Source organism: Shumkonia mesophila, assembly GCF_026163695.1.
GTDB lineage: Bacteria > Pseudomonadota > Alphaproteobacteria > Rhodospirillales > Shumkoniaceae > Shumkonia > Shumkonia mesophila.
The window spans coordinates 1-57439 of record NZ_JAOTID010000014.1 but is presented as its reverse complement, the minus strand read 5'-3'; the positions used below and the strand labels follow the sequence as shown (position 1 = coordinate 57439).

Here is a 57439-nt window from a genome sequence, read left to right as displayed (position 1 = left end):
TTCAATGCTCGAAACCCTTTCGTCCGCCCAACGGTTGAAGACCCGGTTCGAGTTGCTGCCCGTCCTTGTGCGCGCCGCGAACGTCGCCGGATTGGCTTTCGTCATCCTGTTGCTCGTCACCATCGTCGCCAGCCTCGCCCCCGGATTCCTTTCTCCGTTCAATCTATTCACGCTGACACGAAACCTGGCGATCGACACCGTCATCGGGTTCTCGATGATGGTGGTGCTGGCGACCGGCGGCATGAACCTCGCCATCGGCTCGATCGGCGTCTGCGCCATCATGGCAACCGGCTACCTGCTGGAGGCGCTCGGCCTGCCGATCATCGTCTCTATCGCCGGCGGACTGGCTGTTGCGGCCATCCTCGGGTGGCTCAACGGCATCCTCATCGTGCGCACGGGCATCCACAGTTTCGTCATCACGCTGGCGACCGCCAGCCTCTATTTTGGCGCCATGCTGATCTTGACCAAGGCCGAGGCGTTCCGCGAACTGCCGGCCGCCTTCAATGCACTCGGCAAGGCGCGCTTCGGCCCCTATTCGGCATTGCTGACCGTCACCTTTGCGGTGGGGGCGGCGCTGCTCGTCCTCTTCAAGTATTCCCTGGTCGGCAGACAGATCCTGGCGGCCGGAGCCAACCCGGTCGCCGCCAAGCTTTCGGGCACCCCGGTGGAGCGCGTCATCGTCGTCGCCCACGTGCTGTCCGGGCTGTGCGCCGGCATCGCCGGCGTCATGGTGGCGGCGCGGCTGGCCGCGGCCCTTCCTTCGGTCGGCCAGGACTGGCTGCTGCCGTCGTTCCTCGCGCCCCTTCTTGGCGGCACCTTATTGTCGGGAGGCATGGTTTCGGTGGTGGGGACGCTCCTCGGTGCCGTACTGGTGACCGTACTTCAGAACGGCCTCGTCCTTCTCAATGTGGGCAGCTTCTGGATCCAGTTCTTCCTGGGATTGACGCTTCTCGTCGCCGTCGGCCTCGACCGCTGGCGCAGCGTCTATGTGCAGCGCGCGGGGTTGAAACGATGATCAGGACCCCTCTCGTTCGCGATCTCATCCATGCCGAATGGATGCCGCTGCTGGGGATCACGGTCTTCTTCATCGTGGCGTTGTCGCTGATCGCGCCGGCCTTCCTCACGGAATACAACCTCTTCGTCATGTTGCGGATCCTGTCGGTGACGGGCATCTTCGCGATGTCGCAAATGATCGTCATCGCGGTCGGCCAAATGAACCTTGCGGTCGGCGCGATCGGCGGCCTCGTCGCCATCCTGTTCGGTGGGATGATGGAGGTTTACGGCATTCCCGTCCCGTTGGCCGCGCTGGCCGGCATGGCGGTGGGTATCGCCACGGGATGGCTGAACGGGGCCATCATCGCCTATTCGGGAATCAACGGTTTCGTCGTCACGTTGGCGATGCTGTCGATCTATACCGGCCTCAACTACGGCATCACCGAATCCATCCCATTCTACCACATGCCGCAGGCGCTGCTCGATTGGTACGACGGCAAGGTCGGCCCGATCCCCAACATCGTCGCCATTCCCATCGTATCGGCCATCATGGTCAGCCTGTTCTTCTCGCGCACCCGGCCCGGGCGATACATCCTGGCGACCGGCGGCAACCCGGCGGCGGCGGCCCTTTCGGGCATCTCGATCCAGGGCAGCGTCATCCTGGCCCACACGGTTTCCGGCGCCCTGGCGGCGTTTGCCGGCATGGTCGCGGTGGCCCGGCTCGGCACCGCGGAACCGACCATCGGCGTCGATTGGCTGCTGCCATCCTTCGCCGCCCCCGTCATCGGCGGCGCCATCCTCTCCGGCGGCCATGTGTCGGTCATGGGCACCATGATCGCGGTGGTGCTGATCGTGCTGCTGGAAAACGGCCTGCTGCTGGCCCGTACCGACCCATACTATGTCCAGTTTTTCCTGGGCATGCTGATCCTGGCGGCCGTCGTCTTCAACCGATGGCGGACGGTAAAAGCGGAAAAGGCCCCCACTCCGGTTGCGCAGGAGGCGGCCCCATGACAGCCGGCGCCCTGCTGGTCGAAAACGCGACCAAGGTCTTTCCCGGCGTCAAGGCGCTGGACCGTGTTTCGATGGCGCTCAACTCCGGCGAGATCCATGCCCTGCTTGGCGAGAATGGGGCGGGCAAAAGCACGCTTATCAAGATCGTCACCGGCGTCTACCGTCCGGACGAGGGCGAAGTGCAGATAATGGGCAAGGCCGCCAGCTTTTCCTCGCCCCGCGACGCCTTCGCCGCCGGCATCGGCGTCGTCCATCAGGAGCGCAACCTCATCCCCCGCTACTCGGTTGCCGAGAACATCATGATCGAACGGCTGCCCACCAAGCGGGGTCTGATCGACCGCGGCGAGATGAACCGCCAGGCGTCGCACTGGCTGGCGGCGCTCGACCTCGCCATCGCCCCCGAGATCCCGGTGAACCGCCTTTCGGTCGCCCAGATGCAACTGGTCGAAATCGCCCGCGCGCTTTCGCAACAAAGCCGTATCCTCCTGCTCGACGAACCGACCGCCTCGATCACCCACAATGAAATCGAGGTGCTATTCGGCCTGCTGCGCCGGTTGAAGGACGACGGCGTCGCCATCCTGTTCGTCACCCACAAGCTGGAGGAGGTCTTCGCCCTTTGCGACCGGGTCACCATCCTGCGCGACGGCCGCAACGCCTGCGCCGGGGTTCCGATCGCGGACATCGACAAGCGGCAGGTGGTCGCCCACATGGTCGGCCGCGACGACGCCCTCGGCGACATCGGAAAACGTCGGGCGAACCTGGGCGAGGTCAAGCTCGAGCTCAAGGGTGTTTGCACCGCGCTCGGCCATCGCGGCATCGACCTTCAGGTCCGCAAGGGCGAAGTCGTCGGCCTTTACGGCCTGGTCGGCGCCGGACGCAGCGAACTCGCCAAGGCGGTGATCGGGGCCGAGAAGATCACCGGCGGCCAGATCCTGGTCGACGGACGGTCCGCCGTCATCAGGAATGTCCGCGACGCCCTGCAAAGGTGGCGCATCGGTTACGTTTCCGAGGACCGCAAGCAGGAAGGCCTGATCCTCGCCCATTCGGTCGCCAAGAATACCGGCATCACGATCTGGCACCGGTTGGGGGGCATCCTGAAGCTGTTCACCGACAAGCAGGAGCGCAAGGCCATCGGTCCGTTCGTCCAAAAGCTCGACGTGCGAACGCCCTCCCTGGACCAAGACGTCGGCAACCTGTCCGGGGGCAACCAGCAGAAGGTCAGCGTCGCCAAGTGGCTGGCCGCGGAATCCGAAATCCTGATCGTCGACGAGCCGACCGTCGGTATCGACATTCGCACCAAGGGATATTTGCATCGTCTCATATGGGACCTAGCCGAACAGGGGGTTGCGGTGGTGTTGATCACCAGCGATCTCGCCGAGATGGTCCTGCTGGCCGACCGGGTCGTGGTGATGAGGGATTTCCGAGTGATCGGGGATCTGCTCAACACCTACAACTACGAGCAGATGAGCCGGCAAATCATGGGCCGCATTCACGAAGCCAGACTGGACGAAGAACATGAAGGCGGCGTCTCTGCATTCCAGGGAGCTTAGATCATGGCAGACCCAACAGTTCGCGTTCCGCTTGCGAAAACCGGCCTTACCGTGACCCGTCTGGGCATCGGCACCGCGCCGATCGGCAATCTTCTCAGCGTGGTGCCGGAAGAGGATGCGGCGGCGGCGATCGAAGCCGCCTTCCGATCGGGCGTCCGCTATATCGACACGGCGCCCTTCTACGGCTATGGCCTGGCCGAACAACGAGCGGGGCGCGGCCTCGCCGGGCGCCGGCGCGACGATTTCGTCGTCTCGACCAAGGTGGGCCGCCTCATCCGTCCCGGCAAACGGACCGGCAACGAGGTCTATGGCAACAACCAGTCCTTTTATCTGGCCAACGACGAAATGTGCTGCGTGCTGGACTACAGCTACGACGGCGTCATGCGTTCGCTGGAGGACAGCCTGAAGCGCCTCAACCTCGATCGTGTCGACATCCTGCACATTCATGACCCCGACGATCATTTCGAACCGGCCGTCAAAGGCGCCTACAAGGCCCTCGACCGCCTGCGAAGCGACGGGACGATCCGCGCCGTTTCGGCCGGCATGAATCAGTGGGAGATGCTGTCGCGCTTCATGGATCACGGCGATTTCGACTGCTTCCTGCTGGCCGGCCGCTACACGCTGCTCGACCAGACGGCGCTGCCCGAGTTCATGCCGAAATGCGTGCGCAAGGGGGTCTCGGTTATCATCGGCGGCGTTTACAACAGCGGCCTGCTGGCCGATCCACGGCCCGGCATCACCTTCAACTATGTCGAGGCGCCCAAGGAATTGATCGACCGCGCCCGCCAGATCGAGGCGGTCTGCCTGCACCACGGCGTTCCCCTGAAAGCCGCGGCCATTCAGTTCCCGCTGGGCCACCCTGCGGTCGCCACCGTCCTCACCGGGGTCCGCTCCGCCGAGGAATTCAAGGAAAACGAACGCCTATTTCGCCATCCGATCCCGGACGGCCTGTGGGCCGAACTCAAAGACGAAGGCCTGCTCGCCGAAGAAGCACCGGTGCCGAAGAACGAGGAGGGCGTGGCATGACCCGTCGTCTCGTCATCGACTCCCACCAGCATTTCTGGGACCCGAGTCGTGCAGAGTACCCCTGGATGACCGATGCCTTGGCGGCCATCCGCCGGCCCATCGGGCCGGAGGACATGCGGCCCATCCTCCGGGACAGCGGAGTCGATCGTACGGTACTCGTCCAGACCCGCTCGGACGTCGAGGAGACCCACGAGTTCCTGGCCATCGCTGCAAAGACGGATTTCGTGGCCGGCGTCGTCGGCTGGGTGGATCTGACCGATCCCGCGGTCGGCGACAGGCTGGCGGAAATCCAGGATGGGCCGCATGGCAAATGGCTGGTCGGCATCCGCCACCAGGTCCACGACGAGGAAGACCCGGCATGGGCCGCCCGCGACGATGTCGTCCGGGGTATCGGCGAAGTGGGCAAGGCGGGGCTGGCTTACGATCTGCTGCCCCGCGAACGCGAGTTGCCGGCCTGCCTGAAGACGGTCGACACGCATCCGGATATGCGGTTCGTGGTCGACCACATCGCCAAGCCCCGGATCGCCGAGGGGGTGATGGAACCGTGGGCATCGCGCTTAAAAGAGATCGCCGAACGACCGAATGTGTACTGCAAGCTTTCGGGCATGGTCACCGAGGCCAGTTGGACGGCGTGGACGGCGGACGATCTGAGGCCCTACATCGAGTTCGTCATGGAGTGCTTCGGCGAGGATCGGGTGATGTTCGGGTCCGATTGGCCGGTATGCCTGCTGGCCGCCGACTACGCCACCGTCAAGGGAACCCTGGAGGCCATCCTGGGGGCGACAGAATCAGCCGCCAGTGCCAAGGTTTTCGGCGCCAATGCGATGGCCTTCTACGGGCTCACCGAAGGAAAGCCGGGGGTGTCGCGGGCGAAGCAGACGACCCGCGCGTCATAAACCCAGGAATCGACCAACCATCGTCAACGGAGGCGCCAATGCCGGTGCTGTTCGGACAATCGTTCTCCCGCCGCGAACTGGCACGGCGGGTTGGCGACTTTTCACAGGTTTTCGGGGTCGAACTCCTTGCCTACGAAGACGGGCCGGAACGGGCGCTGCGTTTGCTGAGGTTTCGTACGGGTTCAGGCCTGAGCTTCGACATTCTGATCGACCGGGCCATGGACCTTGGCGGCATGACGTACCATGGCGTGCCGATCGGCTGGCATTCGCCGGCCGGCTTCCGTCACCCCTGGCTGCATGAGGTCGATGCGGAAGACGGCCTTGGGTGGCTACGCTCGTTCTCCGGAATGATGAACACCTGCGGGCTGGATCACATCATGGCGGCGACCGAGGACACCGCCGAACACTACTGCTACCCCGACCGCAAGCGCGTTTTCCATGGCCTCCACGGCCGCATCAGCTATCAGCCGGCGCGCCTCGCGGCATATGGGGAGCGCTGGGAGGATGAGCGCTGCTTCCTCTACGCCGAAGGAACGATCCGGCAGGCGGCGATGTACGCCGAGAACCTGGTCCTGGAACGACGCATCGAGGTTGAGGTCGGCACCGATACGGTTCATTTCCAGGACCGGGTCCGCAACTTGGGTTTCTATGCGACCCCGCACCTCCTCCTCTATCACGTCAATCTCGGCTGGCCGGTGGTCGACGAATACACGCGCCTGGTCGCTCCCATCGAGGCAACGCCATTCACCGCCCACGACCCGAGGGCGAGCCGGTTCGGTCCCATCGAGCAGGCCGAACCGCAGGCCCGTTTCCATCAGCAGGTCTATGAACACCGGATCGCCATGGAGGCGGACGGTACGGCGCATGCGGCGCTCGTCAACGGCGCCTTCGAGACCCCGGCGGGGGAACGCGGCATCGGCCTGGAAATCGCCTGGGACGGCAAATCGATGCCCGCCCTGTTCCAGTGGCAGAACCTTCAGGAAGGAAACTATGTCGTCGCCATGGAGCCTGCGACCGTCCACGGAGGAAGCCGCGAAGACTGGAAGGCCCGAGGCGAGATCCACATGCTCAATTACGGCGAGGGCCGGGACTATCGCCTGGCCATCACGCCGCACGCAGGTCAAGCAGCGATTGAGGCGCTGAATCACCGCTTGGTCCGATCGCGCTGACTGCTCGCCTCCGCCCACCGCCGCTGACCACACCACACGGCTTGCCCGCTTGCCCAAGAAGCAGAAGCAATGGCGTCGAATGCCGTCGACCCATTGACTCGCCGGAGCTACGCCGCCAGCGTGCGCGTTCGTTCGCCTGAAGCCGCGTTCGCTTGATGGGTAGAATGAAATTTTCAGACATATTAACAAGCAAAATCAAAGCGTTACTTGTTAAAAATGGCGGTGCAGGCAGTCTGGCGCGAACCCGTCTCTGGTCTTTGCTGCCTGTTAATCAGGGAAAATACAGGGAATTTCTGCGAATCCGACCTTTTATGGACTTGGATCTCCACTCTAACCCCCTGACTTAAATAGGCTAAACCGGCAATTTCCCTGAGGGACAGAACAAGGAACTTTTATCCCTTGGCAGGGAAACAAAGTCGATAAACAGGGAGTAGTCGGTCCCAAAAACGAGGGAGAAAAATCAGATGACTAATGCTTCAAATCGGTGGCTCAAAACCATATCGGTTGGCATTCCAAGCTGCCGCACAACTGTTCTAGGCTGTTCTGTCCCACGATGTGACGGCATGATTAATCATGCCCCGCCGACCAGATCTTCTGCTATGCAACACGCCGCCGTCGTCCCAAACAGCCGCCGCAACAGGTCGCCATCGCGGAAGCGGTCGTGTCGGTTCTTCGAGAAGGTCGAATGATCGGGGACCGTTCCCTCCAGGCCGAGGCGGCAGAACCAGCGATGGGCGAGACCGCCCGTTCGCCCATCGTCGCCGCTTCCTCCCGTTCCCAGGAGAATTGAATCAGGAAGTCATCCCCGCAGCAATCCTCACATTTCCAACAGAAACTGCCGTAGTCGGCCGGGCGGTTCTGACCTTAGCAGCCTGCCGGTTTTAATCAGACTCCAATGGGCTTACGTTCAATTGCCTGTCGTTTAGCAGCCGCTTGCGCCTGATATTGAGAATCGGCGGCACAACCAGGGCAAGAACGGACATCAGCAGGAAACCGGCGGACACGGGAGAACTGACAAAGGTGGTGAAATCGCCGTTGGAAATGAACAGCGCCCGGCGGAAATTCTCCTCGACCAGCGGCCCGAGTATGTAACCGAGCAAAACCGGAGCTGCTGGATATTTCAGCACCGACATCATGTAGCCAAGCAGGCCGAAAACGATGGCGATGAACACGTCGAAAACAGAGCTGTTGACGCTGTAGACCCCGACGCAGATCAGGAAAATGATCGTCGGGTAGAGGATCTGACGCGGTATGGCCAGAACCTTCACCCAGACACCGATCAGCGGCAAGGTCAAAACGACAAGCAGAATATTGCCTACCCAGAAACTGGCCACCAGCCCCCAGAACAGGTCCGGCTGTTCGTGGATCAATTGCGGACCGGGAACAACGCCGTGCAGGATCATCGCGCCCAGCATGAAAGCCATAACCGCGTCGCCCGGAATCCCAATGCATAATGTCGGAATGAACGCCGCCTGAACCGAAGCGTTGTTTGCCGCCTCCGGTGCTGCAATCCCTTCCACCGCACCCGTGCCGAAACGCTCGGGCGTCCGCGATACGCGCTTTTCGATCGCATAGGCCAGAAAGGCGGCGATGGCGGGACCGGTGCCTGGAAGTGCGCCAATCCACGAACCGATCAGCGAGCCTCGCACGGCCGGTTTCACAGCCCGTACAGCTTCCTCTCGCGTCGGGAGGAGGTGCCGCAAGCTAAAGACCTTGCTGTCGGTCGGCATTTTTACTTCGGGCCGGGTCAGACTGGCCAGTACCTCTGCGATACCGAAAAGACCCATCGCCATGGCAACAAGGCTGATGCCATCCGTCAGTTGGACAAATCCGAGCGCTAAACGATAGGTGCCTGACGTTACATCCGTTCCGACCACTCCGAAGATCAATCCCAGCACCACCATCGCCAGTCCCTTTACAGCAGAACCGAGAGACGCAGTCGAAGCGGCGATCAGGCCGAGCAGCATGACAGCAAAATACTCAGGCGCACCAAAGCTCAGGGCGAACTTCGCAAGCGGCGGCGCGAAAGCAACGAGGATCAGAATGGCAACCGACCCACCGAAAAAGGAACTCAACGTCACGATAAAGAGAGCCTGACCGGCCCGGCCGCTCCTGGCCATCGGGTTACCATCGAGGCAGGTCGCCGCAGCGGACGGCGTGCCGGGGATGTTCAAGAGGATTGACGATGTCGAGGCGCCGTATTGCGCGCCATAGAAAATGCCGGAGAGCAATATCAGCCCGTGAACCGGCTCCATGTAATAAGTCAGCGGAAGACAAAGCGAAATAGCCGCCAGGGCGCCGATGCCGGGAAGAGCGCCAACGAATGTGCCAAGCAGAACGCCACTAAAGCAGATGGAGAGCGCCTGCCAGGTCAGCGCGATTCCAAAGCCGGACGCAAGATCGCTCAATATGCTCATGATTCAGCCCCAGAAAACATGTAGTGAAAGCTTCAAGCCAAGCACGAATAAGACGTAGCCGGCCGCTGTCAGCGACAATGCGAGAACGGCTCCGCCGAACGGCTTCAAGCGGGGCTCACCAAAGACATAAAGCGCGATCAGCGCGATCGTGGCTGCCAGGAGGCCTGCTGTATTGATCAGCAAACCCCAAGCGATGATGCCAAGCGGAATAAACAACACAGGTGCGATACGGTGTGCTTCCCTCGAGCCAGATGCTTCCCGCAAAGACATAAGCGCCAAGACCATCAGAAGAACACCGAGCCCGACGGGAAAAACGCCGGGCCCGATGTCATTAAGATGATATCCCAGGCCATAATGCCACCCGGCCAGCGTCACGACAGCGCCGAGTATCAAGAGGGCACAGGAGAACACGAGGTCGGCACGCCGGCCAAACCGGAGGGAATTTCTCATTTTAGTTGCAATCCAACGAAGCGTTTAGCGGCCAGTATCGACCTTCTGGACGACCGGACGCCAAGTGTCGTCGATTTCACCCAGAAAGCTCTTAAATTCCGCCGGTGTCGTCACTTTCGTCAGCGAACCCAGATCTGCAAACTGTTTTTGCACGCCCTTGTCGGACAAAGCTACAGTCAGGGCCTTCGAAATGGCATTGATGACGTCGTCGGGCGTTTTCGCCGGAGCAAGCAAACCGGTGAATGTCACGGCCTGAAAGCCGAGTTTAGAAGCCTCCTTAAAGGTCGGGACATCAGGAAGCGTCGGTACGCGTTCATCCGAGGTAACAACAAGCGGAACAACCACACCTTCCTTGATATGCGGCAAAATAACCGAAATCTGGTCGAAGCTGAAGGCCGTTTCCCCGCCGAGCAGAGACGTAACAGCCGGTGCATTGCCCTTGTATTGAACGATCCGCCATTGCTTGCCGGATTTCTCCATCATCAACTCGGCGGCAAGGTGATTGGTCGTGCCAGCACCCGGTGACGCCATCAGCAGACCTTTCGAGTCCACTTGATCCAGAAGCTTCTGCAGGCTGTCGATATGAAGGTCCGCGCGGACACTCAAAACCATCGGCGTAATGGAAACCGCACCAATCGGAGCAAAGTCCTTTTTCCAGTCATATACATCTGGTCGCTTCATCGTCATGGGCGCGAAAAGCAGAGGCCCGTTGGCCGCCATGAACAGCGTGTAGCCGTCTGCATTGGCGCCCATTACATATTGCGCAGCGATCATTCCTCCTGCGCCCGCGCGGTTTTGGATGACGACCGGCTGGCCGAGCAGCTCTCCCATTTTCGGCGCGATGATGCGTGCTGCGCTGTCAACGTTGCCACCAGGCGGATATGGAACGACGATCATGACCGGTTTCGTGGGGAAATCGGCAGCGTGAGCAGCCATCGGCATGACGCTTGCGACGGCCACCGTCAAAATTTTGAGCAAGTTACGCATAGTGCCTCCCTAAAGCGTTAACGTTCTCCTCTTTCCCGGCAAAGACACGAATGCCATTCGCCGCCTGATAATACGAGTGACGGCATTCAAATCCGCAATCAACAAAGAAACGTCAAAACTTCCATAATATGGAATTTTGAGGAGTTTTTCTATTTTTCGCGCAGCCGGACAATGATCGTGTCCCTGGCAGTGACACACCGATTCCTACATGATCGCTCGCAAAGCAGTCTCTTGATGATCTCTCGAATCATTGTCGTCGCCCGGCTGGAGAGTCGATGCCGGCGACCCTACGCGCGCACGGTTAACGACCGGCAAACGACGCCCGATTCGGCTGCCAATTTTACTGCCTTTTTTCGGAGTCACATCCGGACAGTGACGGGATTTTTGTTTTCGGAGAACACCTTTTACCGCTGGAAGTCGAAGTTCGGCGGGATGGTGGTTTCGGACGCCAAATGGTTGCGGATGCTGGACTCCGCTTCATCAAACCCGATAAGCCGGTCCAGAATGCCTATGTCGAGAGTTTCAACGGCAAATTCCGCGACGAATGCCTCGACGAAAACTGGTTCGTCATCGGCACATCGCGGGCTGTGGTGCTGTTGGGTGGCGGCGGGGCGATACGGTATGCCGCGCTGGCGCCAGAACTATAACGCCCGCAGGCCACATTCGGCCTTGGGTGGATCATCAAATCGTACCGACACCGTCTGCGGGGCATGCCCCGGAGACGGTGTTTATTTTTGCCCTGCTCGTGCCGCCGTTTCTCGATAGCGGGCGCAAGCGGCAGCTAAGGTCAGAACCGGGGGAAGGGCTTCTCGGAAGATCCGGCCTTGACAGCCTCCTGATGGGACAGCTCAGAAATGTTTTCAGCCGCCTTGTGCAGGAGGCTTATCAGGCTAGGCAAACGCCTCTTGCTCTGCCGGGACAGGACCGCGATTGTGCTGATGGCGGCAATCGGCCGACCCACCACATCGCAAACCGGCATGGCGATCGCGCTTGAGCCCTTCACAATGGCCTGACTGATGTAGACATAGCCTCGCTGGCGGGCCACCGCAATGCGCTCTTGCAATACGGCCTGCGGCATTTTGAAAGGAGAAAGTCTCTCCGCATTCTTCTCCAGAATGTCCGTCGCTTCCGCCTCGGGCATCCGCGATAGCATGGCGACACTGTTGGCACTAATCCCCAAAGGACGGCGGGAACCGATCTCGATTGATAGAACCTGGATCGGATAACTGCCAATCTTGCGGTCCGCGCAGACTGTATCCAATCCGCTTCGCACCGTCAGGAAGACCGCGTCCCCCACTTCATCGCTTAATTCTCGCAAGGTCGGTCCCGCCAGTTCGCGAAAGCGGCGCACGCCGGTGGAGAGCCCCAGAAGGGTCAGCTCGCCACCGATAACATACCGCGCGCCGCCCCGAATACGCTCGATGAGGCCGCGCTCCTGCAGCTTTGCCAGAATTCTGTGCGCTGTCGGCTGGGGAAGCCCGGTCCTGCCGCTTATGTCCTTCAGGCGAATTCCCTGTGAGGAGGCGGTCGCAATCAGATGCAGAATATCGAAGGCCCGATCGATACTTTGCGCACCGGCCAGCCTGGTCTTTTCCATGACGCATCAAACTCCGTATTTCTTCCATAATATGGAACTTACAACCATTTTCAATTGCCAAATTCGCCGAGCTTGTGTCACGAAACACCCTCAATGCGCTCGCGGAATGGAGGAAGCGGCATGGGTCGGGATTTGCTCAAAAATGGGTTCAAGACGGCGCTTCTGGACAAGCAGCCGATGATCGGACTCTGGTGCACACTTGACGGCGACACGGCTACGGAAGTGGCGGCGGTGGCTGGCTACGATTGGCTGCTGTTCGATACGGAACATACCCCCAGTTCGGACCGGGATGTTCTGCGCAAGCTGCAGACCGCGGCGGCCTATCCGGTTTTTCCGGTTGTCCGCCCCAGTTCCAACGACCGGGTTCGCATCAAACGGCTCCTCGATATCGGGGTCCAGACGCTCCTTATCCCTTACGTCGAATCGGAAGCTGAGGCGGTCTATGCGGTGGGGGCAACGCGCTACCCGCCCGCCGGCAAACGCGGCGTGGCTGGTGCCATGCGCGCCGCGCGTTACGGCACAATCCAGGCATATCAGGTGCGTGCGGATGATGAGATCTGCGTTCTCGTGCAGATCGAATCCCGCGCCGGGCTCGACAATCTCGAAGCAATCGCCTCCGTCGAAGGCGTTGACGGGGTCTTCGTCGGCCCGGCCGACCTCGCTGCTAATTGCGGTCTCAAACTGCCGGAAGACAGCGCCGAACTCAGAAAGACAATCGAATCCGCGTTTGAACGAATTCATAAGGTCGGCAAACCCATCGGCATACTCTCAACCGTTGAATCGGACGCCCGGCACTATCTCAACCTCGGCGCCACCTTCGTCGCCATTGGTGTTGATACCAGCCTGCTGATGCGCTCGAGTGCGGACTTGGCCAAAAGGTTCAAAGAATAGGATGTAAGGCCTTTTCGCCGATCTCGGGATGCTCAGCCAAATGGCTGCCTCGAGTCAGATTGCGCCTTGGGTAGGAAGCAGACTTTGGCTGCGAGTTGAACGAATGGCCGAAGTGACCAGGACACGATCATTCGAGGCTTTTGGAGCCATGGCCGTTGCCGTTCTTGCCGCCCTGGTGGCTGTGGCCGACCGTCAAATGAGGGACCCTTCTTGACACTGCGCTGAACCGACAGCAAGACGGCCGCCTTCGCCAAGGCCGGCTTCAGCACCGCCACCGGCTATCGTATTGAGGTCGGTCCTCGGCTTCCCTCTACCAACCAGATGCCGCAATCACGGCAACGGCGCGACGGACGACTACGATCAGCATGGTCAACCCCGGTTACAACATCAAACGTCTGGTCTTCCCGGGAAGCGCCTAACCGGGACGAGCCGAGCCTGTGAACAAAGGGCGCGGCTCCCTACTCGCGCTCCGTTCGAACCACCGGAAAGCCATCACTCCAGTCCGTCTTCTTCGTCCGGATTCATTACCCATAAAAAGCTCAAGCGACGACACCGACAGGAACTCTCCACGTTCAAGATGTGGACGTTCTCCGCAGGTATTCGATTGAAGGACCTATTGCCGGGTGAAGGCCTCTAGAAATTGAAATGCGGCCGAGTCGGGCTGTTCAAGCCGTGCCTCGACAAGCAAAGAAGGGTGTTCCATGACTACCAGTTTTTCTCTACCCACCAAGATGTTGTCCGGTGCCGGATCATTGAACGACATCCCGAAAGAGCTACAAAACTTCGATGCCCGGAAAGTTCTCATCGTCACGGACCCGGGATTGTTGATGACCGGATTACCCGAACAGATCGTCAAGAGCCTGACCGCCGCCGGACTTTCCGTCGACATCTACTCGTCGGTCGAACAGGACCCCAGCATCAAAACCGCCCAGGCGATTGCCGAGGTGGCGCTTTCGGTCGGAGCGACCGCATTCATCGGTATCGGCGGTGGCAGCTCGCTCGATGCGGCCAAAGCGGGTTCGCTTCTGGCCACGCACAAAGGGCACCTCAAGGACTACGCCGGTGTGGACAAGGTGCCGGCACCCATCCTGCCGGTCGTTGCCGTTCCGACCACGGCCGGCTCGGGCAGCGAGGTCACGATGTTCGCCGTCATGACTGATACCGACCACGACGAAAAATTCACTCTCGCCAGCCCTCACCTTGCTCCACGGATCGCTATCCTGGATCCCAGTTGCACGGAGAAGCTGCCGCCAGCCTTGACTGCGATGACCGGCATGGATGCTCTGACCCACGCGGTCGAAGCCGCCTGTTCGAACATTGCGCAGCCCGTCACAGATGCCCTAGCAATCTCCTCCGTCCGGCTCATCTTTTCGTCGCTGGCTAAGGCGGTCCAAGACGGCAGGAGTCTGATCGACAGAGAAAACATGCTTCAGGCCGCGTTCCTCGCTGGTGCCGCCTTTAATTCCGCCTATCTCGGCCTGTGCCATGCCCTGGCGAGCCCTCTGGGCGCCCATTTTCACATTCCGCACGGACTTGCCAACGCCATTGTTCTGCCCTTCGTGATGGACTTCAACGTTGGGGTCGCCGTGAACAAATACGCTGCTCTCAGCGTTGGAGCAGGTCTGAGCAGGCGTGGCGACCATCCACGAGAGGCTGCCGAGAAATTGATCGATGCGGTTCGCACACTTCAGAAAGACATCGGCACACCGATCCGGCTGCGCGATGCCGGGGCGAAAGAAGACGTCCTGCCTTTGGTGGCCAAAGACGCTCTGAAGAGCATCCAATTGCGGTTCAATCCGCATCCCGCGGCCGAAGCGCAGATTTTGGCCGTATTGAAGGCGGCCTATTAAGGAAGATCGAGGTCCAAGTCCGGGAAAGATAAAAAAAACAGCCTGCCGGCGAGCAGTCACGTTGGAGAGAAATGACACTTTTGCCATGCACGATCTAGCGACCGAGGATGTGGTGGACCACGGCCGCCGGTCGTCGGAGTTCGACCTTGTCCGGCGAGCGTAGCCGCCCCGATCGATGTTACTGCCGCACTGGTGCAGGGATTGCGGGACTGTCGCATCGGCGGTGGCGCGAACGCCCCTCCACGCCGACGGCCATGTCGAGCTTCGGGTGATCCAGCCCGATGTGAACGGGTGACGTCCCGCACGGTCGGGGGCGGAGCAGCAGGACCCCGCCGCGACGCTGCTGGCCCAGCCCATGTGAGCGCCGAAGCGGTCGGCTGCCCGGGAGGCGAGCCACCCCTCGCCGAGGAATTCAGCGGTCACGTCCTTGCCGCGAATGGGCCGGATGACAAAGCCGTCGGTCATGAAGAAAGGCACCTGTGGTCGGGTTCAGGCGAAGCGTGGGCCGAGGGCGGCGGCGAGGATGTATGGGCTCAGGCGGCGCGCAAGAACGGCTTGCCCGACCTCATCCCCAGTCTTTGATCACAACCCCACCGTCAGTGCGATTACCCTCTCGGTACGCACGGACCACAGATTTCATGGTGCAATGAACTCGCGTGCGCCTTCCTCGCCCCTCAATACGCGCAACGCTCCCAGAGCCAGGGACTCCAGTTCATTTTCACCCGGAACGATCATGACCGGTGCGATGAATTCGACTCTTCCCCTGATCATTCCCATCATCATGTCCGAATGGGCGATGGCGCCCGTGAGGATGATCGCATCCACCCGTCCGCTCACGACGGTCGCCATCTCTCCTATCCCTTTCGCCACCTGGTAAGCCATGGCCTGATACACCTCGGCGGCATACGCATCGCCGTCCTTGATTCTCCTTTCCACGTCACGCGCGTCGTTCGTGCCGAGATAGGCAACTAGCCCGCCGCTCCCCCGCATCCGCCTGGTCGCGGATTTCCTGTCGTGTGCACCGGAAAAACACATGTCGACCAATTGCCGGCAAGGAACCCGCCCGGCTCGCTCCGGCGAGAACGGCCCTTCTTCGTCCGTCAGCACATCGATCATCCGACCGCCACTGACAACCGACATCGTGATTCCGCCACCCATATGACAGGCCACGATATTCACTTCGTCCAGTCCTTTACCCAGCTTCTCCGCGATCTTGCGCGAAACGGCCCGCATGTTCAGGACATGACACGATGCCCGCCTGGTGATCTCCGGAACGCCCGAAAACCGGGCGATCTCCTCCAACTCATCGACGACGACCGCATCGTATATATAGGACGGGATATGCAGAGGTTGGGCGATACTATGGGCGATGATCGCCCCTAAGTTCGATGCATGCTCGTCGATCGGCCGATACCTCAAGAAGTCCACCATTTCCTGGGTCACCCGATAGGCGCCGCGCTTCAGGGGCGTGAGTTTTCCGCCCCGCCCGGCCACCGCAGAAAGGCTTTCCAACGGAAATTTCTGCTCACCCAGACATTCGAGGATGGCGGAACGGCGCATGTCGAACTGATCGACCATGGACTTGTACTTCGCCAATTCCTCCGCCGCGTTTTCGATCGTATTTCGAAAAAGCTCGCTCTCGTTTTCGTGCACAGCGATCTTCGTTGACGTCGATCCTGGATTTATTGAAAGGATCCTATACACGTCTTTGGACACCATTCGGCCCCTGTCTTCATATATTCGATCCAAGAGAAGGTGTTTTATTGCCTGGCACACGCCGCGGCGGCCAGAACGATAGGCAGATACTTCGCCGCCACTTCAGCCGCCCGCGACGTCAACACCAAAGGAACTTTGCCGCCGACGACGATCCCAGCGGTCGTCGCTTTCGCGGAATATCGAAGCGCCTTCAGCAGCGTGTTACCGACGGACAGATTCGGAACCACCAACAGGTCCACGTCCCCGGCGACTGCACTGTCGATCCCCTTTACTTCGGCCGCTTCGCGGTTCATGGCCAGATCATAGGACAGTGGACCGTCGACGATGCATCCCGGCAGTTCGCCTTGCCTGTTCATCAGCTTCAGGGCGTCCGCATCCACGGTCTCCTGAATTTTTGGATTCACCTGCTCGACTGGCGCCAGCACGGCGACTTTCGGCTCGACAAACCCCATGCTGTGCATGGCATCGACCGCGTTGATCACGATCTCCTTTTTCTGCGGCAAATCCGGGTAGACGTTGAGCGCCGCGTCGGTCAAACCGATCAGCTTGTGATAATTCGGGATCTGAACGATGCTTAAGTGAGATAACTGTCGCTCGGTGCGAAAGTCGCTTTCCTCGCGCATGAGAACCTTCATCATCTCGCCCGTCTGCAACAGTCCCTTCAGCAGAAAATGGGCTTCGCCCTTCTTTATCAATTCAGCGGCAGTAGCGACGGCGTCCACATTCGATGAAGCATGGATTATCGCGTTCGCGAACTTTTTGGGTAACAGATCGAGCTGTTGCTCGATCTTCTTGCCGTCGCCGATCAGCACCGCGTCCACGATTCCGGCGTTGACCGCCTGTCCCACGGCCTCCAGCGTGTGGGCGTCTTCGGCAGCCATCACCGCCACCGTCTTCTTCCGATCGCCGGCGCCGCCAATTCCTGCAAACAATTCGTCGAAACTCTTGTAGACCATTCGTCCCCCTTACCCCCATATTTCGCTGTCGGTTGGAATCCGCTTGCCGGGCATCGCCACCGCGACGCGACTGATATTCACCAGATGATTCCACCACAAGTTTTCGCTGATCGAGTTGTTTCCCCAAGAACCACACCCCAGCGTCGCCGTCGGATTCAGGGCGTTATCGAAGCTGCCGCCGAGACCAGACGACCCGATCATGTTCACCCCGATACGCGACACCGGCAGTCGCTCCGCCGCATACAGTATGTGCTGTCTGTTATTGGAATGAATGACTGCACTGTGTCCCGTGCCCTCGTGAAGAAGGTTATTCCCGGCGATATCGACCGCCTCTTCCCACGTGTCGTACCGGTAGATCGCCAGTACCGGGCACAGTTTTTCCTTCGACAAGGGTTCTACCTGACCGCTTCCGGAAATCGCGACCAACAAGAACTTCGTATTCTCCGGCACCTCGATGCCGGCCATCTTCGCGATCGCGACGGACGAAGCGCCCACGACATCCTTGTTTATGCCCCCTTCGCCGAACATCGCCGTTCTTAGAGCGTCCACCTCCGCCGGCTTCTCGACGTAATAGGCGCCCATGTCCCTGAACGCCGAAACCATCGCGTCATAGATCGTCACGGGACAGATGGCGCTCTGCTCGCACGTACACAGGATTCCGTTGTCGTAGGTCCTTCCACGCACAATTTTCATCGCGACGCCCTCCGCCGCGACGTCATCGTCCACGATGCATTGCACGTTGCCGGCGCCGACCCCAAACGCGGGTTTGCCGCTGCTGTATGCCGCCTTCACCATTGCCGGCCCACCGGTGGAAATGCACGCGTCACACAGCTGCATCACCAGGCCGGAAATCTCTATCGTCGGCTCCGGGATGATCTGTATCAGATCGGCCGGCGCACCGGCTTCCACCAATACCTGCCGCATCAATTCGACGGTCATGTTACTCGTCTTCTTTGCTCTCGGGTGCGGGCAAACGACGATCGCATTTCCGCCCTTCAATGCGATCATCGCGTTGTGCATCGGAGTGATCGTCGGATTCGTCGTCGGAGAAATAGCGCCGATGACGCCGATCGGCTTGGCGATCTCGACCAACCCCTCGTCCTCGATCGTGCGGACAATTCCTCGGCTGTTCACTCCCTTGAGTTTGTTCCAGACGGCTTTTGCCTTGCCCTGGTTCTTGACGATCTTGTCTTCATACTTGCCCATTCCGGTTTCATCGACCGCCAAGCGAGCAAGCATGTCGCCGTTGTCGTAGATAGTTTTTCCTATCGCGCGAACGGCGGCGTCCACCGACTGCTGCGAATAGCCCTCGAATATGCGCTGAGCGTCCCGCGCCTTGTTGATCACGCCCAATACGTATTCCTTCGGTTCCACGACCCGATCTCCTCTTTTTATCTGTCGGTTCATTCGAGAGATATGCGGCCTAAATATTTCTGGCCACTTCAAAGGCGTCCCAAATCGCGTACATTATGTTCGACACCTTTCTCGCATCACCCACTTGGTAAATTTCCTCGATGTCATACAGCAATGCATCGTACAGCGAAGTATTCGCGTCATATCCCACCGCGATTATTACCGAGTCGGTCGTAACCTTCTCCTCGACGCCGTTCTTCGTCACGAACAGGCTCTGCCCGTCGAGTCGAACGGCCTTTGTGCCAGTGCGGATTTCGACGTGATGGAAGCGCAAGAGATCGGCCAGCATTTCCCGGTTGGCGTAACATAGCGGACCGGCGAGACTCAGGATCTCGTCTAGCGCCTCGACGATCACCACTTTCTTGCCTTGCCTCACGAGCATTAACGCCGTTTCGCACCCGACGAGGCCGCCGCCGATAATCACGGTAGTGTTTCCGGCGTCCTTTTGGCCGGTCAGAACGTCCGCCGCGACATAAACTCGTTCGTCATTTCCCAGACTGAACTTCCTGGGTTTGGAACCGGTTGCGATGATGACCGAGTCGGCTTCAGCTGTCCGGACCATTTCCGGTGTCACCTCGGTGAGATAACTCACTTTGACGTCCAGCTCCGCCAACTCCTGTGTATACCAGTCGGCTAAGGCCAAATCGTCTTCCTTGAAATCCGGCGCGCCACCCGGGATCAGATTTCCGCCCAGCCGTCCGCTCTTTTCGAAGAGCTGCACATCGTGACCACGCAGCGCCAGCACGCGGGCACTTTCACATCCCGCAACCCCGCCGCCTATTACCATCACTCTCTTCTTCTTCGCCGCGGGTGCCAGCGCGTATTCCCGCTCTCTGCCGGCACTCGGATTGACAGCACACGAAATCGTTAAGTATGCCTTTAGCCTGCCCATACACGCCTCGTGGCAGGACAGGCACGGGCGAACTCTCTTGTGCTTTCCGACCCTAATCTTGTTGACGATCTGCGCATCGGCCAGCAAAGGCCGGCCGAGCCCTATCATGTCGGTCTGGCCCTTTTCGATCGCCGCGCTGGCCAGCTCCGGATTGTCCATCCGGCCAGCTGTAATGACCGGGATGTCGACGACCTTCTTGACCTCTGCATTGAATGGCAGCGCCAATCCTTTTTTCTGGTACATCGGCGGATGGCTCCAGTACCAGGAGTCGTAACTACCGACGTCCGAGTCCAGAGCATCATACCCTGCCTTCTCCAGCAGCTTCGCCACCTCCAGTCCCTCGGGGAGGTCGCGTCCCAGTTCAGTGAATTCTTCCCCTGGCACGACGCCATGCCCGAGCTCCTTGATGAAACTCTTGGGGCTATATCGCATCACCACCGGGAAATCATTTCCGCAAGCGTTTTTAATGCCTTGAACGATCTCAACCGCCATCCGAATCCTATTTTCCAGGCTCCCGCCATATTCGTCCGTGCGATTGTTGAACAGTTCCGTTGCAAACTGGTCGATCAGATATCCTTCGTGCATGGCATGGATTTCCACCCCGTCGAATCCGGAGCGTTTGGCCACACCGGCGGCATCAATGAGCTTCGCGATGATCCTCTTGACCTCGTCCGTACTCAGCTCGCGGCACATCAGTCCATCGATCCACCGATGCGGTATGACCGATGGTCCAACAGGCAGATCGCCGGGATGGACGCGGCTCGACACGCGTCCGAAGCCCGCCGAAATCTGCAAGAAGATTCTCGCATCGTAGGCGTGCACCCGTTCGGTGAGCGTTCTTGCCATCCGTATGAAGAGCATCGGATTGTCGGTCGGACAGGGCATGGCTCCCTTCGTGTGTTTTTCCACTTCATTTTCCACGAAGTTCATGCCGGTAATAATCAGACCAACGCCGCCCCTGGCGCGTTCCACGTAAAAGTCGATCCCACGTTCCGTGAACGCGCCGTCGCTGTCGCACAATCCGGCAGGCCCCATCGGCGCCATGACAAAGCGATTCTTGATGAGGCACTGCCCGACTGTGATTGGATCAAACAACCTTTCAAAACGACGCATCGTGGTCAGCCATTCCCCCTGTAAATTTTGCTTGTACACAAAGTTCGAACTTTCGAAGCGCCAACGTCACGGCATAGATCAAACCCGGCACAGCAAAGCCGACCAAACTCATCAATCCGCCGGTGTGGTATCCGGTCAGGTTAGTCGGATCCCCGATGGTCGTCGGCATCAACGAACCCACACCGACGGATATTCCGTTCAGCAATTCCGAACCGGCGCCAGCCGCCAGCCACCTTCTGCTCGCTTGCCTCCCGGCCCGTTATTGAGCTACCGCATATCGGTTGCCGCCAATATCGTCTGTAGATTCGGCGAACCCGAACAGTTTCGCCGGGTTTGTGACCAGGATGCGGTGGCGTTCCTCCGCGTCCGGAGCGTAGCGATAGAGGAGCTCCAGCAATTCGGCGTCGTTGGGCGGCTGCACCACCGAAACGGGATGTGGCCAGTCGCTGCCCCAGATGCACCGGTCCGGCGCGGCTTCGATGTAGGCGCGGGCGATGGGGGTCACATCGTCCCAGGGGTAGCCCGCTTTCGAGGTCTTCTCGCCGAGCGAAAGCATGACCCAGAAGTTGCCCTTGGACAGCAGTTCCAGCATCTTGCGCAGGCTGGGATCGTCCCGGCCGCGGATGGGATCCGGCCGGCCCATGTGATCGATCACGACCGGGACGTCGAGCGACTCGAATTTGGCGGCGCTGCCGGCAATCCCGTCCTTCTCCGGCTGGATTTTCACGTACCAGCCCAACTCCCGTATCCGCGCGATGGCGCGCGCAAAGTCGGCGTCACTGAGAACTGCCCCCAGGGCCTGCCGGAAGCTGAACCGCGCACCCCGCACGCCGGCCGCATGCAGCTTCTCGATATAGGAATCGGTCGCCTCCGCGAACACCAGCGCGTTCGCGCAACCGCGATAGTTCGGCCCCATCGCCGCGAGTGCATCGAGAACCACCGCGTGATCGGCGCCATAGGTCGTCGTCTGCACGATCACGCCGCGCTCGATGCCCAGCGCCTTGTGGACGCGAAGCGCCGCCTCCCACGTTGCCGTCGGCATCTGGTAAGCCGCACCCGGCCGCACCGGATACTTGGACAGCGGGCCGAGCACGTGAAATTGGCTGTCACACGTGTGCGCAGGCGGCAACACCGACGGCCGACGCGGGTTCGGATCGAAAGCCATATAGTCGGGCATGATTTTTTACCTCTTCTCAACCAATCACGGCGATGACATCGCACTGCACCAGCGCGCCGCCATCCATGTTCATCTGCAGCGCGTGTCGAGCCGGGCGACACCGCTCGTCCGGAAACATCTTCACCCACTCCGCGTTCACCGGCTCGCGCTGTGAGCGGTCCTGCAGCCAGACCGTCATCTTGATGATGTCGTCGGTCGTGCCGCCGCCCGCCTCGACGATCGCCTTCATGTGCGCAAACATGTTCACGCACTGGTCTTCGATCGACTCCGGCATTTTCCCCGTCTGCGGATCGCGACCGAGGATGACGCCGGACATCAGAAGATTGCCGATGCGGCTGGCGTTCGGAATCGGGTTGGCGTGCTTGAATCCCCCGATCTGGATGCTGGTACGTCTTGCCATCAGCTTTGTCCTTTTCTATACAAACTGGCTCTAAACAAACTGGCAGCTCACCGACCCGAACTCTCGGTAGTCGGCATGGAATACGTCGCCCTTGCGAACGTCGACGGGCCGCGTGAAGGATCCGGCGAGGACCACTTCACCGGCGGCGAGATGCTCGTCGTGCAGCGCAAGTCGGTTCGCGAGCCAAGCGACGCCGTTGGCCGGATGGTTGAGGACGCCGGCGGCGACACCCGTCTCCTCGATCTGTCCGTTTCGGAACAACAGCGCGCCGATCCAACGCAAGTCCGCGTCGTACGGCAGAAACGGCCGACCACCCAACACCAGAGCCGCGTTCGCCGCATTGTCGGAAATCGTATCCATAACCTTGCGCGTTGCCTTGGTCTCCGGATCAATCCGGTGCATCCGCGATTCCAAAATCTCAAGCGCCGGCGTGACGTGGCCGGTGGCTTTCAGCACATCGAAGATCGTGCAGTTTGGGCCCCGGAGTGGCGTCTCAAGCACGAAGGCGAGCTCGACCTCGATTCGCGCCCCATTGAAACGGTCGAACGGAATCTCGGTCGCCTCCGGATAGAACATGTCCTCGAACAGAACACCGTAGTCCGGTTCGGCGATGCCGACGGCATTCTGCATCGCTTTCGAGGTGAGCCCGATCTTGTGCCCCCGGATGACGCGACCGCCGGCGACTTGAAGGCGGGTCCACGCGCGCTGGATCGCATAGGCGTCCTCGATCGAGAGCTCCGGGTACTCCAGCGAGAATATACGCAGCAGCGACTTGGTCTGCTGGGCCCCGTCCAGCCTTCGGGCCAAGTCTTCGATCGTCGTGTTGTCGAGCATCGCCTTTCAATCCTCTTCGACGACAGTGTTGCGGAGGATGCCGATCCCGGCGGATTCGACCTCGACCACGTCGCCAGGCTTCAGCCAACGCGGCGGATCGAACCGTGCGCCGGCGCCGGTTGGCGTGCCGGTCACGATCATGTCTCCCGGCTTGAGCGTCGCGAAGGTCGAGAGATACGCGATCAGAAAATCGAACGTGAACATCAAACGTTCCGTCGAATCCTGTTGTCGCGTTTCGCCGTTGACGCGGGTGACGATGTCGTGAGGTCCGCGCGGATCGAGTTCGTCGGCCGTAACGATCCACGGTCCGATACTGCCCGACCGATCGAAATTCTTGCCTTGCGTGACGTTGAACTTGGCGTGATGCAGCCAGTCACGAACGCTGCCCTCGTTGCACAGCGTCATGCCGAAAATGTGCCGCCATGCCTGTTCACGCGGGATGTGACGGCCAGGTTCGCCGACGACGATGACGAGCTCGCCTTCGTAGTCGAGTTGTTCAGACACGTTCGGCTTCTCGATCGGCTGCCCGGATCCGACAACGGACGAAGGATTGCGAACGAATAGGCTCGGATATTTCTGCAGATTGGATCCATCCTTGTATTCGGCATTGCGGTCGCGGTAGTTCACGCCGATGCACCAAAGTTTCTCGGGTGCCGGTATAGGCGGAAGTAGTGTCAATGACGCCAATTCCCTGTCAGGCGACTGCCCCTTTAAGGCGTTTCGTGCTGCAGAGAGCCCGTCACGGGCTATGAGCGTCTTGAGATCGGGATATTCGTTGCCGATGCGGGCGGCGAGATCGACGACGTCGCCTTCAACGACCGCGCCGTACCGCTCACGCCCGTCTTCGAGGTAACTCAACAACCGCATACCTTGCCTCCAAATCATGTCGCCGACTGAGCGGCGGCGAGTTGGCGCCCGCGCACCAGTTTGGCGACGCTTTCCCCAAACACAGGGGGGCCACCCAGACCTTTGGGCGAAGAACGACAAATCCGGTGATCAATCGAAGGGCTCGAGTAACGTCCTTCTTCGCGGGATCGAGATGCCTGTCCTCCCCCGCATCGAATGGTGTGACTTGGGCCCGCATCGATTGCACCTCAATTCGCTCATACTTTCCCTGTTGCGATGGCCGAGTCGATTGAATTGCGCTCCAAATGCCCACATTATGGACATTGACGATGGGCAACATTCTGGATTGTAGCGGTTCGTCCACCCCCAGCACGCCGCGGAGAGATTGGCCGCGATCGAGCACACCGCCGTCCAACGCGACGGATGTCTACCTTCGCGGTGCAGGATCAGCCGCACCGCACGCTCGCGGACCTCAGTCGGGAATTTGTCCGCCGTCTTGCCCATGACGGCTCCACCTTTTTAGAGGTTTGGAGCCTCAGACAATCCCGGCGCGGTTCGATGCCTCGGCGGCTCAAAGCATCCGCAGAAGGGCACAAAGTTGGCAGCGACGATGGTGATCAGCGCCCTTGCCATCAGAATGGCAGTCCGCTTGAGCGCATCAAAGGCAAACCGGTTTCATATGTCGAACGAAGACTCCTGCCGGAGCGTTCCACAGTTACTTTTCAGCCGGCCCGTCTGGGAAACCGGGCAAGACAATTGGTTACGAAGTCATTCTTGTCGAAGTAGTCTGCGTGCTCGTAAGATCAGAGCAGATCATTGGCGCCGTTGAGGAAAAACAGACATGCTTCCATTCGCAATCAACTGTCGCGACACGGCCATTCTTTACGAGTTCCAAGCACGTCTTCGTCACGATATCGCGATTTACACACTCGAGCCCAATCAGATGACTTTTGCGATGTGAATAGATGTTTTCCGCAACGATCCCGCATCCCCCTATATTACTCCCGCGACGCCAGAAGCACTTGCTCACGTTTTCGCAGGCCATTGATAAATTCCCGTACCGCCGGCGAATTGTTGTTCCGTCGAACCGCAGAGACAATTTCGGCGTGCAACGTCAGGCCGTCGAGCGGCCGGTACACTACATCGGCCAGTTGGATCCGCCGAAGCGACGCGGGCACGACCGAAATTCCGAGCCCCATCGCGACGAAGTTGAGAGCCGTAATGAAGTCGCGGACATTGTATGAGAATTTTGGCGAAAAGCCCCCGTATCTACCGATCTCTCGCGTATGTTCGCCAAATCCGGCCCGATCGTCGGACTGAGGCAAAATGAATGACTCGTTGGTCAGATCCATCGGCCGAATCGCCTTACCGGTCGCAGCCAACGGGTGATCAACGCGCAGGGCGATACTGAGCGTCTCGCGCAGTTGCGGCACGACCACTATGCCGGGAGGGTATTCGGGACGAGGGCGAAGAAAACCGACGTCGATGCGATTTTCCGACAGCGCCTCCAGTTGCCGCCATGTCTCCATTTCCAGCAACGTGACCGTCACCGCCGGAAATTCAAGATGGTAGGCATATATGACAGATGGCAGCAGCCCGGAATAGGTGGCGGATGCGATGTAGGCGATCTCGAGCCGGCCACTCTCGCCACGTCCGATCTGGCGCGCGACCGACTCTGCTCTTTCAAGTTGCGCAAGGCCGGGCTGCACCTCGGCGAGGAACATCTCTCCGGCGTCGGTCAAACGGATCGGCGCTCGCTTGTTGCGATAAAGCAGACGAACGCCGAGGGACTTTTCCAGCGCCTGAATCTGCCGGCTGAGCGCCGATTGGGCAATGTGCAATTGATCCGCTGCGCGGGCGAAATGCAAGCTTTCGGCGACTTTAATGAAGCATCGAATCTGGCGTACATCCAAGGCCATATGCCCGCTCCTTCCGATCGGCCATTTAATCGAATTTAGGCATTAATATTTAGCATTACAACATTGGACCGCATCGCCGCGCGGGAGCAACACTCGTCATACTCAAAGCACAGGCGCCCCCACGGAATTGACTCGATTCCGTGCGCCGACAGTCAGCGGTCAACATCCATGCCTCATCTTACTCTGATCCAGCTCAGTAGCCTTGTCTTCACGATCGTCGCCGTCATAGGGCTCGGCGTCTTCTCGGCGCGATCTGTCAAAACGGCGGAAGGTTACAGCCTGAACGGCCGATCGGCCGGCGCTGGCCTCATCGCCGGCGGCATAACCGGGACCATCATAGGCGGGTCCGCAACGGTGGGAACCGCCCAGCTCGCCACCGTGTTCGGTCTTTCGGCATGGTGGTTTACGCTCGGCGGAGGCCTGGGCCTGTTGATCATGTCGGCGTTCTATGCCCGCCCGTTGCGCCACAGCGGCCTTGAGACGATTCCACAATTCTTGTCAAAGATGTATGGTCCCAAGGCTGGGCCATTGGCGAGCATCATCTCTTCGCTCGGCGTCCTGTTTAGCTGCGTGGCCTGCGCCCTGTCGGGCATTCATATGATCGCGGCGATGACCGGAGCCTCGCATGTGGTCGCCGCTGCCATCATTGTTTTTTTGGTGGTCGGGTACGTCGTTTTCGGCGGCTTGAAGGGTGCCGGCGTTTCGGGGCTCCTCAAAATGTCGGTTCTCGCGACCGCGCTGTGCGTCGCCGGCCTGGGCGCCGTACTCGCCCTGTATCGCATGCCTGATTTTTCGGCTTCGTTCCCGGCGTATCCGTGGTTCAGTCTGTGGGGCCGCGGCGGCAGTGTGGCCGTCAGCAACGCCTTGTCGCTGATCGTCGGCGTCCTTTGCACGCAGACCTACGTTCAGGCGGTGTATTCGGCCGCCGACGCCCGCACCGCTGCGATCGGCACCGCCACCGCCGCGGCCATGGTGATACCGGTCGGCCTGCCCTCCATTGCCATCGGGATGTTCATGCACGTCCATCATCCCGATCTCGCTCCGGTGTTGGCACTTCCCATGTACCTGGTGACCTACCTGCCGGGCTGGCTCGGCGGCGTTGGCCTTGCCGCCCTTCTCCTGTCGGTGGTCGGCTCCATCGCCGGCTTGTCGCTCGGCATCGGGACGATGATCTCCAACGACATCGTTCGCGGTGTCTTCGGCGTGCGTTCCGACGCGCACATTCTGCTCGCCAATCGCGCAAGCGTCGCCACCGTGGCCTGCATGGCCATGGCGATCGCATTGTCCAGCCTGAACTCGTATGTTCTCGACTGGAGCTACATGTCTATGGCGTTGCGCGGCGGTGGCATTTTTCTGCCGCTGACGCTCGCCATATTCCGTCCCGGCTTGCTCAGTGGCCGGTGGGGCGTGGCATCGATGTTCGTGAGCACCGTGGCCGCGGTGGCCAGCTGGATGTTCTTCCCAAAGTTGATTCCGCTCTTCGTCGGTCTCATCGTCAGCGTCGGTCTCGTCGCGATTGCGGTGCTGCTGCGCGGCTGGTCGCGGCGCAGGCTCGCGCGCCGGCCCGCCTGAACGGCTTCGCCTGCTCAAGGCAGTAGGCCCGCTCGCATTCGCGCTCGCCTATGGCAAGGGGGATGTTCTAGCCGGGTTCCGCCTGAGCGCTCACTGACATTATCTCCCGGCCGGTCTGGCCCGGGGGTCTTCAATCTGTGACGGGGAGCGACTCCGAGATTAGGGGCGCTGCTTGCCCCATCCGGACGTTGATAGGGCGTCGTTCACCGGATCGGTCGGTCGTGACGGGACGATTGGCGGTGGGTGCCTCGGTGATGAAGAAGGTACAGGCGATCACCGGCAAGGGCCCCGGTGAAGGATTGGCCGTGAGCGGCTTCCCCCTGGCCGGCGTTGAAGACCTCTGGTTCACAGCGAACGCAATTGATCTAAACCGGCTGAGTAGAGAGGAGTGCCCATGCGGGGGTGTTCGACAACGGGGAGAAACCAACAGCCGGAAAACTCCCCTCGGGCCGTTTGAAAAATCGGAAGGAAGCCAATACAAAACCGCACGTCGGGCCCACGCTATTTGTGCAACAGCTTTCCTATGGCGAGCGCAGCGCTCTTTAATATCTCGCCAACTTCCGCCTCGCGTTGCGGCCGTAGGCGTACGCGGATTGCCACGATCGTAATCGCCGCGCAAGGCTGTCCGTCGGGCGTCCTGATGGCGACGGAAATTGCTTTGGTCCCGGGAACGATGCCGGAATGATGAACGGAGTAACCGGTGCGCCGTGCGGCGGCGACTTGTTCGAGAACGGATGTCGGGTTCGTGCGATAGGCATCGAATCTGTTGGCGTTGTTGATGATGATCTCGTGCGCCTCCGAGGGCGGCAAACCGGCGAGCATCGCCACGCCGGCTGTGCTCACCCCGAGCGGCCGCCGCGCGCCGACCTCGATGGAAAACACCTGAACCGGATATGTACCGATCACCCGCATGACGCACAGCGCGTCTACTCCGGTCCGAACCGTGAGAAAGGTGGTGTCACCGATATCCTGAGCGATATCCGACAAATACGGTTCCGCCGCCACCACCAACGAGGAGCGAGAGGGGCGCGCCAGTGCGAGTTCGAGAACCTGATGCCCGATCGCGTACCGTTTGGTCTTGTGGCGTTTTTCGACAATTCCTTCCTCGATCAGGACGTGGATCAGCCGATGCACGGTTGATCTGGATAGACCGGTTGCCTTGACGACGTCCGGGAGGGGAAGGCCAGCGTCGCGTCCCGCCGCCAGGATACGCAGCACCGCGATTGCCCGACGGACGCTCTGCGCCCCCCCTAGGGGTTGCCCTGCATCTCTGCGTCGCCGCCCAGATTCAGGCCGCGGCTGCATCGCTCGATTATCACCGATGTCCGTGTCCATAATGTGGACATTTAGAACACAATTCGCTCAACCAGGCAACAAAGCAACCAAGCCGTGGATGTATCTGTGCGTCGGTCACGCTGGCGCTTGAGATTTTGTGATCGTGGATGCGCCCGAGCGATCCGCAGACCAAGGCGCCGCGCAAGGTCATGAATACGATTTCTGACAATGCGGCGAACGCGGCTCAGGAGAGGTGGCCCCGGAAAACCGGACAGTCAGATAAGCTAATCCCGACCGGGAGAGGGACGGGATTTTTTGGGCAAAGTTACGCGAAAGCGCTATTCGGCTGAGTTAAAGTCCAAAGACGGTCGAGGACTTCGACATGGGGGTGGTCGACGCAATCATGAACAAGGCGTCGTGCTTATGCCAGAGCCGAATATTGGGACGAGCGCATCGAAATTATGCAATGGTGGGCCGACTATCCCGACGAACTCCACGGTAGTTCAGCAAAGCGGCCTTCCTGATCACCGGCAAGGAATGCCCATCAGGTTCATGACCTGAAGGTCGTGAATTAAAATCCTGCCCCCCGGCACCCAAATCTAAGAAACCCCAGGAAACTGCGCGTTTTCAGGGGGTTCGTTCTTACTTGGATTCCCGTCTAGCCAAGCGTTCCCTTCCGTCTGCGATTTTTGATCTAGCCTTTGCGGCAACGGCCTCCGCGGTCAGCCCGAAGTGCCGGAAGAGTTCGGGGTCGAAATGCGGCTCGTGATCAAGGGTGCGGACAAGGATGCATACGCACCCCGGCCCGACCCAGTGCTGATCAAAGCAATGGCCCGCGCTCACAGGTGGTTAGACGACGTACTTGCCGGGCGGGCCAAATCCTTTGCCGCCATCGCGCAAGCGGAGGGCATAAGCGACCGGTATGTCGGGCGCCTCTTGCCTCTGGCCTTTCTCGCCCCCGACATCGTCGAGGCCATTCTCGCCGGAACCCAGCCTGCCGACCTCACCGCGGAAGTCCTACTCAGGCGTACCAACCTGCCCATCGCCTGGGCCGACCAGAAGACCCTGTTGAGCTTCGCCTGAGCCCCCTTAATCCCCCCACGAACCCGAACCGTCCGGCCAGCCGGCAGAGAAAGTGGGGCCTCGGCACCCACTGTTAAGTCCGCTCACCCCTTCTCCGGTTCGGGAAGAAACGGAAGCCCCTGCAAAGCCCCGCGGAAAGCTGGGCTTCACAGCCATATGGCGTGAGCTTGAAGAATTTTTTCTGGAACCGATAAAAAACTGGCGGAGAGGGGGGGACTCTTACCCCCAAACGCCTCCACATCCCTAAAAAAACCGCAGAAAACCTGGACTTTGAATGACCAGGCCGCCACCGAGTGGGACACAGAAGTGGGCCACAAGAGGGTATCATGGCGACCTGTCCTTACATCGTCCGGCGGGGGAATCGATACTACTTCCGCGTCCGAATTCCTGCTGAGGTAGTTGCGGTCGTAGGCAAAACCGAGCTAAAGCGGAGCCTGCAGACCGGAGACCTATCCGAGGCACGCCGTCGTTCCTCACGACTGATGGCCATCGCCTCCCGCTTGGTCTCGCTGGCGAGGATGAGACCCGTGATTTCCGACGAAGCCATCTTGGAGCTCGTTCGCAATTTCTATGAACACCAGCTCGACATCGATCATGTCAGCCGCATTCACGGCAGGCAGTTTCCGGAATTCGTCGAAGAACAGAAACTCGCAATCCAGAACCGCGACGCGACGATCGAGCAACTTCAGAAGGACCTCGCTGATGGATGCCTCGACGCGGTTGATGCCAACGCCCGATATCTGCTGATCCGGGGCGGCCATGTCGCCGACGGCCAGGAGATCGACCCGAATGACGAAGGGTTTCGCGAGCTCTGCCACTGGTTGCTGCGGGCTCTCCTGGAAGCGACAAAAAGGGCAAAGGAGAAAGACCAGGGAATATGGGACGGCAAATCCACCGATGACGTGTTCAAGGGCCTGGAGTCAGGTGGAAAGTCCCCCGCTCCACGATTCCTCGACTCTGGCATGGTGTCGCGCAGCATCACGGAAGGTGAGGACACGCGCGACGTAGAAGAGAACGAAGACGACGCATCCCGCAACGCCAAAAGACGTGCCGCAATGTCGCCAACCCAATACGTCGACCTGGTCATCGCGGAAAAGCAGAAAGTTGGCATCGCGGCGGACACCGCGAATCAATATCGCTATGTCATGAGGGTGTTCGAAGACCTCTGTTCCTCCATGCCGATCTCCAAGTATAGGACCCACCACATCACATATTTTCGGGACCAGCTGCTGAAGCTCCCCATCCGTGCGAAAGAACTCGAATGCGACAGCCTCGAGAAAGCGATAACCTGGAATGAGTCACAACCGAGAGGGAAACGCCGCAGGACGCTGAGCATCCGCTCGATCACCGACAAGTACCTGACCTACATTCGGAGCGTGTTCGGGCACGCCTACCGAAACCACCTCATCCGCGAGAATATTGCCGAGGACATCACAGTCGATGCCCCGCGGAACTACAAGAAGCGGCTGCAAAAGCTCAACGCACGCCAAGCTTTTCCGACCGACAGCCTGAAGATCATTTTCAGGCAACCCCTGTTCCTGGGAGCCTTGTCGCCGTACCGCCTCTACACATCAGGCGCGCATCTCGACTGGACATGGCGATTCTGGTGCCCGCTCTTCATGCTGTTCGCGGGAGTCCGTCCCAAAGAACTCGGGCAACTGGAAACCGCCGATGTGATCGAACGGTGCGGCTACCCGTGCCTCAACATCACCGCGCTCAGCAATACGGGCACTCCCCATGGCGCAACTGCAGATTACGGGAAAGACGATGGGGGTGAAGAGCAGGATGATGACGAGATCGGAAAGAGTGCAAAGACACCAGCTTCATTTCGCGAAATACCGATCCATCCGTTTCTGCAAGACCTCGGATTTCTCGACCGCGTGAAGGCTTCAGAGACCGCCGGCGAACGCCGGGTCTTCCCAGAATGGCCGCCTACGGACGGAAAATACTCCAACACCACGAACCGGTTCTTTAACGGGAAAGGCAAAGAACACATCGGCTTTCTCGCACGCATCGGCGTGAAGACCGCCAAGACGCCGCTCTATTCATTGAGGCACAATTTCAAGCAAGCAATGAAGAAGTGCGGATTCCAGGACAGCGAAATGGATCTCCTGATGGGGCACGCCGACCCGAGCGTTTCGGCAATTTATGATTCCCCCGAAGCCTACAGCCTGTTGATCGAGAAGATGAAACGGCTTGCCTACGAGGGCCTGGACTTCGACCCGATCTTTAAGGCGCGCAGCGGGAACGGGTGCTGAGCAGTCCATCGACTCTGCAGAAAGTCATCAACTTTCCGGGTTGGATTTCCAGCAAATGATGATCGCCTTAGTCGTCTAGGAATACACCTGGACCGGCCTTCAACCTTCCGCGACGGTCAGGTGTCGCTACCGTCGCCGAATGATCCCGATATCTTTCAAGCGACATCGCTTTCCGCCTGTGGTCATACAGCACGCGGTTTGGCTTTATGCCCGGTTCACGCTGTCGTTTCGCAACGTCGAAGACCTGCTGGCCGAGCGTGGTGTCGACGTTTCAAACGAGACTATCCGACGCTGGTTTCTGAAGTTCGGTCGGCTGATCGCCAGCAATCTTCGCCGCAACCGTCCCCGCCCGAGCCCACGCTGGCATCTCGACGAGATGGTCATTGGGATCCGTGATCGGAAATACTGGCTGCGGCGTGCGGTCGACAACGAAGGCGAGGTTCTCGACTTCCTGGTCCAGCGACGGCGCTGCGCTCGATCGGCGAGGAAATTGCTGTGAAAACGCACACAATCATAACCCCGTTTGTGCCCAATTGGATGTTATTGATTAACCTTGCAAATTCGCGTTATTGCCGGGGTCACATGTCGCGCGAAACGTGCCCCCTGCTTATTGCGGTTTTTCTGAAGATAATCAACGGGCAGAGTGGCTTTTAGGGCGGGGTCATGGTTGCGCGCGTATTCACAGATCAGGCGCACCATCAGCTTTGTCAGCGTCCGGCGCGTCTGTTCGGGCAGCGTCTGCCATTGCGGCATCTGCGCCGTCTCCGCGTCGCACGGGCTGGAGAACAGATCGAACTGGTATGTCGTGGGCTGGAGCGGCATGGACATCTCCCCGGTTCGTGTCGTGAGAGCCCAATGCTGCACCCGAATCGCGCAATTGCGATGGGGCGATGGAAACGGCTGCGGCATCTCGAAGAAATGTCGCCAAAGTTCCCAGAGCATCAACCTCGACATGGGGAACAGTCGCGATACGCCAACTCGCGCCGGCCGCCAATCGAACATCCAGGCCGGGACCTCCAGCCACCGATCAGATGCGTGGCCGGAGAGGCTGCAACGGAAAACCGCCGCCCCGTCCTTCTCAATCACCTCATGAATGTGGACTTGCCTACCTGCCCAAGGATGCCATGGATAGAGAAGATCGCGATGATCGGTCCCGTGGGCGTTCCGTCGTCGTGTTGTACAACGCCCGCAGGCCACATTCGGCCTTGGATGGACAGACGCCCAAAGAGGTGTATCATCAAATCGTGCCGATACCGTCTGCAGGACATGCCCCGGAGACGGTGTCAATCATCGCACTGGCGGCGTAATCATGAACCGGGACTAGCTTAACAAAGCCGCCAAACTGTCCGAACCAACGGGGCCACCTCTATAAGGCGCGGTCTATTATGTTGGGCATGCCGGATTGTTACCATTCGGCAATCGAGCCGTCCTCGTGGCGCCACACCGGCGCCCGCCATCGATGGCCGACGCCCGCCATCTTCTCGATCACCGTTTCGTTTACCTCGATGCCGAGGCCCGGCCGCTGCGGGATGCCGAGATACCCAGCATCGTAGGAAAAGCCCTGGCCGGCGGCCACGTAATCGAGCAGGTCGTTTCCTTCGTTGTAGTGGATACCGAGGCTCTGCTCCTGGATGAACGCGTTGTAGCAGACGGCGTCGACCTGGAGGCACGCGGCAAGCGCGATGGGGCCGATCGGGCAGTGCGGCGCCAGGGCGACGTCGTAGGCTTCCGCCCATGCGCCGATGCGCACCATTTCGCCGATACCGCCGACATGGGCGGTGTCGGGATTGACGATGTTGGCGGCGTGCGTTTCGAACACCTGCTTGAAGGCGTAGCGCGAATGCATCCGTTCGCCGACGGCCAGCGGAATCGACGTCGAGCGGGCGAGATCGGCCATAGCGTCGATCTGTGTGGACACCACGGGATCCTCGACGAAATAGGGGCGGATGGGCTCCAACTCGTGCAGCAGCACCTTGGCCATGGGGGCATGGACCCGTCCGTGGAAATCGAAGGCCAGGTCCATGTCGGAGCCGACGGCATCGCGCAGTTCGCCAAGCTGCCGGACGATGGCGTCAATTTTGGCGTGGCTGTCGATGATCTGCAGTTCGCCGCAAACATTCATCTTGGCCGCGCTGAAGCCCCGGTCGAGCAGCGCCCGTGCCTGGGCGACCAGGCCGGCCGGCCGATCACCGCCGATCCAGCAGTAGGTCTTGATCCTGTCGCGCACCGGACCGCCCAGCAGCGCATGGACCGGCGCTTGGTGATATCGCCCCTTGATGTCCCACAGCGCCATGTCGATGCCCGAGATGGCGCTCATCAGGACCGGGCCGCCGCGATAGCAGCCGTTGCGGTACAGCGACTGCCAGATGTCCTCGATGTGCAGCGGATTGCGCCCGATCAGGAAGTCGGCGAATTCCGCCACCTTGGCGGCCAGGGTCTCGGCGTGGCCTTCCAGCACCGGTTCGCCCCAACCGGCGAGCTCCTCGTCTGTCTCCACCTTCAGGAACAGCCAGCGCGGCGGCACCAGATAGGTCTTCAGCCCCGTGATCTTCATGGATTGTCGCTCCCCACGATCCAGTTCAATTCCCGGCGAACGGTATCGTCGGACGGTCGGCCCTGCGGCCGCGCCTTACATGATGCCGAATTTCGCGAACGCCTCGACGGCGCCCATGCCGTCCTCGATCGCCTTCTTGACGAGGCGTTCGCCGCGCGCCTTCTCGATGGCCCGGGCGATGACCTCCGCTTCGGCCGCCGCCGGAACGGCGACGACACCCTCACTGTCGCCGAACAGCAGGGTTCCGGGTTCGATGCGAATCCCACCAATCTCGACCGGAACGCGGAAATCGACGACCTTGCCGCGCGGCCCCTGGTCCTGGGCGTAGGCGCCGATAGCGAAGGTTGGAAAATCGATGACCAGGATACCCGAAATGTCGCGCGCGTAACCATCGACGAGCGCCCCGGCGGCACCCAGATGCTTGGCCCGGGTCGCCATCAGCTCGCCCCACAGGGCATAGTCCGGGCTGGCCCCCGCCGCGACGTAGATCTCGCCGGGCCGCAGGTCGTCGAGCGCCTCCAGCATCACCCCGAAAGGCTTGTCGTCGTCGCTCGCGGCCTCGGGGTCGACATCGACCTCGACGATCGGCATCGCGCGGCCGGCCAGGATCATGTCGCCGCGCACCGGCCCGATCCGCGGCGGCAGGAATTGATGGAAGAGCCCCAGCTTGTCCATCACGTCGCCGATGACGGCCGAATACAGCTCGCGCCGCATCAGGGCGAAGAGATCGACGTCGTCGCAGCAGGTCACCGACACGCTCATGGGGTTCTCCTCGGATCCCGGACAACGGGTCCGGTTAAAGCGGCTTTCTGAAGACGATGTTTTCCGGTTCCTCGCCGCGCGCCACGCGGTCGAGGTTCCCGGCGATGAAGTCCCACCGACGTCGCACGGTTTCCTGGGTCCATCCGGCGATGTGCGGGGTCATGTAGACGTTGGCCATGTCCTGAAAGGGGTATTTCGACGGCCGGACACCGGCGTTCAGGGTGTCCGGGTACTGGTACCAGACGTCGATGGCCGCCGCGGCGATCTTGCCGGTGCTCAGCGCCTCGTAAAGGGCGTCCTCGTCGACCAGGGGACCGCGTGCGATGTTGATCAGCACGCCGCTCGACGGCATGGCGTCGAACACGGCGGCGTCGATCATGCCCCGGGTCTCGTCGGTCAGGGCGCAACAGACGACCAGGAAATCGCTTTGGGCCGCCACCTTGGCGACCTCGCCGAACCGGTAAAGCTCGTCGACCTCGTCGGGCTTGGCGATGTCGAAGTATTCGGCCGCGACAACCCGCGTTCCGAACGCCTTGCACCGCTTGGCCACCATCCGGCCGATACGCCCGAGGCCGACGATGCCCACGGTCTTACTGCTCAACTCGGCGTGGGGCGGCGCGCCGAAGCGGCTGCTGCGCTCCCAGCTTCCATTGCGGAACGACTGGCACGCCGCGATATAGCGCACGCAGCATTGCAGCATGGCCAGGATGGCGAACTCGGCGACCCCCTCCTCGTGACGATGGACGTTGCACAAGGCCGCGCCGGCCGGTAGGGCGTCGGTGAGGATTCCGTCGCACCCGGCACCCGGAACATGGACCATCTTCATCTTCGGGGCCGGCGGAAACTCGCGACCATAATCGACCGTGATCACGGCGTCGGCATCGGCGAAGGCCGCCGTCGCCGCATCGCGCGGGGTCCGGTCGTCGACGTTGACGATTTCCCAATCGGTGGTCAATCGCGGCGGTAGCTCGCCGGCGAAAGGTACGACGGGGGCACCGTAGAGGATTACCTTCATTGCGGTCACTCCGATCGGCTCGCCTAGGCGGCCGTGTTGTCAGACTGGGTCGTCGCCCTGCGGCGGGCAGCGACCACCCGGCGAATGACGGCCACCACCACCGGCGACATCCAGATCGCGATCGTCACGACGCCCAGGACTCCGGCCACCGGCCGTTCGAAGAACGCCATCAAGTCGCCCCTGGACTTGAGCATGGAAGTTAGGAACTTCTCTTCCAGCATGGGGCCGAGCACCAGGCCGAGGATAGCCGGGGGGAGCGGAAAGCCGTTCTCCTCCATGAGATAGCCGATGAAGCCGAGGATCAGCATCACCGTCACCGCGAACACTGCGTTCTCGACGGCGAACGAGCCGACCACGCAAAACGCCAAAATTACGGGCATCAAGACGGTCTGCGGAACTCTCAGGATCTGCTTGAACGCCTTGATGGCGAAGAAGCCGAACGGGACCATCATGATGTTGGCCACGAAGAACGACAGGAATACGGCGTAGATCAGTTCCGGCTTCTGAAGGAAGACCGTCGGTCCTGGCGTCAGCCCCTTCATGAACAGGACACCGATGACGATGGCGGTCAGCGAATCGCCGGGTATGCCGAACACCGTCGCCGGCACGAAGGCGCCGCCGATCGAGGCGTTGTTGGCCGCCGTCGCCGACGCGATGCCGTCGATGATGCCGGTTCCGAATTTCTCGGGCCTTTTCGAGAACTTTTTGGCCACCGCGTACGAGACATACGCGGCAATGTCGGCGCCGGCCCCGGGAATGGCGCCGATGATGGTGCCCAGGGTGCAGCCACGGGCGATTCCCGCCTTGAGGCGCCAGATCTCGCGGCCGAGCCCGTGAAACACGTTCCCCAACTGCTTGCTGCCGACGGTGCTCTCGGTGGTCGTGCGGCTGACCACCCGCAGGACCTCGGACACGGCGAACAGGCCGATGAGGACGGGGATGAATCCGAGCCCGCCGGCCAGCGTCTCGATATCGAAGGTAAACCGCATAAGGCCCGAGACCGGATCCAACCCGATGGTCGCCAGGATCAGGCCGAACAGCAGCGAGGCCATGCCCTTGACGAGATCGCCGCGGGCGACGACGACGGCCGCGGTCAGGCCGAGGCAGGCCAGCCAGAAATATTCGTAGGTGCTGAATTCGAGGGCGATCTCCGCCAGCGCAGGGGCGCCGAAGATGAGGACCGTGGCTCCGAACAGGCCGCCAATGGCCGAGCAGATCAGCCCCATCCCCAGGGCCAGCTCCGCCTGCCCCTTGCGGGTCATGGCGTAGGCTTCGTCCGCATAGGCGGCCGAGGCCGGCGTGCCCGGAATGCGCAACAGGGCGCCCGGCAGATCGCCGGCGAAGATGGCCATCGCCGCGACGCTGACGATCCCGGCCAACGCCGGAACCGGGTCCATGAAAAAGGTCAGCGGGATCAGAAGAGCGACCGCCATCGAAGCCGTCAGCCCGGGGATCGACCCGACGACCAGCCCGAAGATCGCCGTCAGGATCATGGTGATGATGACGGTCTTGTCGAGCAGGAGCTCGGCCGCGTGGAGCATCACATCCATGTCAGAGCCCCCGCGAACGGTTCGAGCACGCCCCACGGAAGCGGCACCGACATGAATCCCTGGAAGAACTCCTGCAACAGCAGGGTCACGAAGACGGCAATGAGGACGCCGCGCGCCGGCCGGCGCGTGAACCACCCGATCTGGACGCTCAGCACGACGATCATCGAAAGGAAAAAGCCGAGAGAATTGGACGCCAGGATGTAGAAGATCACGGAAGCGGGTATCAGGATCATGTTGACGATGTGGCGCGGCGACCGACTCCAGTCGCCGAGCTCGATCCACGGGCCACGCAATCCGCCGGCAAGGACGCGGCGCCCCAAAAGCAGGACGCCGCAAAAGACGAGTCCCGCGCCAATGATCGTCGGAAAGAAACTGGGTCCATAGCTGATGTGCCTAAGTGCGTGGAATTCGGAGGAGAAATAGATGATGACCGCTCCGAACACCAAGATGGCCAAGCCGAGGACCGCGTCGTTGAATTTCATGGTTTCTTCGTCCCTCTGTCACCAGCGCGGGGAACGCAAACGTCCTTGTCCAGGTTAAAGGCCGAGGGCCTTGATGACCACCTTCACGTTCGTCGTCTCGTTGACCATGAACGCCTTGAAGTCCTTGCTGTCACGCCACTTGAGGCCGAAACCGCGCGACGTCATGGCATCCTGGAACTGCTTGCTGTCGTAGATCTTCTTGACCGCAGCCCCGAGCTTGTCGGCGATATCCTGCGGCAAGCCGGCTGGTCCGACCACGCCACGCCAAGCACCCAGGGAGAGCGCCTTGCCGGTTTCCTCCTGCAGGGTCGGGATATCCGGGAAGGCGTCCAGGCGCTTGTCGCCGAACACCGCAAGGCTCAGCACCTTGCCGGCCTGGATCAGCGGCCCGGCCTCGGGAATCGAGCACGGAACCACGTCGACGCCACCGGCGGCCAGTTCCTGGATGGCGGCCGCGGCCCCCTTGCCGGGGATCATGTTGACCTTGCCGAGGTCGACGCCCCAGTCATACATCAGTGTCGCGACAGCCAGCGGCCACGAGCCGCCGCACCCGCCGCCGCACGCGATGTTGTACTTCGCGGGGTCGGCCTTGATCGCGTCGAGCGCCTGGGTGATGTTCTTGAATGGCGAGTCCGCCTTCACCTGGAAGCCGGCGGGGTCGAAGTTGTACTGGGCGATCGGCGTGAAGCTCGAAACCTCGAAGTCGGCCTGCCCCAACTCCTTGTAGTGCGCATAGTTGTAAAGGACGCCGATGGTGTATCCGTCGGGTGCAGCCTGGACGATGCTGGTGATGCCGATAACACCACCGCCCTGCCCCTGGTTCACGACGTTGAAATTCTGCCCGAAGATGTCCTTCAGTTGCGCCGCCAGCAGGCGCCCGGTGGCGTCGGTGCCGCCGCCGGCGCCAGCGGGTACGATGATGGTCACCGGCCGGTCCGGCCACGCGGCCTGGGCCCCGAAACTGCCGCAGACGACCGTCGCCACAGTGGTCACGACGGTTGCCAGCAATTTTGTCTTTCGCATCTCCACCTCCATTTGTTGATAAATGATCGACAGATCGGAAAGTTTACCCCGTTTCTTGCCTATCCGTTCGCCCTGCCGCCTGGAGGGAGGCGGGGCCGCTTGTTCGAAACCAGCCAAGCCGATTCATTTGCGCTGGCGGAAAGCATGATGATATCTCTTGATATATCTTAATATAATTCGACGATCAAGAATCAATTTTCCGGCCGCCGAGATTCGGCGTCGCATCCACGCCGGACGGACAAACGCATGGACAACCCACCGCGAAAAATATATTGAGATATATTGAAGATGCGGTTGCGCACGCACGCACCGGAGGGGCGGAGTTTCGGGGTTTCCCGGCGCCCGCACTCCCTCCCCGGGCCCTCGGATTTCGGGATTTCATGAACAATTTGGATCAGATGCCGGTGAAACGATCGATTTGGCGGGGCGACGTCACCAGCCTAGCCGGCAAGGCCTATAAGGCGCTCGAGGAAAAGATCGTGATGCTCGAACTAGCGCCCGGCGAGATCTATACCGAAAAGGATCTGGCCATCATAGTCGGGCTGGGGCGTACCCCCGTCCGCGACGCGCTACTTCGCCTCGAGCACGACCAGCTTCTCAGCGTCATTCCGCGCCAGGGCATCATGATCTTGCCGCTCGATTTCGAACGGGACCTCCTGGCTCTCGATCTCCGCGCCGTGGTCGAGCGCATCGTCGTCGAGCGCGCCACCCGGCTCGCCACGCTTATCGAGCGCAAGCGGCTGGCCCGCATGGCCGACGAAATGGAAAAGGCGGCCGAAGACAAAGACGTCCTGGCATTCACCCGTCTCGACGACGCCTTCCACGACTTCATCGCCAACTGCGCGCAGCAGCCCTTCGCAGCCAAGACGCTGGAGCCCCTGCATTCGCTTTCACGGCGCGCCGGCACCATCCTGTTCCGCCAGGACTTTGAGCGCGAGATCGTCGAGGCGTCGCACACCCACTACGTGCTGATGCGCGCTATCGCCGACGGCGACCTCGAACGCGCCGACGCCGCCTTTGACGGACTTATCGAGCGCGCCCGCCGCGTCACCCTGGAACTCGCCGAGTCCCAGAGTTTCTAAGAACTTCGATGGAATTGGCATCCACGGCTCGCTACTGCGCCAATATCGCTGGCGAGAACTGGTGTTTGGATTCTACGAATATAAATTGGATAGGTATCAAAGAGTCGGATTTATCCGGCCGATCCCATGCTTACATTTGACCATACGTCAAATATTCCGTGATGGGTCAGCCACTGCCGAAGTCGTGCCCGGCGCCCGCGTCCGCTTTGCCATGTTCCGTGCCTAAAGCCGCCCTTCCGCTTCCGTGAAGAGTTTCGGGCGCCGCGAGGCGTACGAAAGTCCCCGAGGAACGAACCCGCGGGCCCCGGGCTGTGGTCTATGGGGATTTCGGTTTTGGGTCGGTCTTGAGGCTAGCTCGACAGGGGTTGGGGGCCGTCGCGGTTGGCGTGGAATCGAAAAGATGTCGCCCCCGCGGCCCACTAAGCCCCCCGTTTCGCTCGGATCGCTAGACCACGTACTCCCTCAATCACGATCGACGCAAAGGGCGATGCCCATGCCGCCGCCGATGCAAAGGGTCGCCAGGCCTTTCTTGGCGTCACGGCGCGCCATCTCGTAGAGCAGGGTCACCAGGATGCGGGCGCCCGAGGCGCCGATGGGATGGCCGAGGGCGATGGCGCCGCCGTTGACGTTGACCTTGCCGGCATCCCAGCCCATGTCGCGGTTGACGGCGATGGCCTGGGCGGCGAAAGCCTCGTTGGCCTCGATAAGATCGAGTTCGTCGACGGACCAGCCGGCCTTGCGGAGGGCTTCCCGGCTGGCCGGAATGGGGCCGGTCCCCATGATCGCCGGGTCGACCCCGGCCACCGCCCAGGACGCGATGCGGGCCAACGGCCTGAGGCCTCGGCGTTCCGCCGCCGCCCGCTCCATCAGAACCACTGCCGCCGCCCCGTCGTTGACCCCTGAGGCGTTGCCGGCCGTCACCGTCCCATCCTTGGCGAAGGCCGGCCGCAGGCCGGCCAGGGTCTCGACCGTGGTGTCCGGCCGCGGATGCTCGTCGGTATTGATCACGGTGTCGCCCTTGCGACCCTTGACCGTCACCGGCACGATCTCATCGACGAAACGTCCCGCCTTCTGGGCGGCCTCGGCCTTCTGCTGAGAGGCCGCGGCGAAGGCATCCTGCTCCTGACGCGTGATCCCCCACTGGCGGGCGACGTTCTCGGCGGTGATGCCCATGTGGACGTCATTGAAGACATCCCACAGGCCGTCGCGGATCATGGTGTCGACCATCGCCGCATCCCCCATCTTGGTGGCGGCCCGCAGATGCGCCGCATGGGGTGCCCGGCTCATGCTTTCCTGACCGCCGGCGACCACCACCTCGGCGTCGCCAACCCGGATCGCTTGCGTCCCCAAGGCCACGGCGCGCAGGCCCGAGCCGCACACCTGGTTGATGCAGAAAGCCGTACGTTCCTGCGGAATTCCCGCCGCCAGCGCCGCCTGGCGGGCCGGATTCATGCCAGCGCTTCCGGTCAGCACCTGGCCCAGCACGACCTCGGATACCGCCGCTGGGCCGATGCCCGCCCGCCGCAAGGCCTCGCGAATCGCCAGGGCCCCCAGTTCATGCGCCGCCAGAGCCGCCAACCCGCCGTTGAATCCGCCTACCGCCGTCCGCGCCGCGCCGACGATCACCACATCCGTCATGCCTTCTTGTCCTTTCTTCGAGGGAGAGGCGGGCCTAGCGCCCGATGATCAGGCGACGCGGATCCACCTCGTCGCGCAGCCGCCGCAATTCTTCCGCGGACGGCGCCGGTGTTTCCGCGACATCGGCCACCACCGGCAACTCAAACCCGGTGTTGTCGCGAACCGTCTGGACATCGACGCCTGGATGCAGGCTCTCGATCCGCATCACCTTGGTGTCGGGATCGAAGCCCATCACCGCCAGATCGGTAACGATCTTGTAGGGGCCCGCCCCCGCCGGCAGCCCCGCCGCCTCGCGCGCGCCCGGCCCCGTCAGGTAGCCAGGCGAGGTGATGAAGTCGACGGTCTCGACGAAGCGCGACTTCTCGTGAACCGTGATGATGATCGTCCGCCAGCAGAACGACGCGAAATCGTTGGCCCCGCCGCTGCCGGGAAACCGCACCTTGGGCTTTTCGTAGTTGCCGACGATGGTCGAATTCAAGTTCCCGTACCGGTCGATCTGCGCGCCGCCGAGAAAGGCGTAGTCGATCAAGCCCCGACTGCCGGTGCTCATCATCTCGGCCATGCTGCTCGCCATGATCGCCCGGTGGAAAGTTCGCGAATCGCCCACCGAGATCGGCATGCTGGGCAACAGCGGCGCGATGCCGCCGGCCTCGAAGAACAGGGTCAAGTTCGGCGCGTGCGTCTTCTGCGCCAGCATCGCCGCCGCGCACGGCGCTCCGGTTCCCATCGCCGCGATCCGGCCGTCCTCGAGCAGCCGGGCGGCGGCGCAGATCATCATTTCCATCTTGTTGTAGGACATCTCTCTTCCTCCGAATTCCCCGATCGAGGCCGGTGGGTCACGCAGCCCCGCCGCCGATCTCCATCCGCTCCTCTGCCCGCAACGCGGCCAGCCGCGCCGCACCGCCGCACAGCTCCAGGTATTCCCGGAAGTCGGAGACGCCGTAGATGTGCTTGTCCATGAACGCCGCGAACGCGGCGGGGTCCTTCTCGGCCTTGAGCCAGGCCGCCAGATGGTCCTCGTCCGAGAAATATTCGTAGGGCATGTTGCCCGGATAACTGCCGTAGGGCGACAGCACCACCGCATCGACCAGATAGAAGGGAATGAAGGTCGCCTCGGGCTGTTCGCGAATGCTCGCCGTCTCAACCAGGCGCTCGGTCGTCACGATCACCCGCTTGGCCGCCCGCACCAGTTCGCTGTCGGCCACCGTGATGCCGCGGATGCGGGCATTGCCGTAGGCGTCGGCCTCGTGCACGTGGATCACCGCCACGTCCGGCGAACAGGCCGGCACCGCAGCAACCTTCTGGCCGGTGAACGGACAGGCCATCGTCTTGGCGGCCGACCGACCGAAGGTGTCGGTTCCCAACATGCTGCGGAGCACGCCGAACGGCACCCCGTCGGCCGCCGCGCGCAAGCGCACCGACAACGCATAATTCGTCCACTCGCAGACCTGAACGCGCCCCGACTGCATTAGGCGTCGCGCCACCGTCGACAGGCCGCGCGCCTCCAGTCCGACGATGTAGGCCGCGTCCACCCGGTCCAGGCAGTCGCCGGCGCACAGCAGTTCGAAATCATGGGTCGCCGTATGGCCCAGAAACCCCAGGTCCCTGCGCCGGGCCCGCAGGATCTCGTGCAGCACCTCGGTTGGGATGCGGTTGGTTCCGAAGCCACCGACCGCGAGATAGCATCCATCCGGGATGAAGCGTTCCACGGCCTCCTTCGCGGTCACCCGCTTGTCGATCATCGAGCGGTCCTTAGCAGCGAAGAACGCCCGAAGCCCGTCCGGGTCCGGAACCTGAAACAAAGGTCCGCAACCCTCCGCAAGCACACTCATTGGATTTTCCTTCCTTGATCGCGCCTTGATCACGCAGTTGTCTTTTTGGATTAGGGCGCTTCGGCGCGGGCCGCCGACGTTGGGCGATTGATCCACACGACCCTTTGCCGAAGCCCCCCGGCGCTGTTGATCCGCGCCTGTCCGCTCGGCGGTCGGACGTCAGCGTTCCCTCGCCGCCGCCCGACCTTGTCACATGCGATTACTCGGCCACGTAATCCGCCGCATTGGCGACGAAGCCCTTGGCGATGAAGTCGACGCGGGCCGGTGAGAAGATGTCGATCAGCAGGTGGGCGCCCTCTCCATTTCCCTGGGTCGTATGGATCAATCCGGGCGGCACCACCAGGAGCGAGCGGTCGGGAACCTGGACGTGCTCATCCTCCCGCCACAGATCGGCGTTCTTGCCCCAATCGACGCGCAGGTGGTGGATGAACCGGCCGAAGATGGCCAGCGAGCCCTGCTCGAAGTCCTGATGAACGTGAGGGCTTAGGCTGGTCCGGTCGCGCGGTCCTTCGCGATTCACCCAACTCATGCTCATGGTCGCGTTCTGGAGCACCTTCATCGCCGAGTTCTTGCCCTGGGTCGTGATCTTGTCGATCTCGATGACCTTCACCGTCGTGCTGCGGTCGACCCGTTTGAACTTCGGGGTGACCGGGGCGACGCGCGGGTCCGGCGGATTGTAGGCGCTCGCGTTGATGATGCCCGGCATGGTCAGCTTCGCCGGATCGGAATAGAGGCAGGCGCAGGGCTCGGCCTTGTCCAGTATCACCTGGAACTCACCGGGCGGCAGGATGCACACGGTCCGCGAGCCTGCCGTGACGGCGCCGGCGGCCCCCTTCACCGTCGCACCGGCGGACGGCAGCAGAAGAAAGGCCTCCTCGGCGGTCGTGACCTGGAAGGTCGCCCCGTCGCTCCGGCCGTCGACCCACTCGACGACGAAATTCTGGCCGCGCGCGTACCAGTGATCGGTCGATTGGCGTCGCTCCGGCTTCGCTTGGTCAAACTCGACGACGCTGCGTTGCCGCACCAATTCATTGTTGTCCGACATGAACTTTCCCAACTCCTTTTCCATCGTTCAATCTTGTCGCCGCCCCGCCTCCGGGGCGGATTGCCGAAACCGCAGCCCTATCTCGAAGGCAGGCCCAGCATCACCCGAGCCTCGTCGGGTGTCGCCACTTCGCGCCCGAATTCGGTGGCGAACTTGACCATGCGTTCGACCAACTGCGCGTTGGTGGCGAGTACCCCCTTGCGGTAGTAGATGTTGTCCTCCAGACCGACGCGAACGTGGCCGCCCATGAGGATGGCGTGGGTGTTGACCGGAAGCTGCGCCCGTCCGATGCCCGAGGCCGTCCAGGTGCTGCCGGGCGGCAGACAGCGCAGCATGTGCACCATGTGGTCGACGCTGGCCGGGATAGCGCCGGGAATGCCCATCACGAAATCGAAGTGCATGGGACCGGCGACGAGGCCCTTGTTGTACAGGTTGATCGCGTTCTGGATCATCGCGACGTCGAAGATCTCCATCTCCGGCTTGACGGCGAGTCGCTGCATCTTTGCGGCGAGTCCTTCGATGACGTCGAGCGGATTCATGAACACGAAATCGGGGAAGTTCACCGTTCCGGTCGTCAACGAGGCCATTTCCGGCTTGCAGTCGAGCCGCTGCGCACGGCTGTCCAGGTTGGTGCCGGCCCGCCCGCCGGTGGAGATCTGGATGATCAGCCGACTGCGTTCCCGAAGCGTCTCGACGACCTCGGCAAAAAGCTTGGGATCGTCGCTCGAGCGTTCCTCGGCATCCCGCACGTGGATGTGGACCAGCGCGGCCCCCGCGTCCTCGCAACGCAAGGCGTCGTCGATGATTTCCTGGGTGGTGATGGGGATGTGGGGCGTGTCTTTCTTGCGCGGCACGGACCCGACCGGCGCCACCGTGATGATCAGTTTTTCCATCGTTTCCTCTTGGTCTTGTTTTCTCGGTCGATCCTCGCCGGAGACCGGGAAGGAAGGGCCACCGCCCTCCCCCCCGTACGGTGAGGGACCGTCAGGATTGCTTGAGGGCGGCGATCGCCTTGGCGCCGTTGAGGATCAGACTGTGATCGGTGCCGACGAACCCCATGGAAATGCCGCGTTCGCGCACGCTGGCTGCGGCCTTGACGCCACCGATGACCCCGGCCACCGGCTTTCCGGCCTTGCGGCCGGCGGCGACGATCTTGTCGTAGGCCTGCTCGACCACCTCGGCGTTCTGGTCGGCCGCGCCGTAACCGACGGTAAGGTCCGCCTTGCCGATGAACAGTGCGTCGATGCCGTCGACCGCGGCGATCTCGTCGACAGCGTCGACCCCGGAGGGATCCTCAATCTGCGCGATGACGATATTTTGGGTCCGATTGAAATCCAGGACCTCGGTGCGCGGCCGCGTGCCGAAGCCGCCCATGCGGGTGGTCCCGGCGTAACCCCGCCCGCCGATCCCGTAATGGGCCCAGCGGGCCACCTGATGTGCCTTTTCCACGGAATCGACGTGGGGAACGACCACGCCGGCCGCACCGGCATCGAGAGCCTGCAGAATGGGGGCGGCTGCGGCATGGGAGACCCGGACCAGACTGGGCAGGCCGATCGCCTTGGCCATGGCGAGGCAGAGATCCAGGCGAGCCCGGTCGAACGCCGCATGTTCGGAGTCGAGGCAAACGAAATCGATGCCCGACAGGGCCAGGACCTCGATCACCTCATGAGCCGGCGTCTTGACGAAAAGGCCGAGGAGAAACTCGTGGCTCAGAAGCCGCTGGCGCAGGGACGGTTCGGACATGATCGAATTCCTTTTATTTTGATTGTTCTGGAGAAAAAGGCCGACGCGCCCTCTTCCCGGGGGCGCAGGTAAATCGTAGCCAGACGTCAAAAGTGCTGGCAAACGCTCCGTCTCCGCATTTCGTCAGACGAAATGCGGAGAGCGGTTCGGAAAATGACCCTACCGTCGATTGGATGCGGGGCCAGGAATTGGGAGAGGGGAGGCGTGGGTTACGAAGCGGGATCGAGTCCCATCAGGCGGCAGGCATTGAGGCCGATCATCCGACGGACGTCGGCCGGCGCGTAGCCCATCTCGAGACAGAGGCGGATGACCAGCCGGAACCCCTCGACTGGCGTCGGATTGCTGACTTGGCCGAGGTCGGAACCGAGGATCGTCCGGTCGACCCCGGCGGCATCGATCAGACCTCGCAACTGCTCTGGACTAAACTTCTTGAAGCGGCTCCCCTCGACGAACATGCAGACTGAATGTTCGAGAAACGCCCCCATCCTGGCGAGTTCGGCCATGTCCGACAGACTGGCATCGATCACGAACGACGGATGGTTGACCAGTAATCGCTTGACGCCCCGACGCGTGGCCTCGTCGAACAACGGCCAGATCTCGCTGATGTGCAAATGACCGGCCGACAGGACGGCATCGTGGGCGGCGATCACATCGAGGATTTCCTTCACCTCGTCCTTCAGCCTGCCCTTCTCGTCGACCACGCTGAGAGCCGTCGGCGGCAGCATGGCCTCCTTGGTCGGCAGCAGAACGTGCCGATGTCCGTGCCGGATGTGATTGGCCGCCGAGAAGGTCGGCATCCAGACCACCCGCGCGCCCAACTTGAGCCCATGGTCGACCGCATAGGGATTGAGGCCGCCCGAGGTGTTGTTGAGGGGGACTCCGGACAGCAGCATAATGTCGAGGTGGGCATAATGGGCTTTGAGCAGTTCGGCGACAGGAGTCACCGAATAGTAATGATCCTTGAAAAGCACTGCCTTCAGGCGGTTCGCGGCAGCCTCTTCCATCGCCGCGATATGATCGATGCGGCGCGGCATGACCGACGGCCCGCTGTGGCAATGGAGATCGATCGCCCCGACCAGCAACGCGTCGATGAGCGCGTCCGTAATCTCGACCGGGGATTCCGTCAACGTCGAAGCCGTATCAGCCATGGCTGCTTCCTTCCTTTCGTCAATTGCCTGTCTCTTCAACGACGAGGGGAAGCGTAGGTCCGGCCGTACATCGATCGCAAATCAGTCTTAAAAGCATTCCGCCTTGCGAAACGCTGAAGCGTGGCCTCCGGCCGCCCGGCCACACCTGGAGCATTTACCGGTTGCCGTCAGAGCGCGAATTCTGTTCAATCCGATGCCATAGCTGATCGGGCACCCCGTCCATGCCGTCTTATCCTCCGGTCCGCGCCGTCACGCGGGCGTTGATGCTCCTGCAGGAACTCAACCGCCGGCCGGTCATGACGGTTCACCAGATCTACGAGGTCACCGGGCTGCCCAAGCCCACCATCGTGCGTCTTCTGGAGACCTTGGTCGATGCCGGATTCGTCTCGAATGATCCGCATCATGGCGGATATCAGGTGACGTCCCTGGTCTCTTCGCTGAGCGCCGGATTCCACGGCGACGTCATCGCGGTGGAGGCGGCGCGGGCCTGGGCCGTCCAGTTGACCCAGCGCTTCCTCTGGCCGGTCGGCGTCGCGGTGCTCGACCGGGATGCCGTCAAGGTCCGTTTCAGCACGGTCGCCGAGAGCCCGATTTCGCCGTTCCATGCCACCATCAACATGCGCCTCAGCCTGGTTTCACGGGCCCTGGGGCGGGCCTATCTGGCGTTCTGCCCGGGCGCCGAAAGGGAGTTGCTGATCGACATCCTGGCTCAATCCGACGATCCCGAGGATGCGCCGGCCAGGAATCCGCGCCAACTGAGCATGATGATCCGCACCGTCCGCCAACAGGGTTTCGCCGAACGCGACACGACCGTTCATCCCCAGTCTTCGGGGACGATCGCCGTGCCCATCTTCTGGAAGCAGCGAGTTCTCGCCACCATCTGCATGACGTTCTTCAGATCGGCGGTCCCGCGCGCCAAGGCCATCGAAATCTTCCTCGAACCGCTCCAGTCCGCGGCAAGAGGCATCGAGGAATCGATAAGGATGCTGCACGCGGCTTCGAACATCGACGATTCCGGGTCCGAAGCCTAAACCCAAATCGTCCCGAGGACGCCTCGCAGTTCAGGCGTCCGGCATGCGGAGAACGATCTTGCCGATCTGCCGGTTCGCGTCGAGAACGTTGTGCGCCTTTCCGACGTCCGCGAAATCGAACACCGACTGGACGAAGGTCCGGATCTCCCGGGAGGCCAGCTTCGGCCACACGCAGGTTTCGAGGGAGCGGGCGATCAGGCCCTTCTGCTCGGGCGTGCGCGGGCGCAGGGTGGACCCCGTCAACGTCAGGCGGCGGCGGAACAGGTCATCGACGTCGACCTCGACCTTCTTGCCGCGATGCGTGGCGATCAGGACGAGCCGACCCTCGACACGCAGAAGACTCAGCTCATCCTGCAAATAATCCCCGGCCTGCGCGTCGAGGATGACGTCGGCCCCACCGGTCGCCGCCCGCAGGCCGGAACGCCAGTCCTCCGTCCTGTAGTCGAACACGTGGTCGGCGCCATAGTCGCGGCAGAAGGCTGCCTTTTCGTCGCTGCTCACGGTGGCCGCAACGACTGCGTTGCGCAGAACCTTGGCCATCTGGATCGCCGCCAGCCCGACACCACTGGTACCGCCCTGCACCAGCAGGACCTCGCTGTCCCCAAGCCGCCCCCGATCGAAGACGTTGGTCCAGGCCGTGAAGAACACCTCAGGCAATGACGCCGCCTCCTCCATGCCCAGGCCGATCGGAATCGGCAGGCATTGCGGCTCGGGAACGGCACAGTACTCGGCATAGGCGCCGCCGGCGACCAGGGCGCAGACCAAATCGCCGACCTTCCATCGGGTGACGCCGACGCCCACCGCAGCCACCGTTCCCGCCAGGTCGAGGCCGAGGATATCGGTCACGCCCGGCGGCGGCGGATAGAGCCCCTGACGCTGACGGATGTCGGGCCGGTTCACGCCGATCGCCCGGGTTCGGACCAGCACATCGGACGGGCCGATCGACGGGATCGGGCAATCGACGATTTCCAGGACCTCCGGGCCGCCCGGCGCGCGGGCGATAACTGCTTTCATGGTTTCCATGTACGGGCTTTCCTCGTGCTCATAATGGTGCGTGACAGCCCCTCCCCGTTCAGGGCTGGGCGACCACATTCTGGAGTTGGCCCCGCCGCCAAGCCGCGACGTTTTCAAGGGCGATACGGCTACGCCGGGCGAAGGCCTCGCGGGTGGCGAAGGCCATGTGCGGCGTCACCAGGGCATTCGGGATGGCCAGGAGGGGGTGGTTGCGGGGCAATGGCGGCCGGACGTCCACGGTGTCCAAACCCGCCCCGGCGAGACGCCCCTCGCGCAGGGCGTCCGCCAGCGCCCCGTTGTCGACCAGCCCGCCGCGGGCGGTGTTGACCAGAATGGCCGAGGGCTTCATCAGGGCGAGCCGCCATTGGTCGATGAGATGGCTCGTCTGGTCGGTCAACGGCAGGTGCAGCGAAACCACGTCGCTGCGGACCAGCAGATCGTCAAGCCCCGTATAGAAGATGCCGAGGGACTCTCCTTCCTCGGACGGACGCCGGGCATAGCCGAGGAGGGAACAGCCGAACCCTTTCAGCAGCCGGGCCATGTGCAGTCCGATGTGCCCGGTTCCGACGAGGCCCACCGTGCGTCCAGCCAGTTCGCCGCCGGCCAACCCCTCCCAGGTACGGCCGTTACGGGCCGCGACCAAGGCCTCGGGGAGGTGCCGGAGGACGGCCAGGAGAAGCCCCAAGGTGAACTCTGCTACCGCCGTGGTCGAATAGTCGGGCGTGTTGCAGACCGCGACCCCCGCCGCCTGACAGGCGGCCAAGTCGATCCGATCGGTCCCGGTGAACGCCAGACTCAGTAGCCGCAGACGGGGACACCCCCGGACGACCGAACCGGGGAAAGGCAGGTTGGACATGATGATCGCGTCGGCATCGTGGGCCTGGGCGATGATCGCCTCGGGTTCGACGGATACCAAGGCGGGGAAGCGCAGGGAAAAGCCAGTCCCCAGGATACCGGCGGCCAGGTCCCGGATTTCACCCTCCGGAAGGCCCATCGTTCCCAGGAAGACAACCTGCGCGTCCCCTCTCTCGGACATTTCCATGCTTCGGTCAGGCAAGCCTGCCCTCGGGCATGGCCTTGCCTCGGCGATTGGCCAGCGACGCCAGCCCCAACACGGGAACGAGAAGGATGCAGGCGAAGATCACCATCTCGACCTTGGTCCATGGGAACGCCCCATGGCCTGGCGACGCCAGGGCGATTCCCCCGGCCATGATCGCAACGCGGGCGGGCCATTCGTAGCGGCGGCCCATGAAGATATTCCCCACGCCCTGGACGTAGCCTTGCAGCCCGCCGGCCAGGAAGAAGGTTCCCAGCAGGGCAAACCCGAACACAACGAGCATGTCCGACCACGCTCCCTGCAGGATGAAGGCCGGATCGAAGACGAAGAAGAACGGGATGAAGTAGATGATGCTGCCCAACCGCATGGCCTCGAATCCAGTGCGCATCGGATGCGCCTTGGCGATCGAGGCGGCGGCGAAGGCTCCCAGGGCGACCGGCGGCGTGATGAAGGAAAGCATTCCCCAGTACAGGATAAACAGGTGCGAGGCCATCGGGTTGATGCCAACCTGGGTCAACGCGGGGACGAGCAGAATCGCCAAAAACACATAGGCGGCAGTACATGTCATGCCGACGCCCAGGATGAAGCTGGCCACCGCTCCCATCACCAGGAGCAGGAATGGAGAACCGCCGGCAATCGACAACAGATCGTTGACCAGGGTTCCCGCGAGGCCGGTCACCGACAGGGCGCCGATGATGAGCCCAACCCCCGCCAGGATGGCGACCAGTTCGGTGAACATTTGCCCCAGGGCGTCGATGAACCGCAGCAGGTTCCGCCACTTCCAGCGCGTATCCGTCGGAACGATCTGGTTGATCAGAAGCAGCAATGGTGTCGTATAGTAGGGTGCTAGAACCTCTCTTTTGAGGACGAGAAGCATGAAGATGAGAAGGGCGAAGGCAAACAGATAGTACCACCCCTCCCTCAGGGTCTGCTTCAGCGACGGCAATTCCGCCCTGGGCAGGCCCTTGATTCCTTCGCGGGCCGCCCGCGTGTCGATCTGCACGAACAGTCCGTAATAGAAGAGCAGCGACGGGAGAACCGCGGCAATCGCCACGTCCGCATACGGAACCCCCAGGAAGTTGGCCATGATGAAGGCGGTCGTCCCCATCACCGGCGGCATCAGGACGCCGCCCGTCGACGCGCAGGTTTCCACCCCACCGGCGAAGGCCGGCGTCAGGCCGATGCGCCGCATGGCGGGGATCGTCATCGTTCCGGTGGTGATCACGTTGGTGATCACGCTACCGCTCATCGAGCCCATCAGGCCGCTGGCGAAGATGGCCACCTTGGCCGGACCGCCGCGAACCTGGCCCAGAATGGCGAAGGCGAAATTGAGGAAGAACTTGCCCGCCCCCGTATGCTGCAGCGCCGCGCCGAAAATGAGGAAGCCGATCACCAGTTGTCCGAACGTGTTGAGCGGAATGCCCAGAATACTTTCTCCGCTCATCGCGTGGTAAGCGGCGGTGACATCAATCCCGGAAGAAAAACCGGCAATCGGCCCCGGCAACTGTCCCGCATAGACCGGATAAAGCGAAAACACTGCGACAATGACAGCCAGGGAGAACCCGCCCGAACGCCGCGCCGCCTCGATGACCAGCAGCCAAAGGACGGCTCCAATGATGGTCGCGTCCATTGGAGCGCCCATCTCCCAGCCAAGATCAAGGATGGTCACGGCATGGATGATGAAGTAAACGACGGCGGCCACGGATGCCGCAGCGAGCACGAAATCAAACCAAGGGATCTGGTCCCGTCGTGCCCCTTCCCGATGGGGATAGAACAGGAAGATCATGGGCAGGATGAAGCCCAAAAGCGCGTACAGATAGCGCGTCTCGATCAGGGCATAGCCGACGAAGAAATTGAAATTAAACGCCTGGTTCACGGCCAGGAGAACCACCCCAACGGTGGCGATGCGAAAGAGCGCACGCCAGCCGTTCGAGAGGGAGCGGAGGCGGGTTCCATCCGCCTCCGCCTTTTCGTTTACTCGGTCCATACCGGCTCCATCCCCGCTTTGGTCAGAGCCGCAGCCCGCACCTTCATCCACTCGGCCTTCACGGCGGCATCACCCTTCTTCTTCAGGTCCGCCCAGGCGTCGGCCAGAATCTGCTGACGTTTCAGCAGCGTATCGGTCCGGGCTTGCGCCTCGGCGTTCCAGCGCCCTTTTTCCTGCCAGAACTTGATGGCTCCTTCATGAAACGGCAGGACCCACTCCATGGTCTGATGGTCGTCGGCCCACCCGCCGGCGGTGGGCTCGGCCTTGGCAAAATTGGGGACCTGGGCGCTGATCGCCTTCGTCATATTGTAGACGAGATCAGCCTTCTGGTCCGGATAGGCCACCAGGATCGGGTAAGGGAATCCCGCGCAAGGAAGCGGATGTTCCTTGGAGACCCCTGCCGCCCCCTGGATTGCCTTGGTCTTGTTGAAATGGGGCGCCACCTTGTTCAGGCGATCCCACCCCGCCTTGTCGTCGAACGGCAGCGGCAGCCAGAAAAGTCCGCGCGGCGAAGCCGCCGCCTGCTCAACGATTCCGCCCGTCGTAAAAGCCGACATGGCGTCGACTTGGCCGTTCATCAGGGCCTGCCATGCCGGGCCGAAACCCGGCATCTCGACCTTTTCGACATCGTTCCAGGTCACCCCGCCAAAAGCCATGAAGGCGGTCACGTTGGTCTGCAGCGACGGCGCGCCGCGTACCCAGGCCACCCTCTTACCCTTGAGATCGGCCGGCGTGCGAATATTGGCGTCGGCCGCCGTTCCCATGGCCAAGCAGTTGTCGGACCCGGCGCTGCTGACCATGCGTAGCGGCTGCGGACCCCAATCGGGATCGGCGTAGCCGAAGACGCCCTCGACCGCGTAGAAGACGTCGGAACCGGAATTGGCGAACTGAACCTGCCCGCGGCGTACCGGCGCCAGCCGCGAAACATCGTTCTTGGCCGGCACCACGCGCAATGTCGTGCCGTAGGCATCCATGACCGCCTTGCCGATGGCGACCGACTGGTTATAGCCCGAACTGCCGAGATCGTAAGCGGTCCACGTGAGGGTGTCCGGAAGCTTGACGTCGGCGGCGAACGTCAGCGACGCTGACAGGACAGCCACACTTCCCGCGGCGGCCAGCGAAAATTGCATAAATCCCTTTGTCATTGGTTTTCCTTCCCGGTTCCATTGAACTCTGTTTTTGCTTTTGTTGCGAGTTCCGGTGTGAATTTCGTCAGGTCGTCTGTCAGCGATCATTCCGTTTCCTAGTGATCATCCATGCCCAGAAAGCGGCGGGCCGTTCCGCCAATCACCTGACGGATTTCCTCCTCCGACAGTCCCCTCTCCAGCATGGCGGCAATGAATTCGCGGAATCCCTGAACCGGCGACGGCCGGCCCGGCTGACCCATGTCGGAGCCGATACAGGTCGATTCGGCGCCGACGCCGCGGATCATCTCGAACAGGTAGTCATGGGTCAGCTTCTTCGAGTAGACCAGCGTATAGCTGTGCTCCAGGACTACTCCCTGGGCGGCATAGGCCTTCATCTCGTCGATCGAGAGAAGATGGATGTGTTCGGGATGCGGCAGCAGGATGCGCTTGACCCCGCACCGCTTGGCCTCGACGATCACCGCGTCGAACTCCGGCCGCGAGATGTGACCCAGCCCGAGAACGGCATCGGCCTCGGCGATCAGTTCGCAGATTGTCGTGATCTGCGGCAGCAGCCGGCCCAGGTCGTCGGTGACGGTAAGAAGGGGCTCCGGCAGCAACTTGATCGACGCCTTGGGACTGGTGTTGGCGATGTTCTGGGACGCCATCCAGTCATGATATTCCTTGTGCTTCTTGGCCGAGAACGTCGGCATCCAGATGATCCTGGCGCCGTACTTTAGGGCAGCCTCGACGGTGAAGGGGGTGATGCCCCCGGTGGCGTTGTTCAGCACCAAGCTGCCGAAGACGGTCAGCGGGCTGCCTTCCGGCAGGACGTGCCTGTTAATGAGCGTGGCGGCGACCGCCGTCATCGAATGCTGGTCCTTCAGGACCAGCCCGCTCATCCCGACCGAGGCCGCTTCCTTCGCGGCCTCGGCGTGGTCAAGCAGCCGCTTGAAGATCCCCGGACCGGAATGGCAATGCATGTCCACCGCGCCACGGAGGAGCTGATCGATTTTATTCATTGATATCTTTCTCCTTGTCAGCTGCGAAAAAGGCTACGCGCCCCCGGCTTCGGGGGGAAATACGCAATCGGGCCATTTCGCCTGACGAAATGCGGGACACCGACACGTCATCCCTCCTCCGCCTTGCCGGCGCTCTACCGCACCGAGCGGAATGCGCGAAAATCGAAAGTTTCATGCGGCACCCGCCAAGTCACCAGGCGGCGTCCGATCGGGCGGGATGCCGCCTCGGATCATGGATCTCTGCGGATCGATGTCAGTCGATGAAATGGCCGTCGGAATCGAAGGCCATCGGCGTCGTCTCCCCGTGGATCGAGAACTCCGCGCGCCCCGCGATTTCCGGCAGGAATGCCTCGGAGACCCGCACGGTGTGGATCGCCTTGGTATTGGCGATCCGCACCACGCGCGCACGATCGGTCCCGGCGGGGAAACTGCCCCTAATGGCCAGGGCCACCGCCTCGCGATCGTTGTTCAGGATCATCGGCAGGCGCGCGCTGTCGCTAACGCGCGACGTGATCGCGTTAGTATAGGTCGATGGGAAATCGATGGCGTTGACGCAGCGCAGCGTCGTGAAGTCGGCGGCGCCGATGCCGTTCGCGTTGCCTCTGGATGCGGGGGCGATCCCGCGCACGACGATCGTCTTCACTGCGATCGTGTCGAAGCCGGGGTGATGCGAAGTGGTCCGCCCGGTGACGTTCGGGTCCATGCCGGTCCCGGAGAAGTTCTTACCAATCTCGTCGACCACCAGGACGTCGATTTCCGAAAGCAATAGCCGCCCCATGATCTCCTTGGCGTGGCGCAGGAGCTCACGCTCGCGCGGAAAGATCGCATCGGGCATGACGACGTCGACGCGCGCCAGATCGCCGTAGGCGTTCTCGACCACGCCGACGCCGCACAGGATCGGCGTCGCGGCGAGGAGGGCTCCGTCCGGCCTCGGGAATGACGCGGGAAAACTCGAGGATGCTGTGGCCGTGGACCATTTCGGCGCCCTGGCGCTTGCCGAGGCCGATGACGATCATCTTCACCAGGCCGCTTTCCCACTCGCCGCGGAAGCTGGAGTGCGGTTTGATCTTGTTGAGGACGACGATGCCGTCGGACTGGAAGGCCAGCCTGTCGCAGAAAAGGGGCGTTCCGTCGGCCATTCGGGCCGCCGGCATCACCTCCATGCTGGCCCGGATCGGCGCCCCGATGCTGGATTCGCTGATGCCTTGATGGGTGAGAACCGCGGCCTGCCCCTCGGCGGTCCCGCCGCCGTGGCTGCCCATGGCCGGGATGACGAAGGGAGCCGCCCCCCGCGCCCGCAGAAATCGGACGGCCGTGGCCAGGACATCGACGATATGCGGGATGCCCCGGCTGCCCGCGGTAATGGCGATGGATTTTCCGGCGATATCCGGCAACGGGGCCGCCGCCAGTTGATCGGCCAGTTCGGAGGCGACGTCGCCGACAGCGTCCCGGGGAAAATGCTGCTCGATCGTCACCATGCGGGGAAAAGCGAAGCCTTCGAGCCCCGGGACAATCACCCCAACCTTATCCAGACGCATGACCGCTTCCTCATTCCCTTTCCGTGGGGATGGAAGGGTAGAGGAATCAGGCGCCGTCCGCCAAACCACTACCGCCCTCGTTTCGCGGGGCGAAACGGTCCGACCTCCGCTCGGATCGCGCGCCCTTGCCGGCGTCAGAGCCTGACCCGAAACTCCGGCTTGGGCGGGGAAGAGGTTGAGTGGCCCCGCCCGTTGTGATTCGCTTGAGTTGTCAAGACTTGAGCGAGGTCACAACATGGGTTGGATGGAGGCCACCCGCCGGCAATATTGCCGTGCCGGGCAGCGGGATGCAAACGCGTTGACGGATGGGGAGTGGGCGTTGATCGAGCCGTTCATGCCGGGGACGAGGGCGACGGGACGACCGCGGACGACAGAACTCCGGGCGGTGGTGGACGCGCTCCTCTATATCGCTTGAACCGGCTGCCAGTGGCGGGCCTTGCCTGAGCGGTTTCCGCCGGTTTCGACGGTTCAGCGCTATTTCTATGCCTGGCGGGACAATGG

General features: G+C 61.7%; 49 protein-coding genes and 5 pseudogenes. 17 read left to right on the top strand and 37 right to left on the bottom strand.

The window, feature by feature from the left end; genetic code table 11:
* The first annotated feature begins 4 nt into the window (after positions 1-4).
* The 6 genes from ODR01_RS19765 to ODR01_RS19740 are packed head-to-tail and all read left to right on the top strand — an operon-like array spanning position 5 to position 6645.
* Positions 5-1015, top strand: a complete 1011-nt coding sequence (locus tag ODR01_RS19765) for an ABC transporter permease (protein ID WP_316979425.1) — start codon at positions 5-7, stop codon at positions 1013-1015.
* On the top strand, positions 1012-2004 hold the full coding sequence (locus tag ODR01_RS19760) for an ABC transporter permease (protein WP_316979424.1): 993 nt from the start codon (positions 1012-1014) through the stop codon (positions 2002-2004). The genes ODR01_RS19765 and ODR01_RS19760 overlap by 4 nt, the downstream gene beginning before the upstream one ends.
* Entirely contained in the window at positions 2001-3554 is a 1554-nt protein-coding gene (locus ODR01_RS19755; protein ID WP_316979423.1) for a sugar ABC transporter ATP-binding protein, read from the top strand. Before ODR01_RS19760 ends, ODR01_RS19755 begins: the two co-directional genes overlap by 4 nt.
* A 3-nt stretch (positions 3555-3557) precedes the next feature.
* On the top strand, positions 3558-4580 hold the full coding sequence (locus tag ODR01_RS19750) for an aldo/keto reductase (protein WP_316979422.1): 1023 nt from the start codon (positions 3558-3560) through the stop codon (positions 4578-4580).
* Positions 4577-5476, top strand: a complete 900-nt coding sequence (locus ODR01_RS19745) for an amidohydrolase family protein (RefSeq protein ID WP_316979421.1) — start codon at positions 4577-4579, stop codon at positions 5474-5476. The genes ODR01_RS19750 and ODR01_RS19745 overlap by 4 nt, the downstream gene beginning before the upstream one ends.
* Before the next feature lie 38 nt (positions 5477-5514).
* Positions 5515-6645 (top strand): aldose 1-epimerase family protein, encoded by a 1131-nt coding sequence (locus tag ODR01_RS19740; RefSeq protein WP_316979420.1) that lies wholly within the window; start codon positions 5515-5517, stop codon positions 6643-6645.
* 577 nt (positions 6646-7222) lie between these two features.
* Here the strand turns inward: ODR01_RS19740 and ODR01_RS19735 are convergent.
* The 4 genes and pseudogenes from ODR01_RS19735 to ODR01_RS19720 all read right to left on the bottom strand — a co-directional run.
* Positions 7223-7384, bottom strand: a pseudogene (locus ODR01_RS19735) (transposase); the annotation flags it as partial.
* Between the two features lie 142 nt (positions 7385-7526).
* Positions 7527-9062: a tripartite tricarboxylate transporter permease gene (locus ODR01_RS19730; protein ID WP_316979419.1), complete on the bottom strand. Its 1536-nt coding sequence runs from the start codon at positions 9060-9062 to the stop codon at positions 7527-7529.
* A 3-nt stretch (positions 9063-9065) separates the two neighbouring features.
* On the bottom strand, positions 9066-9512 hold the full coding sequence (locus tag ODR01_RS19725; protein ID WP_316979418.1) for a tripartite tricarboxylate transporter TctB family protein: 447 nt from the start codon (positions 9510-9512) through the stop codon (positions 9066-9068).
* A gap of 24 nt (positions 9513-9536) precedes the next feature.
* Positions 9537-10499, bottom strand: a complete 963-nt coding sequence (locus tag ODR01_RS19720) for a Bug family tripartite tricarboxylate transporter substrate binding protein (RefSeq protein WP_316979417.1) — start codon at positions 10497-10499, stop codon at positions 9537-9539.
* A 461-nt stretch (positions 10500-10960) separates the two neighbouring features.
* Between ODR01_RS19720 and ODR01_RS19715 the strand changes: the two are divergent.
* Positions 10961-11264 (top strand): annotated as a pseudogene (locus ODR01_RS19715) (integrase core domain-containing protein); the annotation flags it as partial.
* Between the two features lie 22 nt (positions 11265-11286).
* On the opposite strand, the gene ODR01_RS19710 reads toward ODR01_RS19715, so the two are convergent.
* Positions 11287-12096, bottom strand: coding sequence for an IclR family transcriptional regulator (locus tag ODR01_RS19710; protein WP_316979416.1), 810 nt, complete (start codon positions 12094-12096; stop codon positions 11287-11289).
* 120 nt (positions 12097-12216) lie between these two features.
* On the opposite strand from ODR01_RS19710, the gene ODR01_RS19705 reads away from it, so the two are divergent.
* Together ODR01_RS19705 and ODR01_RS19700 are read left to right on the top strand one after the other, a co-directional pair.
* Positions 12217-12987 (top strand): aldolase/citrate lyase family protein, encoded by a 771-nt coding sequence (locus ODR01_RS19705; RefSeq protein ID WP_316979415.1) that lies wholly within the window; start codon positions 12217-12219, stop codon positions 12985-12987.
* 701 nt (positions 12988-13688) lie between these two features.
* Positions 13689-14837: an iron-containing alcohol dehydrogenase family protein gene (locus tag ODR01_RS19700; RefSeq protein ID WP_316979414.1), complete on the top strand. Its 1149-nt coding sequence runs from the start codon at positions 13689-13691 to the stop codon at positions 14835-14837.
* 636 nt (positions 14838-15473) lie between these two features.
* Here ODR01_RS19700 and buk read toward each other — a convergent pair.
* The 10 genes from buk to ODR01_RS19650 form a co-directional block, all read right to left on the bottom strand.
* Entirely contained in the window at positions 15474-16556 is a 1083-nt protein-coding gene (gene buk / locus ODR01_RS19695) for a butyrate kinase (RefSeq protein WP_316979413.1), read from the bottom strand.
* Between the two features lie 41 nt (positions 16557-16597).
* Entirely contained in the window at positions 16598-17509 is a 912-nt protein-coding gene (locus tag ODR01_RS19690) for a phosphate acyltransferase (RefSeq protein WP_316979412.1), read from the bottom strand.
* Between the two features lie 9 nt (positions 17510-17518).
* Positions 17519-18883, bottom strand: coding sequence for an aldehyde dehydrogenase family protein (locus ODR01_RS19685; RefSeq protein WP_316979411.1), 1365 nt, complete (start codon positions 18881-18883; stop codon positions 17519-17521).
* Between the two features lie 49 nt (positions 18884-18932).
* Complete coding sequence (locus ODR01_RS19680; RefSeq protein ID WP_316979410.1) at positions 18933-20927, bottom strand: oxidoreductase; 1995 nt, start codon at positions 20925-20927, stop codon at positions 18933-18935.
* On the bottom strand, positions 20914-21096 hold the full coding sequence (locus ODR01_RS19675) for a hypothetical protein (RefSeq protein WP_316979409.1): 183 nt from the start codon (positions 21094-21096) through the stop codon (positions 20914-20916). The genes ODR01_RS19680 and ODR01_RS19675 overlap by 14 nt, the downstream gene beginning before the upstream one ends.
* A 90-nt stretch (positions 21097-21186) precedes the next feature.
* Positions 21187-22104 (bottom strand): amidohydrolase family protein, encoded by a 918-nt coding sequence (locus ODR01_RS19670; protein WP_316979408.1) that lies wholly within the window; start codon positions 22102-22104, stop codon positions 21187-21189.
* Positions 22105-22120: 16 nt separating this feature from the next.
* Positions 22121-22504, bottom strand: a complete 384-nt coding sequence (locus ODR01_RS19665) for a RidA family protein (RefSeq protein WP_316979407.1) — start codon at positions 22502-22504, stop codon at positions 22121-22123.
* A 30-nt stretch (positions 22505-22534) separates the two neighbouring features.
* Positions 22535-23338, bottom strand: coding sequence for a 2-oxo-hept-4-ene-1,7-dioate hydratase (gene hpaH / locus ODR01_RS19660; protein ID WP_316979406.1), 804 nt, complete (start codon positions 23336-23338; stop codon positions 22535-22537).
* Positions 23339-23344: 6 nt separating this feature from the next.
* Positions 23345-24205, bottom strand: a complete 861-nt coding sequence (locus ODR01_RS19655) for a fumarylacetoacetate hydrolase family protein (protein ID WP_316979405.1) — start codon at positions 24203-24205, stop codon at positions 23345-23347.
* Between the two features lie 977 nt (positions 24206-25182).
* Entirely contained in the window at positions 25183-26103 is a 921-nt protein-coding gene (locus ODR01_RS19650; RefSeq protein WP_316979404.1) for a LysR family transcriptional regulator, read from the bottom strand.
* A gap of 168 nt (positions 26104-26271) precedes the next feature.
* On the opposite strand from ODR01_RS19650, the gene ODR01_RS19645 reads away from it, so the two are divergent.
* A complete protein-coding gene (locus ODR01_RS19645) occupies positions 26272-27675 on the top strand; it encodes a sodium:solute symporter family protein (protein ID WP_316979403.1) in 1404 nt (467 codons plus the stop codon).
* 501 nt (positions 27676-28176) lie between these two features.
* On the opposite strand, the gene ODR01_RS19640 is transcribed toward ODR01_RS19645, so the two are convergent.
* A complete protein-coding gene (locus ODR01_RS19640; RefSeq protein ID WP_316979493.1) occupies positions 28177-28980 on the bottom strand; it encodes an IclR family transcriptional regulator in 804 nt (267 codons plus the stop codon).
* A gap of 726 nt (positions 28981-29706) precedes the next feature.
* Here ODR01_RS19640 and ODR01_RS19635 point away from each other — a divergent pair.
* The 4 genes and pseudogenes from ODR01_RS19635 to ODR01_RS19625 form a co-directional block, all read left to right on the top strand.
* Positions 29707-30033, top strand: a complete 327-nt coding sequence (locus tag ODR01_RS19635) for a hypothetical protein (RefSeq protein ID WP_316979402.1) — start codon at positions 29707-29709, stop codon at positions 30031-30033.
* A gap of 326 nt (positions 30034-30359) precedes the next feature.
* Positions 30360-30539: pseudogene (locus ODR01_RS25285) on the top strand (DUF6538 domain-containing protein); the annotation flags it as partial.
* A 21-nt stretch (positions 30540-30560) separates the two neighbouring features.
* Positions 30561-32291 (top strand): site-specific integrase, encoded by a 1731-nt coding sequence (locus tag ODR01_RS19630; protein WP_316979401.1) that lies wholly within the window; start codon positions 30561-30563, stop codon positions 32289-32291.
* 139 nt (positions 32292-32430) lie between these two features.
* Positions 32431-32787 (top strand): annotated as a pseudogene (locus ODR01_RS19625) (IS6 family transposase); the annotation flags it as partial.
* Between the two features lie 44 nt (positions 32788-32831).
* Here ODR01_RS19625 and ODR01_RS19620 read toward each other — a convergent pair.
* The 7 genes from ODR01_RS19620 to ODR01_RS19590 form a co-directional block, all read right to left on the bottom strand.
* Positions 32832-33113, bottom strand: a complete 282-nt coding sequence (locus ODR01_RS19620) for a hypothetical protein (RefSeq protein ID WP_316979399.1) — start codon at positions 33111-33113, stop codon at positions 32832-32834.
* Positions 33114-33696: 583 nt separating this feature from the next.
* Positions 33697-34845 (bottom strand): galactonate dehydratase, encoded by a 1149-nt coding sequence (gene dgoD, locus ODR01_RS19615; RefSeq protein WP_316979398.1) that lies wholly within the window; start codon positions 34843-34845, stop codon positions 33697-33699.
* Positions 34846-34920: 75 nt separating this feature from the next.
* A complete protein-coding gene (locus ODR01_RS19610) occupies positions 34921-35607 on the bottom strand; it encodes an RraA family protein (protein ID WP_316979397.1) in 687 nt (228 codons plus the stop codon).
* Between the two features lie 34 nt (positions 35608-35641).
* Positions 35642-36622, bottom strand: coding sequence for a 2-hydroxyacid dehydrogenase (locus tag ODR01_RS19605; RefSeq protein ID WP_316979396.1), 981 nt, complete (start codon positions 36620-36622; stop codon positions 35642-35644).
* A 23-nt stretch (positions 36623-36645) separates the two neighbouring features.
* Positions 36646-38172: a tripartite tricarboxylate transporter permease gene (locus tag ODR01_RS19600; RefSeq protein ID WP_316979395.1), complete on the bottom strand. Its 1527-nt coding sequence runs from the start codon at positions 38170-38172 to the stop codon at positions 36646-36648.
* Entirely contained in the window at positions 38163-38654 is a 492-nt protein-coding gene (locus ODR01_RS19595) for a tripartite tricarboxylate transporter TctB family protein (protein ID WP_316979394.1), read from the bottom strand. The genes ODR01_RS19600 and ODR01_RS19595 overlap by 10 nt, the downstream gene beginning before the upstream one ends.
* A 54-nt stretch (positions 38655-38708) precedes the next feature.
* Positions 38709-39677: a Bug family tripartite tricarboxylate transporter substrate binding protein gene (locus ODR01_RS19590; protein WP_316979393.1), complete on the bottom strand. Its 969-nt coding sequence runs from the start codon at positions 39675-39677 to the stop codon at positions 38709-38711.
* A 380-nt stretch (positions 39678-40057) separates the two neighbouring features.
* Between ODR01_RS19590 and ODR01_RS19585 the strand changes: the two genes are divergently transcribed.
* On the top strand, positions 40058-40759 hold the full coding sequence (locus ODR01_RS19585; protein WP_316979392.1) for a GntR family transcriptional regulator: 702 nt from the start codon (positions 40058-40060) through the stop codon (positions 40757-40759).
* A gap of 462 nt (positions 40760-41221) precedes the next feature.
* Here the strand turns inward: ODR01_RS19585 and ODR01_RS19580 are convergent, their stop codons facing one another.
* From ODR01_RS19580 to ODR01_RS19550, 7 genes are all read right to left on the bottom strand, one after another.
* A complete protein-coding gene (locus ODR01_RS19580; protein ID WP_316979391.1) occupies positions 41222-42397 on the bottom strand; it encodes an acetyl-CoA C-acetyltransferase in 1176 nt (391 codons plus the stop codon).
* A gap of 34 nt (positions 42398-42431) precedes the next feature.
* Positions 42432-43196 (bottom strand): CoA-transferase subunit beta, encoded by a 765-nt coding sequence (locus tag ODR01_RS19575; RefSeq protein WP_316979390.1) that lies wholly within the window; start codon positions 43194-43196, stop codon positions 42432-42434.
* Positions 43197-43233: 37 nt separating this feature from the next.
* On the bottom strand, positions 43234-44229 hold the full coding sequence (locus ODR01_RS19570; RefSeq protein WP_316979389.1) for a CoA transferase subunit A: 996 nt from the start codon (positions 44227-44229) through the stop codon (positions 43234-43236).
* A 199-nt stretch (positions 44230-44428) separates the two neighbouring features.
* On the bottom strand, positions 44429-45274 hold the full coding sequence (locus ODR01_RS19565) for a cupin domain-containing protein (RefSeq protein ID WP_316979388.1): 846 nt from the start codon (positions 45272-45274) through the stop codon (positions 44429-44431).
* Positions 45275-45351: 77 nt separating this feature from the next.
* On the bottom strand, positions 45352-46167 hold the full coding sequence (locus tag ODR01_RS19560) for a BKACE family enzyme (RefSeq protein ID WP_316979387.1): 816 nt from the start codon (positions 46165-46167) through the stop codon (positions 45352-45354).
* Between the two features lie 91 nt (positions 46168-46258).
* Entirely contained in the window at positions 46259-47017 is a 759-nt protein-coding gene (locus ODR01_RS19555) for an HpcH/HpaI aldolase family protein (protein WP_316979386.1), read from the bottom strand.
* A gap of 209 nt (positions 47018-47226) precedes the next feature.
* Positions 47227-48165: a DUF6282 family protein gene (locus ODR01_RS19550; RefSeq protein WP_316979385.1), complete on the bottom strand. Its 939-nt coding sequence runs from the start codon at positions 48163-48165 to the stop codon at positions 47227-47229.
* Between the two features lie 221 nt (positions 48166-48386).
* Here ODR01_RS19550 and ODR01_RS19545 point away from each other — a divergent pair, with 221 nt between their 5' ends.
* Positions 48387-49196, top strand: a complete 810-nt coding sequence (locus ODR01_RS19545) for a DNA-binding transcriptional regulator (protein ID WP_316979384.1) — start codon at positions 48387-48389, stop codon at positions 49194-49196.
* 30 nt (positions 49197-49226) lie between these two features.
* On the opposite strand, the gene ODR01_RS19540 is transcribed toward ODR01_RS19545, so the two are convergent.
* The 7 genes from ODR01_RS19540 to ODR01_RS19510 form a co-directional block, all read right to left on the bottom strand.
* Positions 49227-50219 carry an NAD(P)H-quinone oxidoreductase gene (locus tag ODR01_RS19540; protein WP_316979383.1) on the bottom strand — a complete coding sequence of 331 codons (993 nt, stop codon included), beginning with the start codon at positions 50217-50219 and terminating at the stop codon, positions 49227-49229.
* A 49-nt stretch (positions 50220-50268) separates the two neighbouring features.
* Positions 50269-51246: an NAD(P)-dependent oxidoreductase gene (locus ODR01_RS19535; RefSeq protein ID WP_316979382.1), complete on the bottom strand. Its 978-nt coding sequence runs from the start codon at positions 51244-51246 to the stop codon at positions 50269-50271.
* A 13-nt stretch (positions 51247-51259) separates the two neighbouring features.
* The gene (locus ODR01_RS19530; RefSeq protein WP_316979381.1) at positions 51260-53254 is read right to left on the bottom strand and encodes a TRAP transporter permease; all 1995 of its coding nucleotides are present in this window, start codon (positions 53252-53254) and stop codon (positions 51260-51262) included.
* The gene (locus tag ODR01_RS19525; RefSeq protein WP_316979380.1) at positions 53242-54489 is read right to left on the bottom strand and encodes a TAXI family TRAP transporter solute-binding subunit; all 1248 of its coding nucleotides are present in this window, start codon (positions 54487-54489) and stop codon (positions 53242-53244) included. The genes ODR01_RS19530 and ODR01_RS19525 overlap by 13 nt, the downstream gene beginning before the upstream one ends.
* A gap of 8 nt (positions 54490-54497) precedes the next feature.
* Entirely contained in the window at positions 54498-55400 is a 903-nt protein-coding gene (locus ODR01_RS19520; RefSeq protein ID WP_316979379.1) for a DUF6282 family protein, read from the bottom strand.
* A 253-nt stretch (positions 55401-55653) separates the two neighbouring features.
* Complete coding sequence (locus ODR01_RS19515; protein WP_316979378.1) at positions 55654-56280, bottom strand: hypothetical protein; 627 nt, start codon at positions 56278-56280, stop codon at positions 55654-55656.
* Positions 56204-56938, bottom strand: coding sequence for a nickel-dependent lactate racemase family protein (locus ODR01_RS19510; RefSeq protein ID WP_316979377.1), 735 nt, complete (start codon positions 56936-56938; stop codon positions 56204-56206). The genes ODR01_RS19515 and ODR01_RS19510 overlap by 77 nt, the downstream gene beginning before the upstream one ends.
* A gap of 235 nt (positions 56939-57173) precedes the next feature.
* On the opposite strand from ODR01_RS19510, the pseudogene ODR01_RS19505 reads away from it, so the two are divergent.
* Positions 57174-57439 (top strand): annotated as a pseudogene (locus ODR01_RS19505) (transposase); the annotation flags it as partial.

Excerpts from the sequence above, each read along its gene's own strand:
- ODR01_RS19645 (WP_316979403.1), top strand. The coding sequence starts at position 26,272 with ATGCCTCATCTTACTCTGATCCAGCTCAGTAGCCTTGTCTTCACGATC.
- ODR01_RS19545 (WP_316979384.1), top strand. The coding sequence starts at position 48,387 with ATGCCGTCTTATCCTCCGGTCCGCGCCGTCACGCGGGCGTTGATGCTC.
- ODR01_RS19765 (WP_316979425.1), top strand. The coding sequence starts at position 5 with ATGCTCGAAACCCTTTCGTCCGCCCAACGGTTGAAGACCCGGTTCGAG.
- ODR01_RS19725 (WP_316979418.1), bottom strand. The coding sequence starts at position 9,512 with ATGAGAAATTCCCTCCGGTTTGGCCGGCGTGCCGACCTCGTGTTCTCC.
- ODR01_RS19540 (WP_316979383.1), bottom strand. The coding sequence starts at position 50,219 with ATGGAAACCATGAAAGCAGTTATCGCCCGCGCGCCGGGCGGCCCGGAG.
- ODR01_RS19520 (WP_316979379.1), bottom strand. The coding sequence starts at position 55,400 with ATGAATAAAATCGATCAGCTCCTCCGTGGCGCGGTGGACATGCATTGC.
- ODR01_RS19555 (WP_316979386.1), bottom strand. The coding sequence starts at position 47,017 with ATGTCCGAACCGTCCCTGCGCCAGCGGCTTCTGAGCCACGAGTTTCTC.
- ODR01_RS19745 (WP_316979421.1), top strand. The coding sequence starts at position 4,577 with ATGACCCGTCGTCTCGTCATCGACTCCCACCAGCATTTCTGGGACCCG.
- ODR01_RS19700 (WP_316979414.1), top strand. The coding sequence starts at position 13,689 with ATGACTACCAGTTTTTCTCTACCCACCAAGATGTTGTCCGGTGCCGGA.
- ODR01_RS19605 (WP_316979396.1), bottom strand. The coding sequence starts at position 36,622 with ATGAAGGTAATCCTCTACGGTGCCCCCGTCGTACCTTTCGCCGGCGAG.
- ODR01_RS19535 (WP_316979382.1), bottom strand. The coding sequence starts at position 51,246 with ATGTCCGAGAGAGGGGACGCGCAGGTTGTCTTCCTGGGAACGATGGGC.
- ODR01_RS19595 (WP_316979394.1), bottom strand. The coding sequence starts at position 38,654 with ATGAAATTCAACGACGCGGTCCTCGGCTTGGCCATCTTGGTGTTCGGA.
- ODR01_RS19670 (WP_316979408.1), bottom strand. The coding sequence starts at position 22,104 with ATGCCCGACTATATGGCTTTCGATCCGAACCCGCGTCGGCCGTCGGTG.
- ODR01_RS19730 (WP_316979419.1), bottom strand. The coding sequence starts at position 9,062 with ATGAGCATATTGAGCGATCTTGCGTCCGGCTTTGGAATCGCGCTGACC.
- ODR01_RS19600 (WP_316979395.1), bottom strand. The coding sequence starts at position 38,172 with ATGGATGTGATGCTCCACGCGGCCGAGCTCCTGCTCGACAAGACCGTC.
- ODR01_RS19690 (WP_316979412.1), bottom strand. The coding sequence starts at position 17,509 with ATGGTCTACAAGAGTTTCGACGAATTGTTTGCAGGAATTGGCGGCGCC.
- hpaH (WP_316979406.1), bottom strand. The coding sequence starts at position 23,338 with ATGCTCGACAACACGACGATCGAAGACTTGGCCCGAAGGCTGGACGGG.
- ODR01_RS19655 (WP_316979405.1), bottom strand. The coding sequence starts at position 24,205 with ATGCGGTTGTTGAGTTACCTCGAAGACGGGCGTGAGCGGTACGGCGCG.
- ODR01_RS19680 (WP_316979410.1), bottom strand. The coding sequence starts at position 20,927 with ATGCGTCGTTTTGAAAGGTTGTTTGATCCAATCACAGTCGGGCAGTGC.
- ODR01_RS19720 (WP_316979417.1), bottom strand. The coding sequence starts at position 10,499 with ATGCGTAACTTGCTCAAAATTTTGACGGTGGCCGTCGCAAGCGTCATG.
- ODR01_RS19575 (WP_316979390.1), bottom strand. The coding sequence starts at position 43,196 with ATGTCCTACAACAAGATGGAAATGATGATCTGCGCCGCCGCCCGGCTG.
- ODR01_RS19565 (WP_316979388.1), bottom strand. The coding sequence starts at position 45,274 with ATGTCGGACAACAATGAATTGGTGCGGCAACGCAGCGTCGTCGAGTTT.
- dgoD (WP_316979398.1), bottom strand. The coding sequence starts at position 34,845 with ATGAAGATCACGGGGCTGAAGACCTATCTGGTGCCGCCGCGCTGGCTG.
- ODR01_RS19755 (WP_316979423.1), top strand. The coding sequence starts at position 2,001 with ATGACAGCCGGCGCCCTGCTGGTCGAAAACGCGACCAAGGTCTTTCCC.
- ODR01_RS19570 (WP_316979389.1), bottom strand. The coding sequence starts at position 44,229 with ATGAGTGTGCTTGCGGAGGGTTGCGGACCTTTGTTTCAGGTTCCGGAC.
- ODR01_RS19560 (WP_316979387.1), bottom strand. The coding sequence starts at position 46,167 with ATGGAAAAACTGATCATCACGGTGGCGCCGGTCGGGTCCGTGCCGCGC.
- ODR01_RS19665 (WP_316979407.1), bottom strand. The coding sequence starts at position 22,504 with ATGGCAAGACGTACCAGCATCCAGATCGGGGGATTCAAGCACGCCAAC.
- ODR01_RS19530 (WP_316979381.1), bottom strand. The coding sequence starts at position 53,254 with ATGGACCGAGTAAACGAAAAGGCGGAGGCGGATGGAACCCGCCTCCGC.
- ODR01_RS19640 (WP_316979493.1), bottom strand. The coding sequence starts at position 28,980 with ATGCAGCCGCGGCCTGAATCTGGGCGGCGACGCAGAGATGCAGGGCAA.
- ODR01_RS19580 (WP_316979391.1), bottom strand. The coding sequence starts at position 42,397 with ATGACGGATGTGGTGATCGTCGGCGCGGCGCGGACGGCGGTAGGCGGA.
- ODR01_RS19740 (WP_316979420.1), top strand. The coding sequence starts at position 5,515 with ATGCCGGTGCTGTTCGGACAATCGTTCTCCCGCCGCGAACTGGCACGG.
- ODR01_RS19710 (WP_316979416.1), bottom strand. The coding sequence starts at position 12,096 with ATGGAAAAGACCAGGCTGGCCGGTGCGCAAAGTATCGATCGGGCCTTC.
- buk (WP_316979413.1), bottom strand. The coding sequence starts at position 16,556 with ATGGTGTCCAAAGACGTGTATAGGATCCTTTCAATAAATCCAGGATCG.
- ODR01_RS19620 (WP_316979399.1), bottom strand. The coding sequence starts at position 33,113 with ATGCCGCTCCAGCCCACGACATACCAGTTCGATCTGTTCTCCAGCCCG.
- ODR01_RS19585 (WP_316979392.1), top strand. The coding sequence starts at position 40,058 with ATGAACAATTTGGATCAGATGCCGGTGAAACGATCGATTTGGCGGGGC.
- ODR01_RS19590 (WP_316979393.1), bottom strand. The coding sequence starts at position 39,677 with ATGCGAAAGACAAAATTGCTGGCAACCGTCGTGACCACTGTGGCGACG.
- ODR01_RS19525 (WP_316979380.1), bottom strand. The coding sequence starts at position 54,489 with ATGATCGCTGACAGACGACCTGACGAAATTCACACCGGAACTCGCAAC.
- ODR01_RS19650 (WP_316979404.1), bottom strand. The coding sequence starts at position 26,103 with ATGGCCTTGGATGTACGCCAGATTCGATGCTTCATTAAAGTCGCCGAA.
- ODR01_RS19750 (WP_316979422.1), top strand. The coding sequence starts at position 3,558 with ATGGCAGACCCAACAGTTCGCGTTCCGCTTGCGAAAACCGGCCTTACC.
- ODR01_RS19510 (WP_316979377.1), bottom strand. The coding sequence starts at position 56,938 with ATGCGTCTGGATAAGGTTGGGGTGATTGTCCCGGGGCTCGAAGGCTTC.
- ODR01_RS19675 (WP_316979409.1), bottom strand. The coding sequence starts at position 21,096 with ATGCCGACGACCATCGGGGATCCGACTAACCTGACCGGATACCACACC.
- ODR01_RS19610 (WP_316979397.1), bottom strand. The coding sequence starts at position 35,607 with ATGAGCGTGTCGGTGACCTGCTGCGACGACGTCGATCTCTTCGCCCTG.
- ODR01_RS19550 (WP_316979385.1), bottom strand. The coding sequence starts at position 48,165 with ATGGCTGATACGGCTTCGACGTTGACGGAATCCCCGGTCGAGATTACG.
- ODR01_RS19635 (WP_316979402.1), top strand. The coding sequence starts at position 29,707 with ATGCGGCTCGTGATCAAGGGTGCGGACAAGGATGCATACGCACCCCGG.
- ODR01_RS19760 (WP_316979424.1), top strand. The coding sequence starts at position 1,012 with ATGATCAGGACCCCTCTCGTTCGCGATCTCATCCATGCCGAATGGATG.
- ODR01_RS19705 (WP_316979415.1), top strand. The coding sequence starts at position 12,217 with ATGGGTCGGGATTTGCTCAAAAATGGGTTCAAGACGGCGCTTCTGGAC.